Genomic DNA, 52,821 nt, shown 5'->3' with positions numbered 1-52,821 from the left:
AGACGATCCCATGCAAGCAGGAGACGGCGCTGGCCGACTGCGACGTCGCTGTCATACTCGCCGACAAGCCGCGCACCTTGTGGAATGAGGAGCAGGCGCCCAGTCGGGCTATCGTAAACATTCTGCGTGACCTGCGCGGTAATCTGGCCGGGGAGGTCGGACCGGATTCCCGTGATCAGAGCGGCGGGGATAACCGTGCCAGCCTGAACCACGGCCGCCGAACTCGGCGCGATGATCCGCTCGGAGCTTTCGAACGCGCGCTGCGGCCCGCGGGCGAGAAAGGCTTTGCGCGCCGCCGCGGGCGTACCCTCCTTGGCCGGTTCTGTGGCTGCCGGCTGGGCATCAAGAATTCCGGGCGCGGCGGCCGCGGCGCTGCCGCCGCTCAGAAACAGGCGGCTTCCCTCGGCGGCCTCGCGCTCTTGGAGCGCACGCTGCTTCGCCTGCTCCCGCGCGGTTTGGCGCGGATCGGCCGTTGGCGGCCCCATCGCCGGGAGAGGTAAAGGCTCGCCCGCCTGTTGCGCCGACACGATCGGCCGCCCGAGATCCCCGGGGAGCGGCGGTCCGAGCTTGGGGACGGCGCCATAGTCGGCGGGTGCCCCCGTAACGGCCTCGGACCGATTGGGCGAGGTGACCTCGTAAAGCTCCTGCGCTGCTTTCGGATCGACCGGACGCAGCGCCCATAGAAGCGCGCCCCCGATTGCGATCCCTGCCGCGCCGCAGAGTATTGCAAGCGTCTTGCGCGAAAGGCGCATGACGCGCGGCAGTTCGCCCTCGAGACGAAAGCCGTCGGGGCTGGCGGGCGCGACCACCGCGGCATCCGGCGTCGGTTCGGCGAGCGGCACCTCGCCTTCCGCGTCCGCGGGCCGGCTCACGGGCGCACCCGCACGGCCGGCACGTCGCGAACGATCCGGACTTTCCTCGCTGCCGCTCCGGCACCCAGGCGAAGCTCTCCGCTATCGAACAGCCGATCGACAATCATGAATCGGCCGTCGACGCGGTAGTTCAAAAGCTCGGCCGCCCCCTTCTCGCCGACCGCAAAGAGCGGCGGCATTTCGCCGGTCGCGATCGAAGGGCTGAACTCGACAAAGAGCTGTCGGCCGTCGTCGAACACACGCACCGGGCGCCACGCCACCTTGTCGCCGCTGATCCGGTAGGCGAAGTTGAGCGACGGCAGATCAATCCCGCTGGCGACGGGCGCGGCCCTCACACGCTCGGCTTCGGCCGCGCGAAGCGCGATCAGCTCGTCCTGCGGATAGCGCCACGAGACCGCGGCCATATAGGTCGAAGGCGTCGCGCGGAGCTCGATGTGATACGTCCTACGGCTCGTGTTGATGACCAGATTGGTCATGATGTCGGGCCGCGTCGGCTTCACGAGAATGTGGACGCGCCTCGCGCTACCTTCACCGCTCAGCGTGTCGCCGATAATCCAGCGCACCGTGTCGCCGGCGGCGACCGGGCCCGGCCCGACCAGTTCTTCACCTTCCTGCAGCGCGATATCGGTGACCTGACCCGGCGAAGTATAGACCTGGAACAGGGCGCCCTCAGCCCAGGCATATTGCTGGATCGCATTGAGAAAGGTCGTGCGTTCGGGCTGGACGCGAGCCGCATCATTAGCGCGGCCGACCTGCGTCCGGGGATCGCCGGGCGCGGCGTGGAGCGGCAGCGAGATGGCTGCCGCACCGACGAGAAGGGAAAGGCGGATCGTCATTGATTGAGCTCCTTCGAGAGGTTGATCGCGGTCACGAACACGCCGAGCGGGTTCTTGCGGAGGGCGTCGGGGGTGCGCGGCGGCACGATCGTGACCGTCACGATCGCCGACCAGCGCGAGGTCTCGATAAGGCCGCCGTCCTGATAACGGCGCTCGGTCCAGGCGATGCGGAAGCTGTCCTTCGACGCGCGGATCACGCTCGATACGTCGACCGCGACCTGCCGCTTGCCGACTTCGGCGAACGGGTCGTTGTTACGCGCATAGTCGTTGAGCGCCTGCGCGCCCGAGGTGGCCGCGAAATCATAGGCGCTGAGCCAATTCGATCGGAGCACGACGGGATCCGCCGGGATCGAGCGGATATGCTCGATGAAGCGCGCGAGATGGAAAGCGATCTGCGGATCGGTCGGCGAATAATCTGCGTCCGCCGGCGCGACCGCTCTCGCCTCGCCGAGCTTATCGACCTCGACCACCCAGGGCGTGATCGTGCCGCGGAGCGATTGCCAGACGAGCGCCGAGGCAAGGCCGCCCGAGAGCGCCAGGCAGCCGAAGAAGGCGAGCCGCCAGTTCTTCGCCTGGATCCGCGCCGAGCCGATGCGGTCGTCCCAAATCTGCGCGGCACGCTGATAAGGCGTCACCGGCTCGGGCGACTTGCCATAATGTTGGTGGGGTCGTCGGAACATGGTCTCAATCCTTCTGGCTGATGTCGGGGGAAGAGCCTGCACCATGGCTGTCGCCTTGTTTCAGGGTCTGCGCGCCGATCGTGGCGCCCGAGGTGATCGCCTGGCGCCGCTTCATCGCGGCCGCCCAGGCCGGCTGACCGGCCGCCTCCGCTCCGGCAGCGGCAGGCGCCGCCTTTCCGGCGTGCCCTTCGGCGAAATTCTGGCGAAGCTTCGCCGCGGCCTGCCGGAGCGGCGAACCCGCGCCGCTCGCCGCGTCGCGCGCGACATTCGCGATGCCCGACCCAAAGGCGCGCATCCCCGACTTGCCGGCAGCGCCACGAGCGTAAGAGGCCGAGGCCGATCCGGCAGCCCGCGAGGCACCCGCCGCTCCCTTCCCGGCCATCGACGCGGCGGCACCGGTCGCAAGGGTTGCCCCCGCGGCACCGGCAGCGATCGTCGCGCCGGCTGCCAGCGTGGTTCCAGCTGCAGCTCCAGCGCCGAGCTGCGGTCCCCCGGCAACGATGCCGTTGGCGACGCTCGGACCGAAGATGCCGAGGCCCAGGAGCGTTAGCGCTCCGAGCGCGATCGCCATCACCTCGCGAATATCGGGCTCGGTGCCGAGGCCGGCTTCCATGAAGCGTTCGAACAGAGTGACTCCGATGCCGGTGATCACCGCGAGCACGAGCAGCTTGATCCCCGAGGAGATCACATGCCCGAGCACGCGCTCGGCCATGAAGGCGGTCCGATTGAAGAAGGCGAAGGGCAGCAGGACAAAGCCCGCGAGGGTGACGAGCTTAAACTCCAAAATTGTAACGAAGACCTGCACCGCTAGGATGAAGAATGCGAGCACTACGATCACCCACGCGATCAGCAGGATCAGGATCTGCACGAAGTTGGTGAACAGCCCGACCGGGCCGACGAGATCTGCGGTCGCATCGAGCAAGGGTTCAGCGGCATCGAGACCCGTCGCGGCGATCATTCCGGGGCGCATAAAATCGCCGATCGCCATCGCCCCGCCGCTCGCCTTCAGCCCGAGGCCTGCGAAACTCTCGAGCAGGATGACCGAAAGCGCCTGGAAGTTGCCGATGATGAACGCGAAGACACCGATATAGAGCGTCTTCTTGATAAGCCGCTGCAGCACATCCTCGTCGGTGCCCCACGCCCAGAAGAGCGCCGCGATCGTCACGTCGATCACGATCAGGGTCGAGGAGAGGAACCCGACCTCGCCGCCGAGCAGGCCGAAGCCGCTGTCGATATAGGTCGAGAAGACCGACAGGAAATTGTCGATGACGCCGGTGTCGTTCATTGCTCAGGCTTTCCAGAACGGAAGAAGTGATGCCGCTTCGCCTCCCAAGCCGCCTCGCATCCGGGATCGGCCTCGGTGACGGTTCGGCAGCGACGCAGCGTGTCGCCATAGTCGGGGGGTGCGTCCGCTCCGGAGATCTGGGGAGCGGACGCACGGGGCGCGGGCGGATCGAGCGCGGCGATGAGGGCAAGGGTCAGCGCAAGACCCAGGACGATTGCCGCCATCACCAGCCCGCCCGCCCGGCCCATCTCAATTGCCCTTGCGGAAGCGGCGGAAGCGTTCGCGGCCTTCGGCCTCGGCAGCGGCCGCGCGGGCGGCGTCGAGCATCTCGGCGCGCCCCTGCGCCGTCATGACCGCGGCAAGGTCGGCGATCTGCTGCGACTGGATCGCGAGCAGCTGATTGCCCGCCTGCGCGGCCTGCAGCGCGCCGGTAGCCGACTGACTGGCGCCGACGACAGTCGAGATCGACGTCCGCGTCCCGCCCATATTCGAGACGATGCCGGCCTGCACCTTCATCGCATCCTCGAAAGCGCCGACGCTGTCCTTCCAGCGCGCCTCGGCATTGGCGACCAGCGCCGACACCGGACCCGCGAAGGCGGTGCCCTTGTAGCGCTGCTCGAAACCCTTGCGGACGTCGGCGACGTCATAGGCAATGCCTTCGGCCTCGCTCAGCAGCTGCTTGGTCTGATCGATCTGCGCCTGCAGCTCGCCGAGCGTCGACGTCGGCAGGCTCTGCAGGTTGCGCGCCTCGTTGAGCAGCGAGGTCGCCTGGTTCTGGAGCTGCTTGATCTGGTTGTTGATCTGCTCGAGCGTGCGCGCGGCAGTCAGGATATTCTGCGAATAGTTGCGAGGATCGTGGACGATACCGCCGACCTGCGCGCTTGCCGGGGCCGCGATCATGGGACCGGCGGCGACCGAGGCAAACAGCGCCGCAGCCAGAACGCGGACAATATTCTTCTTCATTGGGTGGACTCCTGATTGGGGGCGACGGTGGGGGGAAGCAGCTCGGCCGCCCATTCGAGCTTTCGGTGGGAGAGCCAGGCCGCCGCGAACCCCGCGCGGCCGTGCGCGGCGAAAAGCTCGCCGATGCGCGTCTGGTCGGTCTTCGAAGAGGCGGCCGTGAAGGCGAGTGCGATGTCGCCGAGCCCGAGGTCGAAGAGGCGGTTGCCGCGGCGCGACTGGCAATAATAGTCGCGCTTCGGCGTCGCCCGGCTCAATATCTCTACCTGCCGGTCGTTGAGCCCGAAGTGCTCGTAGATGTGAGCGATCTGCGGTTCGAGCGCACGCTCGTTCGGCAGGAAGATGCGGGTGGGGCAGCTCTCGATGATCGCCGGCGCGATGCTCGACGTCTCGATATCGGCGAGGCTTTGCGTCGCAAACACCACGCTGGCGTTCTTCTTGCGCAGCGTCTTGAGCCATTCGCGCAGCTGCGCAGCGAAGGCCGGGCTATCGAGAACGAGCCAGCCCTCGTCGATGATGATCAGCGTCGGCGAACCGTCGAGCCGCCCGGCGATGCGGTGGAAGAGATAGGACAGTACCGCGCCAGCCGACGCCGCGCCGACGAGACCCTCGGTCTCGAAGACCTGCACCAGCGCCTCGCCGAGTTTCTCCTCGTCGGCATCGAGTAGCCGTCCCCAGGGTCCGCCGACCAGATAGGGAGCCAGCGCTTGCTTGAGCTCGATCGACTGGAGCAGGACCGCGAGGCCCGTCAGCGTCCGTTCGGACACCGGTGCGGTCGCGAGCGAGGTCAGCGCCGACCAGAGATGCTCCTTCGCGGCCGGGTCGATCTCGACACCTTCCCCCGCGAGCATCGCGGCGAGCCATTCGGCCGCCCAGCTCCGTTCGGCCGCCTCGTCGATCCGCGCGAGCGGCTGCAGCGCCACTCCGCCTTCGCCGTCGTGCAAGGCGCCGCCGAGATCCTGCCAGTCGCCGCCCATCGCGAGCGCGGCGGCGCGGATCGAGCCGCCGAAGTCGAAGGCGAAGATTTGCGCGCCAGCATAGCGGCGGAACTGCATCGCCATGGTGGCGAGCAGCACCGACTTGCCGGCGCCGGTCGGGCCGACGACGAGGCAGTGGCCGACATCGCCGACATGAAGGGAAAGGCGGAACGGGGTCGAACCTTCGGTCTTGCCATACAGCAAGGGGGCATCACCGAAATGCTCGTCCCGTTCCGCTCCCGCCCACACGGCGGAGAGGGGGATCATGTGGGCGAGATTGAGCGTGGAAATGGGCGGCTGGCGGACATTGGCATAGACATGGCCGGGCAGCCCCCCGAGCCAGGCCTCGATCGCGTTCATGCCCTCGATCGTGCAGGTGAAGTCGCGCCCTTGGATGACTTTCTCGACGAGCCGGAGCTTCTCGGCCGCGAGCGCGGGATCGGCATCCCAGACGGTCACCGTCGCGGTCACATAAGCGACGCCGGCATGATCGGCGCCAAGTTCCTGCAGCGCCACATCGGCGTCGGCGGCCTTGTTCGAGGCGTCGCTGTCCATCAGCACCGACTGCTCGTTGGTCATGACCTCCTTGAGGATCGCCGCGATCGACTTGCGCTTCGCGAACCATTGCCGCCGGATCTTCGTCAGCAGTTTTGTGGCGTCGGTCTTGTCGAGCATGATCGCGCGCGTCGACCAGCGATAGGCGAAGGCGAGCCGGTTGAGCTCATCGAGCAGCCCCGGCCAGGTCGACGATGGGAAGCCGGTGACCGTCAGCGTCCGCAGATGCGCCGAGCCGAGACGTGGCTCGAGCCCGCCGACGAGCGGCTGATCGGTCAGCAGCGCGTCGAGATAGACCGGCGTCTCGGGCACGCGAACGCGTTGGCGCTTGGTCGAGACGGTCGAGTGGAGATAGGTCAGCGTCTCGCCGTCACCCAGCCAGTCGGCCTCGGGCATGAAGCCTTCGACGAGATGAAGCACCCGGTTCGTGCGATCGACGAAGCTCACGACATGCTCGCGCGGGTCGACGCCCGAACGCGCCATGCCCTCATAAAGCCAGCTTTCCGCGCGCGAGGCGTCCTCGGCGGGCGGCATCCACAGGAGGGTCAGGAAATAGCGGCTCTCGAAATGCGCCCCTTCCTCCCGGAATTGCTCACGGCGCTCCATATCGACCAGCGCCGAGGCCGGATCGGGAAACTCCGATTGCGGATAGTCGCTCGCGGGCAGGCGCTGCGCCTCGACGAACACCGCCCAGCCTGAGCCCAGGCGCCGCAGCGCATTGTTGAGCCGCGAGGTCACGGCGACGAGTTCGGCGGGCGTGGCGCTGTCGAGATCGGGACCGCGGAAGCGCGCCGTGCGCTGCAGCGATCCATCCTTGTTCAGCACCACGCCCTCGCCCACTAGCGCGACCCACGGGAGAAAATCGGCAAGGCAGGCGGATTTCGAGCGATATTCGGCGAGGTTCATCATGGCCGCATCCAGACAGGATATTTGAGGTGACGCCGGGCGACGTCGACGAAGAGCGGATCGCGGTGCGCCGCCCAAACCGAGAGCGCGTGGCCGATCGCCCAGATGGCGAGGCCCGCGATCCAGAGCCGCAGGCCGAGGCCGATCGCGCCGGCGAGTGTGCCGTTTACGATCGCGAGCGACCGCGGCGCGCCGCCGAGCAGGATCGGCTCGGCGAGCGCCCGGTGAACAGGTGCGAAGAAGCCAGGCACTTCCCCTTCCCGGTCCATCAGACCAGCGCTCCGCCGCCGAAGGAGAAGAAGGAGAGGAAGAAGCTCGACGCTGCGAAGGCGATCGACAGGCCGAACACGATCTGGACCAGCCGACGGAAGCCGCCCGAGGTGTCGCCGAAAGCGAGGCTGAGCCCGGTCACGATGATGATGATAACCGCGACGATCTTGGCGACCGGTCCCTCGATGCTCTCGAGGATCGACTGAAGCGGCGCTTCCCAAGGCATCGACGAACCTCCCGCATGGGCCGGTGCAGCGACGAAGAGCGCGACGAACAGTGCGGTCGAACAGAGCATGGCGCGGCATGCGCCATGCCGGCAGGCATGGATCATCATAATTCTCCTTCGGGCTTGATGAGCGGAGTGATGCAGAACTCGCCGGTCGCAGGGTCCAGACCATCGACACGGGTGAGCTCGGAAAGGCGGCGCCCGGTGCCGTCGCGTACCAGCACGGCGACAAGGTCGATCGTCTCGGCGAGCAGCGGGCGCGGGACCGTCACCACGGCCTCTTGAATAAGCTGCTCCATCCGGCGCAGCGCGCCGAGTGCGGTCCCCGCATGGATCGTGCCGATGCCGCCGGGGTGACCGGTGCCCCAGGCCTTCAGAAGCTCAAGCGCCTCTGCTCCGCGGACTTCGCCGATCGGGATGCGATCAGGCCGCAGGCGGAGCGAAGAGCGGACGAGGTCCGCGAGCGTCGCCACGCCGTCCTTCGTTCGCATCGCGACGAGATTGGGCGCGGCGCATTGAAGCTCGCGCGTATCTTCGATCAGCACGATACGATCTGAGGTCTTCGCAACTTCGGCTAGCAACGCGTTGGTGAGCGTGGTTTTTCCGGTGCCGGTACCGCCCGCCACCAGAATATTTTTACGCTCGGACACTGCACAGCGGAGAATCTCGGCCGAGAGGTCCGACATGATACCGGCGACCGCATAATCGTGAAGGCTGAACACCGCGACGGCGGGCTTCCGGATGGCGAAGGTCGGCGCTGCCACCACCGGCGGCAACAGTCCTTCGAAGCGCTCGCCGGTCTCCGGGAGTTCGGCAGAAACGCGCGGCGAGCCCGCGTGGACTGCAGCGCCGACATGATGCGCGACGAGGCGAATAATGCGTTCGCCATCGGCGGCGGCGAGAAGAATGCCGCTGTCGGCGATGCCGATGCCCAGCCGGTCCACCCAAAGCCGGCCATCGGGATTGAGCATGATCTCGATGACCGAAGGGTCGGCGAGCCATTCGGCGATGGCGCCGCCAAGCGCGGTCCGGAGCATGCGCGCGCCGCGTGACTGCGGCTCGTTGCCGGTCGGTGCTGCGCCCATCGGAGTCCCCGTTCATTGGTCCGGGCAACGGCGCCCGGCTCGACGGGGACGAGTAAGAGACGCAGAAAAGTGCCGACTTCAACAATGATTTACGTGCGTCAAACGATCGGAAAGAATGACTAGTGTTTGCCTATGCAGGCGGCGCTGCCTGAAGCCGTCTTACCGCGACTCGCCCCGATGAGGCTTGCGCGCGGCGGTATTTTGACAATTGTGTAAACATGAATGATTCGGGGTCGCACCCACCTGACGAAGAAGCTCGATGGAACCGCCTGACCGAGAAGCAGCGCGCGTGCCTCGACCTGCTCATCGAGCACAAGACCTCGAAAGAGATCGCCCGGCTTCTGGATATTTCGAAGCACACCGTCGATCAGCGGCTGAATCTGGCGCGCGACACACTCGGCGCGCAGGATCGGAACGAGTCCGCCTTCGTCTACCGGCAGATGAAGGAGAAATACGACCGAGTGACATACGACGCGGTGGAGGTTCCGGCGACGCGGGCATTGGTGCGATCCGAGTTTCCGGACGGCGGCTCGCCCAACCTCATGGAACTGCACGACAGTTCGGCGTTGCGGGGCGGGTCATCGGGAATTCGCCCGCCGTTCAGAGGTCTTTTCAAGCGCGATCATAATTCGGCAAACCGGCTTTGGATCTATCTCGCCGGACTTGCCGCTGCGGTCTGGATTGTCCTGGGTGGTCTCGGCGTTGCCCAAGCGCTGAACCAGCTGATCCAGAACTGACCTCTCTTCAAATCGGTCCAATTGGCTGAGGCTTTGCGGCTTCGGCGAAGGAGAACCTATGTCTCAGAATATTGCCGCAATGGCGGCCCGGCTGCATCGCGACGTTCCAAACGCCGAAGGAAGTATCGACGACGCCCTGATCGCCGTGGCTTCGCTCACGACCAGCGTCGTTATGGCACGGCGAGCGATCGGCGCGCCGGCGAAGACCGGCCAAGGAACGATCATGCGGTTGGTCGAGGCGCAGATGTCGCTCGTCAAGGTCAGCGGCAGCATTCTTCGCGCGCACAATGAGCTGGCCGAGATCGGCAAGGAAACGGCCGGCTACGATTTGCGCGAATGCCCGTCCATTGCCCGCACGGAGGTCGTTCCGCTTTCGTCGGCTGCATGAAGCGAATTGACCGAGAGCGATCCGCATGAAAAGTCACGAGAATGCGCATAGCCATTTTCGCCACGATATTGCTGATCGCTCTCGTCTATGCGGCGTGGAAGGGTGGCGGCCCGGAGCGAGCGATGGTCGGGATAGCTGTTACCATCGTGGTCTGGGATCGCTTGTTGGTCGCTTCTGGGCTGGTCTCATATCATGCGCTCGATATTGGTTATCTCGCGCAAGACGCATTCGGCGCTCTCTCGACGCTTGCCCTGGCGATGGTCGCGTACCGCTTCTGGACGCTGCCCGCGGCGATCCTTCATACTTTGCCCCTGCTCGCCCACCTGAGCCGAGCCGTGGACCTCTCCATCAGTCCTGTCGTGTATCTGACGATGCAGGTCGCATCGTCCTGGCTGGTGCCACCCCTGCTAATCCTTGCAACTTGGCATCACCAGCGTCGCCTGAAGCAGTTCGGCAGCGATCCGTCCTGGCACATCTCGTGGAAATCGCAGCCCCGGGACGCGGCGCAGCAGTCGCCAACGCTCTCCTAGACGAATTCCAGTCGCTCGGTCGCCTGTGGGCGCAAGAGCCCGAGGCCATAGCAAGGATCGTCGGCAGCAATTCGCCAGTGGCGTCCCTCATTCTGCACGCCCGCGACGCCGCAATCGCGGCGGCGAGTTCCGACATCCGAGGAATTCGCATCGATCCGTTCGCAGCTGAGGTCAGACAGTATCTGATCTTGTCGATGGGCAGCCTTGCCGACGAGCGCTTCCGCATCCTCTTTCTGGATTCTTCACACCGCCTGATCGCCGACGAAGAGATGCAACGCGGGTCGATTTCCCAGATCAGCCTCTATCCGCGAACCATCTTTCGCCGTGCGCTCGAGGTGAACGCCGCCGCCATCATCCTCGTCCACAATCACCCGAGCGGCGATCCGAGCCCAAGCGCGGAAGATATCGAAGTGACCAGGCGCCTCGACCAGATTGGAAGATCGCTCGGCATCGAGGTGCTCGACCATATCATCGTCACCGCCGCCTACGCCCATCACCTCATCAGTCGCGATCCGACGGCCCCTCGGGAGGGGGCGGCACCTTTCACCCTGCGAAGCCCTGACAACCAGCAGACATCGGACGGCGAGGACCTGGCGCTCGCCAACGCACGGGCGACGATGCGGCGACGGCTGCTCCGCCAACAATTGCTCGGCGCGCCCGAGCTCTTCGGCGATCCAGCGTGGGAGATGCTGATCGATCTCTTCATCCACGAATGCGAGCGAAAGCCGATCTCGGTGACCTCGCTATGCGTTACACCCAGCATTCCCATGAGCAGCGCCATTCGGCTCTGTCAGAAGCTCTGCGACGCCAACCTCATCCGGCGTAAACCGGATCTCTATGATGGTCGCCGCGTCTTCATCGAGCTCAACCCCGACGTGTCCCACCGCCTCCGCGCCTATTTCCTCGCCGGGTCCGATTGAGCTCCGTCGCGGCTCAACTCTGCCGCCAGCTTGGCGCCGCCGTCCATCCGCTTGGCGAGCGCATCGACAAAGCCCTCCCACCGCCGCTTGCCGGTCGCCTGCGCTGCAACGAGCGCGTCGTCCGGGAGCGGAGCCGTGCTGGTCAGCCAATGCCGCACAAAGAGCGCCAGCGTCTCGTTGGTGAGGTCGGTATGCCATTCGAGGCGTTCGAGGAGGCGGACCAAGCGGTCGAGGCGGCGGATCAGCAGCGCTTCGGCCCGGTCCTGATCCTGGGGTAGCAACAAGGCGGTAAGCGCGGCCTCCACGACCTCGGTCTTGGTGGTGCCGCGCTGCCGGGCCCGAACTTCCACGCTTCGCACCAGACCAGCGTCGAGGCGGAACGTCTGCTTGATATGAGCGCGGCTCACAGGTCGATCCCGTCACCGGGATCAAGCGAGGCATTGCGCGCCGCGCGCGATAGGCGGCGATCAGCAGCCGCCCGGGCGCGGGCTGCGTCGGCCTGCGCGTCGTCGTCCGCATAGTCGAACTCGCCCTGCACCGGGCGGCTTGGCGGTAAGACATCCTCATGCGGGGGAAGCTCGGGCTCCTGGCGGATCCCGCCGTTCGCCGCGTCGCTCCCGCTATCGGGCTCTTCCTTCGCCGCGGGCGCTGGTAAGGCAGGCCGCGCAGGCGCCGTCGCCCCTGCATTCGGGTCGTCCCAATCATTCGGCTTCATTGGACTGTCCTTTCGGTCCGGCGGCGCGATGATCCGCGCATGAAACCGCGCATCGAGAAAATAGCGCGCCTTCCTCGCCCGGATCGGCGCAAGACCCGCGACCATCACGATCTCGTCGTCGGGCGGGAGCTGCATCACCTCGCCGGGCGTGAGCAAGGCGCGGGCCGTCTCGGTACGCGATACCATCAGGTGACCCAGCCAAGGTGAAAGCCGGTGGCCGGCATAATTCTTCATCGCGCGCTGTTCTGTGGCGGTCCCGAGTGCGTCGGATATGCGCTTGGCGGTTCGCTCGTCGTTCGTCGCGAAACTGACGCGGACATGGCAATTGTCGAGGATCGCGTTGTTCTGGCCATAGGCCTTCTCGATCTGGTTGAGCGATTGGGCAATCAGGAAAGCCTTGATGCCGTACCCAGCCATGAAGGCGAGCGCGCTTTCGAAGAAATCGAGCCGCCCGAGCGCCGGGAATTCGTCGAGCATCAGCAACAGCCGGCGCGGCCGCGCCGCGGGGTTGAGTTCCTCGGTCAGGCGCCGCCCGATCTGGTTGAGAATGAGGCGGATCAGCGGCTTGGTTCGGCTGATGTCGCCCGGCGGCACGACGAGATAAAGCGAGACCGGAACATCATCCTCCATGAGGTCGGCGATCCGCCATTCGGACGATCCGGTGACAGCCGCGATGACCGGATCGCGGTAGAGGCCGAGAAAGGACATGGCGGTCGAGAGCACGCCCGACCGCTCATTCTCGCTCTTGTTCAGCAGTTCCTGCGCCGCTGCCGCGACCACCGGGTGGACCGATGTGCCGAGGTGCTTCGTCGTCTTCATGCGCCGCAGCGTCGTCTCGATCGGGCGGCGCGGGTCCGACAGGAAGGCGGCGACGCCCGCGAGCGTCTTGTCCTCCTCGGCATAAAGGACATGGAGGATTGCGCCTACAAGCAGCGCATGGCTCGTTTTCTCCCAGTGGTTTCTTTTCTCGAGGCTGCCCTCGGGATCGACGAGAACGTCGGCGACATTCTGCACGTCGCGCACCTCCCACTCGCCGCGGCGGACCTCGAAGAGCGGATTATAGGCGGCCGAGGCCTTGTTGGTGGGATCGAAGAGCAGCACGCGGCCGTGCTTCGCGCGGAAGCCCGCGGTAAGCTCCCAATTCTCGCCCTTGATGTCATGGACGATGCAACTGCCGGGCCATGTCAGCAACGTCGGGATGACGAGGCCGACGCCCTTCCCCGACCGCGTCGGCGCGAAACAGAGCAGATGCTCGGCGCCATCGTGGCGCAGATAGCGTTTGCCGAGCCGCCCGATGATCACCCCGTCCTCGCCGAGCATGCCGGCGGCGCGAACCTCGCGTTCGCTCGCCCAGCGGGCCGACCCATAGGTCTCGGCGCGGCGCCTTTCGCGGGCGCGCCAGATCGACATGAAGATCGCGACGATGATTGACAGGAAGCCGCCCGAGGCGGCGATCGCCGCCCCGCGATAGAAGACCGGCGGCGCATAGGCATCGAAGGCGAACCACCACCAGAAGAAGGCCGGCGGGGGATAGACGGGATAGCCCGATAGGCGGAACCAGGGATCGCCGAGCGCCGCCTGATAGCCAAGCTCCCATGCCGTCCACTGCGTCGCGGTCCATACCGCGCCGAGGACGATCAGGAAGATGACAGTGATTTGTCCCCAGAGGATGCGGTCGTTCATCGCTATTCTCCTGTTCGGTCAGATGCCGATCCCGCGGCCGCGGCCGAGCGACCAGTCGATGCCGCCGGTCGCTGTCGCGGTTCCGCTGATATGCTTGCCGAGGTGCGGCTCGAGCGCCGGTCGCCAGGGCACGAGCTGGAAGCCGAGCCCGTCGTCGATCATCGCGAAGCGTCCCGAGGCGAGCTGCACGCGCTCGCGGTAGATGCCGCTGACATGCTCGCCCGCCGCCGATGGTCGATGTTCGAGCCCGGTTCGCGCCGCGATCGCGTCCACCGCCGCGTCGATCTCGCTGCGGCGGAGCATCTCGATCCGCTCACGGGACGACTGGCGCTCCATGCCGCGCGGCGATAATTCCTCGCGCTCGAGAAAGGCGGTGCGCGCCTTCATCGCATCCCGGACCTCGCGGCCGAACCCTTGCGAGCGCATCGACCGGTCGGGCGCGGCAAGCTGCCGATCGAGCCAGGTCGCGCCGCGGGCCTCCACCTGCTCGCCGAGCGGGAGGTCCGAGCGAACCGCGAGCGAGATGTGGCGGGCGCCGTCGCGGCCGTCCCAGTGCCTCAGCTCGACGATTGCGCCAGGCTCTGCGTCGCCAGTCCACTCGAGGTCTGGAAAGCGGATATGGTGGGTTCGGCCATCCACCCCGTCGACGATCGCATAGGCGGAGCCCGCGAGTTCGTCGTCGAGCCCGCGTGCGACGAGGCGGCCGATGACTGCCCGTTCGCCCTGTTCGCCGATTGCCAGGGCCGAAGGATCGAATGCGATCCCGCGCGCCGACATCTCGCGGTGCATGGTCTTGATGATATCGCCGCGTTCCCCGATGGCGCGAAGCCGCTCCTCGGCCGCCGGATCGATGAGATATTGGGCGGGGCCGATGCGCGAGGCGAGCCCCCGCGCTTCGAGCTTCGCGACGCGCCCCAACAGGTGCCGGTTGGTTCCCGCCTCGCGCCCCGCGACCGGACGGAGGTCGACGATTTCATTCTCGCGCGATCGCCGCGCGAGCTCGGCATCGAGGCTGGTCCAGCGCTCGGCCTCGACTTCGCGGCGCAGGGCGGCATCGACCTGAAGCTCGCTCCGTGGCCCCAGTTCGAGAGTCGCAAGTTCCGACGCACGGCCGCGCACACCCTCTGCCATATAGCCCCGGTCGACGACGAGATCATTGCCATCGGCAGCGACCCCGCGCACCAGCACATGGATGTGCGGATTGTCGGTATTCCAATGATCGACCGCGACCCAGTCGAGGCGCGTCTCGAGATCGACCTCGAGCTGGCGCATAAGGTCGCGCGTGTAGCCGCGCAGGTCGCCAAGCTCGGCCGCATCCTCGGGACTGACGATAAAGCGGAAGTGGTGACGATCGCCGCCGCAGCGCTCAGCGAAGGCTCCGCGATCGGCCTCATCGCCGGCGGCATCGAACATGGAGGCGTCGCGTCCGTCGCGGGTTACGCCGTCGCGTTCGAGATAGGCTATGTGACGTCCGAGTGGGGCGGCACGAAACCCCGCCCCGCGCTGACGGACGATCCGCGCCATCACGGTGACACGGCGCATCGCCGCGCCGCGCCGTATGACCGCAAGCGCCCGGCGGCCGCGCCCATGGCGGCCGGTCCCGCCGCGCGAAGGCCCGGCGCGCCGGAGCCGCGTGGCGCCGGAACGCGCGGCCGCACGCCGCACCTCCGCCGCGAGCCGCTTGCCGCGGCCAGCAGAACCCGCCCCCGCGTCTCTCCCCCGTCCCGGCCTGACCCGGAAATCATTGTCGTCACCGCTCATCGACTGCGTGCCAGACGGCAAGCCGTTGAAAGGAAGACGTATCCCGCATCAAATATGGCGCGGCGGACGATGTGCCATACGCAAAAGCCGAGACAAACCAACCACATACCGCCAGCGAGCTGGCCGGTCTTTTATCTTGCCATGCCCCCTTCCCCTTCCACACGAGCCAAAACCCCCGAGCCAACAGGTCCCGGCAAGCCATCGAAGGCGAGGCGCGATGCGTCATTGGTCGCGGCCGGAAAGCGGAACGAAGAGCGCCGCAGGCGCGCGAGGTGATGTACCTTCTGCTGCATTTGCGCTGCGCCCGGATTGCAGCGGAGGCGCACCGGGCAGCGCGGTCGCATCGTCGCCGGGGCGTTCGGCGAACAGCGAAGCGCTGCGCCAGGACGGTGCCGTCGGTGTCGGCGCGGGGGCGAGCGAAGCGACGCCCGATGCGCCGATCGCCGGAGCAATCGCGGCAACATAAGCGATGGTCTCGGCGGGAAGTCGGCGCCGTCCCGCCGCATAGGCGTCGGCGCGGCCGGGACCCGCATTATAGGCGGCGAGCATGAGCGAAACGTCGCCATATCGGTCCCACATCATGCGCAGATAGGCTGCACCCGCATGGATATTCGCGCGCGTATCGAACGGGTCCGGTCCCAGCCCATATCGCGCAGTCAACATGGCCCAGGTCGCGGGCATGATTTGCATCAATCCCATCGCCCCCGCGTGCGACATGGCGCGCGATCGGCCGCGGCTTTCGACGTGCATGACGCGCCATATCCATGCCTCGGGAATGGCGAACCGATGCGAAGCCTCGCTCACATGCGGTGCATAAGGATGAGCGGCAGGCGCGGCGGCAGCCTGCTCACGGGCTGCCGCCGGACCGGCAGGCAGCGCCGCGAGCGCCAGCAATGCGGCAGCGGCGATGCGCATGGCGCGGAAGCGCGCCGAGTGAGCCGAAGGCCGCATCACTCAGCCCTTCGCCTGCGGTGCCGGGCGCGACCACAGAAGATGATATTCATCCTCGTTTCGCGTGGAGCGAATGAGATTGGCGCGCAGCGGCGCGGGCAAGGCCGGGTCGTCGATCTGCAGCGCGATATAGGAACCGGCGCGCTCGCCGCTGCGGTCCCAGCCCGCTCCGATCTCGATTCCATCGTCGGCCTCGACGAGCAGCACCCGCCAGCCTGGCGCGTTTTCCGCGTCGGACGGCGCAGCCGGAACGATCGCGATCATCGCGTCGAGCAGGAGGGTCCGGATCGATCCCGCATAGCCATCGCCTGCGGTCTGAAAGCTTCCGATCATCATGATGTCTGTTCCTCGTCCGGCAAGTTGGTGGAATGCCGCGCGCCGTTCCGGCGCCAGCGAAGCGGCGCGCCGGAGGCGTCGCGGGTGAGAATGGAATGCGCGGTGCCGATGACGGCGGATGCCGGGAGCGGCCCGAAATATCGGCCGTCGAGGCTATCGGGAGACAGGCCGAGGACGAAGAGCTCGCCGCGCCCCAGCCGGCGGCAGCCGAGCCACAGCGGCAGCGTCCGTCCCATGCGGTCGGCAGATCGCGCGCGCGCCGCAGGCGCGCCGTCGATCGTGACGAAGACACCGCTCCGGCAGACGAGCGCGCCGCTCGTTGCGGCAACCCGTTTCAGAAGCGGCGCGCCGCGCGGCAGGTAGCCGCGCTTCGAAAGCCAGGCGGAGAGCGGCGCGGGCGGCGCAATGGCGACGAGGTCGCCGCGCGCAGGCTTGGCGCCGACGTCGATGGCGTAGAGCCCGACAGGCACGCTCGCGCTCGCGTTCCAGATGAGCCGCGGCTGCGGCGCGAGGATCGCGGCGGCCCCGAACAGCCCGCAAAAGAGCGCGCCGCAGGCCGCGGTGGTGCGGAGCCACCGCCGGTTCATGGCCGGGCCTCGCCGCGGCGCAGCCACGCGGCATGGCGTTCAGCCGAGTAGGAGCGGAACGGCAGCGCGGCGGCGAGCCGCTGCCCGATATGGCGCCAGTGATCGGGCGACACGTCGCACGCATCGACGCCCGAGGCCTCGATCATGTCGATCTCGCGGCATACCGCCCGGATCAGTTCGAGGTCGTAAAGGCTGAGAAGAACTTCCCCTCCCGGGTGAACACCCGGATGGGTACCAAAGGGCGCACCGGGTGCTACCGTCCTTATGATGGCAAGGCTCCAGAACACACGTCCGAGATCGTTCACGGTGCAGCCGAGCAGCCCGAAGCTCGCCCCCGGACGGAAAGATGCAATGCGCTTGTGCGGACCGCCGGACCGCTCGGCCGCAACCCGCCCGAAGCGAAGCTGCTGTTCGAGACGGCCCTCGATCCAGGTCATCTCGACGTCGGTGAGGCCGCTTGCAGGGAGCCGAACGCCGACAGGCGGAGGGGCGGTCGCCGGCATGGGAGACGGCAAAGCCGATGCCATTCGCGGGCGCATCAGCGGCGACCCGGGCGCAGCGGCGAGATGTCGCCAACGCCGGGATCCGACGTCGATGTCTTGCGTCCGATCGCCGCCCAGGCGTCGAGGTCGGCGATTGCATAGACGACCCGGCCGCCCAGCTTGTGATAGCGCGGCCCGGTCCCGTAGCAGCGATGCTTCTCGAGCGTCGCCGCCGAGAGGCTCAAGTGGACGGCCGCCTCCGGCGTTCTCAGATAGCGGGCGACAACGGGCGTGGGACGATCGGACAATGGGGCCTCCTGCCAAGGACCGGAACCCAGATCAGGGTTCAGGAACGAGGAGGCGTTCTTGGAAAATCAGGCGGAGAATTCGGAACGGACAAAGTGATGGGCGTCGGAATGTCCCGATCAGTCTGCGCCGAGCAGCGCGCTGAATCCGCCGTCGCGCATGGCAACGGCGGCGCGTTGCCAGCGCGCGATGCGGCGGCGTTCGCTCGATGCGTCCCATTCGGCGGCGGAATAGCCGCGCGTCTCGGCGAGCAGCAGCGCCGCCGCCATGTCGCGGGCCGATGCGCCCTCGGCCATGGCGTCGAGAAGGCGAAGCCATTGCACCAGGCGCCAGTGCTCGGTCGCACCCGGAACGCTGTCGGGCGCGGGACGAGCGCCACCCGTATCGAGGAGTTCACGGTGCAGCGCCATGATCAGCGAGGCACGGAGGCCGGCCTGCGCATCGGCGGGCGTGAGGTACGCCAGCCGCTCGTTCGCGCAGCAGCGCCGGATCAGCAGACGATAGTGCCGTCCCCCGGCGAGCAGGACGACATGCCAGTCGCGGTACGAGAGCAACTCGGCGGCAATCTCGGGCCCGTCGACGATCTCGGCGAGGCGCAGCGCGGCAAAGCCCTTGGGCGCCGGCCGCGCGATCGTGACGAAGGCGCAGGTCTGCGGCCGCCACAGGGCGGGTGCGGCCGCGGCCGGAAGATCAGGATCGAAGGCGAAAGACCAACCCCCAGCGGCTGGCGAGCCGCCGAAAGAGCCGCGTGCGGTCGGCGCCCGGCGCCGCCGCGGCGGCGGCATAGGCGCCGCGATAAGCGGGGCTTCGCCGCAGGAATTCCTGCGCGAAGTCCGCGCGATCATATCGCTCGAATATTTTCGGAAAATATGGCGACTGCCATCCGACTGCCTGATCCATTTGCACCTCCGACCCGTTTGAGGAGAATAAACCGCCGCTTTCGGCCGGCTTTGGCCTGCCAACGGCGGCGTGGTTACCGGCGCATACATCATGGACTTAGCGCAAAAATATCCGAGCTACGCACGCTAAAGCCCTCAAATTGGATATAACATCGCCCGGCCGAGACCGGGCGATGGGTGCCGCATCAATTGTCGTTGCGGCGATTCTGGCGGCTCCAGACCAGGTCATATTCGCCCTCTTCGCCGGCGAAGAGCTGCGCGAAGATCGGGGCGATGAAGCTCGGGTCGTCGAGCTTGACCGAAAGATAGGAACGCTTGTCCTGGCTCGTCTTCGACCAAGCTGCGCCGACCTCGGCGTCGCCGACGAAGACGCGGTGGCTTGGGGCGTTGCCGCTGTGGTTCTGCTCGGGGGTGATGCGGACCGATCTGGCCTGCACCGAAAGCGTGACGATCTCGCCCTGATATTCACCCGAGACGAGTTTGAAGATGCCGATCTTGCTCATGACGATGTCCTTTGCTGCATGTCGGGCCGCACCAGCGCCGCCTCGATGCGCTTCGACCGCCGGCAAGGGAGCGCGCCGCAGCCGCCAGGCCCGAAGCGAAGCGGAGGACGGCGGGCAAAGAGTTTCTTGGCTCGCGAGGAACGGCGGAACGCCGGGGGAAGAAAGTCGCAGGCCCGCCGTTGCGGCCAGCGATCCAGCGTCAGCGGCTTGCCGGCAGATGGCGCAGATCGGAGGCCGGGCTGGTGCGGGATGCTGCGAGGCTTCGACGCGAATTCGGTAGTTGAGCGGACCCGGTTGATTCAAAGAGATCAGGCTCAAGCTCTGCCGGTCGCTCCGCCGCGCTTGCGCTTCCTATCGGCTGTGCCGAGCCCCCGCCAGGCTGCAACGGCTGCCGCGAGAGCGCCTGCCAATCCGAGCATCTCAAGCGTATATCCTCCGCCAATCGCGAGCCCGGCCAGCCCCTTCGCGGCCTGATAACCGGCAAAACCGGCGGGGCCGGCAAATACTGCCGCGACGATCGCGCGATAGAAGGGCGGCAGGACAGCGCAAAATGCCCGTCCGGCAACGAGAATGAAAGCCCCCACCAGCAATCCGGCCGCGATCGAGGCCGGATAGCCGAAGTCGCGGCCGATGAGGTAAATCGAAATGCCGATGCCGGCGTAAAGCGGAAGCGCCACCGCAGCCAGGCGAAACATCAGCACGGCGATATAGATGGCAGCCGCAGCGCCGAGGATGATGATAAAGGTCACGGGCGTCCTCCTGTCGGACGCGCTCTCCACCACCACCGCAGCGCAATCTGCCCGGCGGGCATAGCGAAATCGCCCCGAAGGTGAAACCGGAACCGGGTCCACCCTGGAGCGAAATCCCGCGCGATATCAGCGGTTGAACGGGTCATATTCGCAGACGATGCAAGTGGGATCGCCGTCGAACTCGTCGAGCGGCATGACTGAGTATCCAGCCGATGTTTCGATGAGGACGATGATGGTCATCATCGTGCGGGCAAGGTTCCAGCCAAGCGATTGGGCGGTAGAAAGCGACATATCGGGGCTCCTGCATCAGGAGCGGGACCATTCCCGCTCGACAGTCGCCCCGCCGGACGGGGACAGGCCGCAGTCACCGCGGCAAAGCCGCGGCCCAAGCTTGCGCAGGGACCCTGCAAGGGTTGACTGTAGGAGGCCGGGCCTCGGCCAAGGGAATAGCGGCAATCGAGAGCGGGACTGGTGCCGCGGCGGCGGAAGCCATGTCGGGCCCCTCCTCCCGGTTGCCGTTGAAATATGGCGATGGCTGCCCGATGACGAGGCGGACCGATGCTGCCGCCAAGCTTGCTTCGCGCTACTCGACTGGAAAGGCCGACCAGATGGATGACGATTTACGCCAAGCGCTCACGTCGCTCATCCGTATCCGCGACGAGGGCAATCTGGTCGACCGCGCCAGCGACGAAGGTGGCTATATGTCGCAGGAGCTCGAGGATATTCTCGACGCGATAGAGGCCGCGCTCGACAAAGCGTGATACGAACATGCAAATGCGGCCCCGCCCGGAGGCGGGGCCGCGATGCTGTCCGGTCAGTTGCCGGGGGCGTTCCAGATCAGCACCTTCTTCGAAGGGTCGTCGCCCGGCGCGTTCGCGACGTTGCAGAAGATCTCGCCGAGTTCGGGGGCGGAGAGCGACACCGAGATATATTCGGCGCCGGTCGAGCGTGCGGTCTTCACCCAGCCGCCGCCGAGTTCGAATCCGTTCCGCCGGCTGACGACACGAAAATCGGGCTCGCTTTCCTTCATCTTGCGGCCGTTCGGGACGATTGCGATCGGCACGGTGACCATCAGGGTCGCGAGCGTGCCTTCATAGCTGCCGTCGTCCTTGAGGGTCAGATTTCCGATGGTGGTACCCATGTTCAGTCTCCTTTGATGCTCGGGGACCATCCCCGATGGCGCCAGAAGGAGGGGCCGTGAGCCGCCGTCACCGAGCGCATGCGAGGGCGAACCCCCGCAGGGGGTTGACGGCATTAGGCGAGCCGAGCCCCGCAATCAGGCAGCCAATGAGGGAAAGGTCCCATGCAACGGGAGACAATGGGCCTCAGCGGAAATCATGACTCCGGACGCGAAAGCTGGGCCCGCGGCCGTCGCGCCTGCCCCGCTCCGCGCTCCGTTGCCGCATCCCGGCGCAAGGGTCCGAACCTTCAGTATGCGCCGCCGCCGGCTCGTACCTCCCTCCGGCCGGCGGCACCCCCGGCACCCTCGCTTTCCGGTCTTTCATCCACAGCGATGACACCGCTTCGCCGCAGCGCGCCTTGACGAACAGCGGGCAACAAGAACAAAGAAGGAACATAAGACCAGCTTACCGAGTTATCCGCACCTATGCTCCAGTCCGTCGTTCTTGAAGATATTCGCGCCAAAATTGCGCAAATCGAAGGCGTTGGCGCGCGTCATGACGTCATCCCGTTCGGTATCGAGGATTTCGACTCGCGAATTCCTGCGCGCGGAATCGCCACCGGCGCGCTTCACGAGCTCGCCGGCAGTCCCGAACTGGCGGACGATGCGAGCGCCACGATCTTCCTTGCCGGTATCCTCGCCAGGAGCGACGGCCCGGTTTTCTGGTGCCTGCGCTGGCGTGATCTCTTCGCCCCCGCGCTCCATCTTGCCGGGCTCCATCCCGACCGGCTGATTCATGTCGAAGCGGGCAGCGACACCAACGTCCTCCTCGCGATGGAGGAATGCCTCCGCCATCCGGGGCTCGCCGGGGTCGTCGGCGAGGTGAAGAAATATAGCACAACCGCTTCGAAGCGGCTGCAGCTCGCCGCCGAAGCCTCGGGAGTCCCCGCCTTCATCTTCCGCCGCGCCTGCAAGGCCGGCGAGCCTGCCGAAGGCAGCGCCGCTCTGACCCGCTGGCGCATCACCGCGAGCCCGACCGAGGATCTCGGCATCCCCGCGATCGGACGCGCGCGCTGGCGCGTCGCGCTCGAGCGCGCGCGGGGCGGAAATCCGCACAACTGGATCGTGGAGGGCTGCGATGCGACGGGTCGTATCGCTCTTCCTGCCGCACTGGTCGACCGACCGGCTGCGCAGGAAGATGCGCAAGCCGCAGCCTGACGGCAGCGCCCCGCCCCGCCCGCTCGTTACCGCGATTCCCGACCATGGCCGGCGTATCGTCGCGGCGACGTGCCGCGAGGCGCGGATACTTGGCATCCAGACAGGCATGACGATCACGAAAGCGCGGGCTTTCGCGCCCGAGCTCGATGTCGTCGACGCGGAACCCGAGGCCGATCTCGACGGGTTGCGGCGCCTCGCCCTTTGGGCAGGCGCACGCTATTCGCCGATTGTCGCGCCCGATCCACCCGACGGGCTCTGGCTCGACATCACGGGCTGCGCGGCCATCTTCAGCAGCGAGCGAGCCTTGCTCAAGGATCTTCATCGCCGCGTCGCGGCCTTCGGTCTCAGCCTGCAAATTGCGGTCGCGGATACGGCCGGCTGCGCGCATGCGGCTGCCCGCCATGTTCCCGCCGGACGGCCCGTCACGGTTGAACCCGGAGCGCACCGAAAGGCGATCGCGCTCCTGCCCGTCGCAGCGCTCCGCCTGCCGTCCGCCGATGTCGACGGCCTGCGCAAATTGGGTTTCGAGCGAATCGAACAGCTGATCGGGAGCCCCCGCGGTCCGCTCGCGAAACGGTTCGGGCGCGAATTGCATCGCCGCCTCGACCAGGCACTCGGCACGCTCCCGGAGCCCATCGAACCGCTTTTCCCCGAAGAGCTGCCGCAGGCGAGGCGCGGCTTCATGGAGCCGCTCGCGACGGCGGATGCTTTGGCGCAGGTGATCGGCGACCTTGCGCACGATATCGCAGGCCAACTCACCCGCGCCGGAACGGGTGCGCGGCGCCTCGACTGCTATTTCCACCGCGTCGATGGTCAGACGCAGGCCATCCGTATCGGAACCGCATCGCCGTCGCGCGATCCCCGGCATCTCGCGAAACTGCTCGCCGCGCGGATCGAGAGCGTCGATCCCGGTCTCGGGATCGAGGCGATGACTCTCGTCACCGCGCTCGCCGAGCGGCAGCAAGGGAGCCAGGCCGACGCGCTTGAAAATATCGGACGGCGCGGCCCCGATCTTCCCGCGCTCGTGGACACGCTCGCCAACCGGTTCGGGCAGCGCGCGCTCCGTCGCGCGGCGCCGCGACCGAGCGCGATGCCTGAGCGCTCGGTTGCTCCCCTGCCCGCGCTCGCGCCCGAGACGGGCGAGAGCTGGAGCGAATGGCCGCGGCCATCGCGCATGCTCGGGCGGCCCGAGCCGGTCGATGTCGTCGCCTTGCTTCCCGATGATGCCCCGCGCCTCTTCATCTGGCGCCGCAAGCGCTACCGCGTCACGCAGGGCGACGGACCCGAGCGACTGCAGGGCGAATGGTGGCGCGAGGGCGGGATTGAAGGCGAAACCCACCTCACCGTCCGCGACTATTATCAGGTCGAGACCGAGACGGGCGGCCGTTACTGGCTCTTCCGCCTCGGCGACGGGGTCAATCCGGCCACCGGCTCCATGCGCTGGTTTATTCACGGAGCATTCGCTTGAGAGTGCGGCCGGCATCAAATCGCATTCGCTTGAGAGTGCGGCCGCTCAATAGCGGCGCCTTAGCATGACCGATGAAGGACCGGCCTATGTCGAGCTGCAGGTCACGACGCATTTCAGCTTCCTGCGCGGCGCCTCCTCACCCGAGGAGCTCTTCACCGCCGCTGCAATGCTCGGCCTACCCGCGCTCGGCGTCGCCGACCGGCACAGCGTCGCCGGGATCGTGCGCGCGTGGGACGCCGAGAAGGTTACCGGGGTCCGCGCGCTCACCGGCACGCGCCTCGATCTTGCCGACGGCACCGCCCTTCTCGTCTATCCAACCGACAAGCTGGCCTATGGCCGGATGTGCCGGCTGCTCAGCATCGGCAAGGCGCGCGCCGGCAAGGGCTCCTGCCATCTCGACTGGCCCGATCTCGAGGACTGGACCGAAGGCCTGCTTGCAATCCTGCTTCCCGACCGCGCCGATGGCGCAGCCGAGGCGGCGATCGCTCGCGCAAGGCGCATCTTCGACGATCGCCTCTATCTCGCACTCACGATCCGGCGCCGCCCCGGCGATGCGATCAGGCTGCGTGATCTCGCAGCATTGGCCGCCAAAGCGAAAGTGCCGACGCTCGCAACCGGCGACGTCCTGTATCATATGCCCGACCGGCGCCTGCTGCAGGATGTCGTCACCTGCATCCGCGAGAAATGCACGATCGACGAGCTTGGCGATCGCCGTGAACGCTTCGCCGACCGCCACATCAAGACGGCGGCCGAGATGGAACGCCTGTTTCTCCGCTACCTCCAGGATAGTTCGCCGGTCGCGCGCACGGTCGATTTCGCGAAGCGTTGCACCTTCAGTCTCGAAGAGCTGCGCTATCAATATCCCGACGAGATCCAGGTTCCCGGACGCCCGCCGCAGGAGGAGCTAGAGCGACTGACATGGGAAAAGGCCCCACTCCGCTACCCCGAAGGCGTCAGCCCGGCGGTCCGTACCCAGCTCGAGCATGAACTCAGATTGATCGGCGAACTCGATTACGCGCCCTATTTCCTGACGGTGCACTCGATCGTCGCAGAAGCACGTCGCCGGGAGATCCTCTGTCAGGGCCGCGGCAGCGCGGCGAACAGCGCGGTCTGTTACGTCCTCGGTATCACCTCGATCGATCCGGTGCGGTCCGAACTCCTGTTCGAGCGTTTTGTCAGCGCCGAGCGCCGGGAGCCGCCCGATATCGATGTCGACTTCGAGCATGAGCGGCGCGAGGAAATTATCCAGTGGATTTACGAGACTTATGGCCGGACCCACAGCGCACTGACCGCGGTCATCACGCGTTACCGCTCGCGCGGCGCCGTCCGCGAAGTCGGCAAGGCGCTCGGGCTTAGCGAAGACATCACCGCGGGGCTCGCCAGCGCGGTCTGGGGCTATAGCCGCGAGGGCGTCGAGGAAAAGCATGCCGAAGCGCTGAACCTCGATCTCGGGGACAAGCGCCTCGCGCTGACGCTCGAGCTGGCGCGCACGCTCATCAACACGCCCCGCCACCTTTCGCAGCACCCGGGCGGGTTCGTGCTGACGCGCGACCGGCTCGACGAACTCGTGCCGATCGAACCCGCCGCGATGGAAGACCGGCAGGTCATCGAATGGGACAAGGACGACATCGACGCCCTGGGTTTCATGAAGGTCGACATCCTTGCATTGGGCATGCTGAGTTGCATGCGCCGTGCCTTCGAATTCCTGCAGGATCACAAGGGACTGAAGCACGATCTTTCCACCATTCCTGCGGAAGATCCTGCGACCTACGCGATGATCCGCAAGGCCGACACCCTCGGCGTCTTCCAGATCGAGAGCCGCGCGCAGATGGCCTCGATCCCGCTCATGGCGCCGCGCACCTTCTACGATCTCGTGATCCAGGTCGCGATCGTCCGCCCGGGTCCGATCCAAGGCGACATGGTCCACCCCTATCGCCGCCGCCGAAACGGACAGGAGGAGGTCACTTATCCGACGCCCGAGCTCAGGCGCGTGCTCGAGAAGACGCTAGGGGTCCCGCTCTTCCAGGAGCAGGCGATGCGCGTCGCGATCGAATGCGCCGGCTTCACGGCGAGCGAGGCCGATCTCCTCCGCCGCGCGATGGCGACCTTCAAACTCACCGGCGGCGTCAGCCATTTCCGCGACAAGCTGATCGATGGCATGGTCGGCCGCGGCTACGACCGCGAGTTTGCCGAAAAGACCTTCAAGCAGATCGAGGGCTTCGGCTCCTACGGATTTCCCGAGAGCCATGCCGCGAGTTTCGCGCTCATCGCCTATGCCTCGTCGTGGATGAAATGCCATCATCCCGACGCATTCTGCGCCGCGCTGCTCAACGCCCAGCCGATGGGCTTTTACGCGCCCGCGCAGATCGTCCGCGATGCCCGCAATCATGGCGTCGAGATCAGGCCTATCGATGTCAATCACAGCCGCTGGGACTGCACGCTCGAAGAGACTGCCAACGGCAAATATCATGCGGTGCGTCTGGGCCTGCGCATGGTCCGCGGCCTCGCCAACGAAGATGGCGCCGCGGTCGCCGCGGCCCGTGCCGACGAGCCCTATAGCAGCGCCGAGGAAATCCAGCGCCGCGCCGGGGTCGGGCGCGGCGCGCTTGACCGGATCGGCGATGCGGACGGCTTCACCTCGCTCGGAAGCTCGCGCCGGGAAGGGCTATGGGAAGTGAAGGGTTTGGGACCTGCCGCCCTTCCCCTCTTCCAGGCTGCCGACGAACGCGCCGGACGTCTCCAGCGCGAAGCGCTGGAACCAGCGACGCTGCTCGCGCCGATGGGCGAAGGCGCCGAGGTCGTCGAGGACTATAGAGCGTCCGGTCTGTCACTCAGGGCCCATCCCCTCGCCTTCCTGCGGGACGAGCTTCGCTCGCGAAAGATCATCACCTGCCGGGAGCTTCACGACATCAAGGACGGCCGCTGGGTCAACCTCGCCGGGGTCGTTCTCGTCCGTCAGAAGCCGGGCTCGGCAAAGGGCGTCATGTTCATCACCCTCGAAGACGAGACCGAGGTCGCGAACCTCGTCGTGTGGACCAATGTCTTCGAGAAATATCGCCGCGTCGTCCTCGGCGCGGCGATGATGGGTGTGCGCGGTCAGGTTCAGCGCGAGGGCGAGGTCATCCATATCGTCGCTCAAAGGCTCGACGACCTCTCCCCGCTGCTCGCGAGCGTCGGGCAACGCAAGGATATCGCCGATATCTACAGGGTCGGCCGCGCCGACGTCGTCAAGAGCCCCGTCGGCCCCGATCCGCGCGATCCGGAGACGAAGCCGCTCGGCCGCAATCCGCGCGACATCTATATTCCCGACCTCCGCCTCGGGTCCGGTATCATTCCCGGCCAACCCACCGAAGGCATTAAGATCAAACCTCGGGATTTCCGTTAGCTTTCAAATGGCAGGCGGCGGAACTCGACATGGCTTCAGGGGTCTAGATCATGAGGGGCCAGCGCATGCCCCGCCAAGGTCGGCCCGGCACGCAACAAAATGGAGTGATGCCGATGAACCGCCTGATGATCCTTCCTCTCGCCACCGCAACCGCCATGGTCGGGGCCTGCGCCTCGACCGGTAGCAGCTACGCCTATGACGATGGCGGCTATGGCTATTATGATCGCGCCTATTACGACCAATATGGCCGCTATGACTATGACCGCCCCGACCCGCGCTACAGCGGCTATTATGCGGAGAATTACTATCGCAACGACCGGAGGTATCGCGAACGCCGCCTCAACGACAACGACCGCATCTATCGCGGCCGCGACAATAAATATTACTGCCGCCGCAACGACGGGTCGACAGGACTGATCGTCGGCGGGATCGCCGGCGGCGTGCTCGGCAACGTCATCGCTGACGGCAGGTCGGAAACGCTGGGCACCGTGATCGGTGCCATCGGCGGCGCAGCCGTCGGGCGCGAAATCGATCGCAGCAATGTGCGCTGCCGATAATCGAAAAATAATCGACGGCCGTTGGAACGATCCTGCGGTCCGCGCGTATCTACTTTGCAAGCTCGGGTCTCAGGACCCGACTTCAGGAAAGCCCCGCAGCCTTGTGCAGCGGGGCTTTACCTTTTTGGGCTTCGAATGCGTCCCGCTTCCAACTTTGTTAACGCTCGGGGTTTAGGCTGAAGCGTGCGGGATTTCAGGAGGTTCGGCCGTCCGCGGGCGGAACCGGTCCTCCCGGTGGGCGGTAATTCTCGGCAAGGAGCTGAGCGATGTCGACCCCGGTCAAATATTCACCCGATACGATCGAGATCGAACTTATCCGAAGTCTCTACGATGGCCTGCTGCCCTCGCTCGTGATGTCGCTCGGCTTTCTCATATGCGGGGCGCTGATCATCGCACAGTCGGGCGAAATGCTAATCGCGGGACCCTATGCGATCGGCGTCCTCGCCTCGATCGCCCGGCTCCTCGTCGCCTCGCGCGACGCAGCCGCCGCGGATAATTCCGCGATCACACTCGGTGAGGCCCGCCGGCTCGAGCGCCGCTATGCGGCGAGCTATATCGTCTTTGCAGCCATGCTCGGCTTCTTCGCGGCGCGGGCGCTTGCCTTACCCGATCCAGCCATCGACAAGCTCGCGATCTGCCTCGTCATCGGCTATGCTGCCGGCGTCGCGGCCGGGACGAGCCTTCGCCCGCGCATCGCAATCGCTTCGCTCCTTCTCGCCGTCATGCCGCCGGTCGTCACGATGCTCGTTGCCGGAAAGCCACTCCACATCGCGACCGCGCTGATGACCGCCGCCTTCCTCGCGGGCGGTATCTTCAGCTTGCGCAAAAGACACGCCCGCGCCCTCGACGACATCGGCCGCCGGCTTACATTCGCCTCGCTCGCGCGAAGCGACGGGCTCACGGACCTGCCCAACCGGTTGGCGCTGCGCGAATGGTTCGACCTTAATGTGCGCGCCGCAAAGCTCCGCCCGATCGCCCTTCATTGCATCGACCTCAACGGCTTCAAACCTGTGAACGACAGCTTCGGCCATCCCGTCGGCGACGCGTTGCTCACCGCGGTCGCGAGACGAATTTCAGGGACCTTGCGCGAAGGCGACATTGCCGCGCGCCTTGGCGGCGACGAGTTCGTGATCGTGCAGCTTCAGATCGGCAATCCCGACGAGGCCTATATGCTCGCGGAACGCGTTGCAGCTTCGATCGCGCGTCCCTTTGCCGTCGGACGCCATGATATCCGCGTTTCGACGTCGATCGGTTATATCGTGTGCGACGACCTGTCGCGCGACCTCGAACAACTGATCAGCCTCGCCGACGAGGCGCTTTATACCGCAAAGCGAAGCGGCCGCAGCATCTGCCGATATCGGGACGCTGCAGCCGTGCAGGCTGCGGCTTAAAACCCGCGCGGTTGCGGCAACGTCCGTTCACGCCGCGCGTTGGTGATGAGAGGGGGGATCAAGGACGACTGATGCCCCGTATTCTTCTGCTGATGACCTCCGTTCTCGCGCTCGGCGCCGCGACACTCTCGCTCCAGTCCTGCGGCAGCGAACCGGTCGAGGCCGCGCCGCCGGATGCAGCGACGAGTGCGCTCGTCACGCTGCCCGACGGCTCGACCATGGCGGCGGCATCGGGATCGCTGACGCGCGAGATGGCCGATTGGCTTGCATCGCGCGAGGGCCAGAGCAGGACCTTCACCTTTCAAGGCTTCGAAGAAGACAGGCCCAAATTGACGAGCAGAGGTCTCGGCCGAGCCGCGGACCTCGCCACCGTCCTTCGCGCGGCTCCGGCCGCGACGATCGAAATAGCCGGCGAAGAAGCCCAGATCAGAATCCTCGCCACTTTGCTCGAGGATCGCGGCATTGCCTCCGAGCGCATGATGATCGTTCCTGCAGCGGGGATTGGTACGGCGATGCTGACGCTGCATCGCGGCTCTACGGCTCCTCTGCTGACGGCAAAATCATGACGTCTGACCGAGCGAAAACACGCCAAGCCTAGACGGTCAAGCCCTTGAACCACTGCGCATACGGCGTGTTGATGGCCATCCGCCGATTATAATCGGGGGCGCCATCGTCCCACCAGACCGGTCCGCGTTCGCCAAGCGCGCGCTTCGTACGATCGACCGCCGATCGGGCGTGTCGCAACGCGACAGCGTCCCTGTTTCGCAGCGCGTCCTTCACGCCCCGGCGTGCAGCCATAAGTTCGGAGACCAGCCGAATGCGTGTATCTTGCGTGAGCGACGGATCAGACATGCGCCACAGACGCCCGCGCACCACAAAGTAGCGACCGTCCGTGGTCACAGGGCCGTCCGGCTGTAGTTTAGACAAAGCTGCTTGCGGTCGCGGTGTTGGGCGCGCGCGCTGATCGTTCGATAAAGGCAAGCGCCGCTCCGGCGACTTCCTCCCATCCGTGCTCGTTGCAGATGTAGTGACTGCGACCGGCGAACGGCAGGAATTCGGTCACGCTGCCCGCATCGGTATAGGCATCGAAATTCTTCTCGGTGAGATGGGCGGGAATGATCTCGTCCTTCTCGCCGCCGACCAGCAGCAGCGGTGCGTGCGGCGCATCGACATCGATCCGTCCATCGGCGCCCATGCAATCGCGAAGGACATTGCGGCTGTCATGCGTCGCAGTACGATCGAACTCGCCCGCCGCCTCCTCTTCGGACAGCGTATTCGCGAAGGCACCGTGAAAGGTCTTCGCGTCCATGAGGACCGGCTCATTACCCTTGAGGGGATTGGCGATAATTGCACTATTCTTGATGAAGCCCCAGTCGAAGTCGATCATTGCATTCGGCGCGACCGAATTGATTGCAACGCCGGCGGAAATCAGGCCGCGACTGGCAAATATCTGGGTGATGAGCCCGCCGACCGAGTGTCCGATCATGACGGGGTGCTCCTTCCCGGCAACTTGCGCCTCGATAGAGGCGATGACCTCCGCGAGATGGAGATCGCCAAGACCCGCTGGTGGATTTTCGCGAAGGGAGCGCGGCTCGCCTTCATGAAGCGGCCAGGCGGGGGCCGCGCAATTATATCCGCGTGCCGAGAAATAACCGATCCAGTTCTCCCAGCTTTTCGGGTTTTGGAACATGCCGTGGACGAAGATAAGGTCGGTCATGAAACGTCCTTTCGGGGAAGTAGTCGTGTGCCGGCGACCGAGGGGTTTGTGATCGCCGGCACCCGTGAGGATGGCAAAATTGGAAACTTCGGCCATCCCGGAAACTCAGGGCAATGTGCGGCGTCCGCGCCCGAAGACGAAGGCGACGATGAAGAGGACGACGCCGATCACGAGCAAGATCTTGGCGAAGTCGGCCGAAAGGCCGGCAATGCCGCCGAAGCCGAGAAGCGCCGCGACGAGCGCGACGACGGCAAAGATGATAGCCCATCTGAACATGATAATTCTCCCGTCTGGACGCAGTCCGCCACTCGCCCGACCGCACTTGCGGGGGACGTTGAAAGCTGCGCCAATTCATCCGTGGTGGATGTCCGGGTAACGCTGGCTCGCTTCGAAAGTTCCGCGCCGCCCCGGCCTCGGCACCCCCGGAATAACCTGTGTTAATCCGAAAATTTTCTCGGGAACGCTTGCCGTCGTCGGCGCGTCATTCGGGGTTGAGAGCGCCACTCCGCTCAACCGGCGGAAGAGGTATCGAAGCCATGGTGCCGACAGAATCGCGGCACAGACAGGCGCAGATTGACTGCGCCTTCTGGGCCGGGCCGCAGCTCCCGCGCGGCCCGGCTTCGCGAGCGCAGATACAGGAGACCATGATGGCGGATGACAAGAGACTGACGGGCGCCTCCGATCGCGATCGGATCAGCCTTTCCGAAGATTATGAAGTCCGCGATTGGACCGAGAGCCTCGGCGTGGGCGAGGATGAACTTCGCGAGGCCGTCGATGCTGTCGGAAACAGCGCGGACGCCGTGCGCATCTATCTGAACCACGGCCGATGACCTGGGACGCTGCAGCAACGTCTCCGGTGGAGCGGATAGCCAGGGTCCTTGCCGGACATGAGCTCAGCCGGAACGGCGAAGGCGAACTGCAGTCGGCGGCCGATGCCGTCGATATGCTCTGGCCGGAGTATACCGCCGCGGCGCTCGCTATCCTCAAGACGATGCGGGAGCCGAGCGGGCGCATGCTGGCTGTCGGGGATGCCGGGGTGTGGGAAAGAATGATCACCGCGGCGATCGAGGACGAGACGATCTCCGAGAGCTGATCGTTCAGCCACGCGACACGAGGCCGGTGGTAAAGCGGCCGATATGCCTCTCACCACCGATCTCCCTTGGGAGCAACTCGCGATCTATGCGGCTGGCGCCGCGCTCGTCTTGATCCTGCTGTTCAAAATCCCCTATGTCGGCCGCGTGCTGCGCGGCCTGTTCTCCTTCGCGCTTCTCGCCTTCGCGATCTTCCTCATTCTTCAGCACGCCCCCTTCGATCCGAACCTCGGCCGCCTCACCGCGGCGATCGGTCTCGATCGACAGCAGGTCGTCGGCAGCGAGGTGCGCATTCCGATGTCGCGCGACGGACATTTCTGGGTCGATGCCGAAATCAATGGCGTCAAACGAAAGATGCTCGTCGACAGCGGCGCCACCGTGACGGCGCTATCGCAGGAGACCGCCCGCGCAGCCGGGGTCGAGGCCGATGCAACGCTGCTGCCGCTCCTGATGCAGACCGCGAACGGGACGGTGCGGGCCGAGCCCGGAACGGTCGATGCGCTCGCGGTCGGCGCCATCGGGGCACGGCGGCTAAAGGTCGTGATCTCACCCGCGCTCGGCAATACGGACGTGCTCGGTATGAATTTCCTGTCCCAGCTCGCCGCCTGGCGCGTCGAGGGCCGCACGCTCTTCCTTGTTCCTCAACCCGCCGCAGTTGACCCCTGATCGACACAACGCAGATTCGCATTTGTTCCATTTTTGTTCTATAGTGCATGACCGAATCGCAGCGAAAGACCGGCCATGGGCAACGTAATCCAGTTCGACAGATCCGAAGGTGACGACCGCATCCGCGGCCATGCTGCCGCCAATGATTTTTTCGCACCCGGCGGTTTTCTCGCCGCGATCAATGGTGTGCATATCACCGGCGCGCATCTCGCGCGCGCGATCGAGACGATCCGGCATCTTGTGGTGAAGAGTCCGAACGACATTGCGGAGCATGGCCGTCTGCTTGAGCGTTTCGCGCGCGAGCATCGGCTCGGTGACCATGGCGGCGCCGCGCTCCACGCGCGCGCAATCGCCCTCGATCGCTGGGCGCAGGAGTTCGACCCGTTCGGCGAGTGCGACATCAGAGGCTTCTACGCCGCCGGCGGCAGCGCCCCGCTCGTCGAAACCGAGATCGGTCTCGGTTTCGAGCCGGCGAGCTTTGCGAAACAAGTCCAAAAATGGACGAAGATTTTCGCCTGAAGCTCGAGAGATGAGCCGCCTCTACACTCTTGCCGCCACGGCTTCGGACGTCGCCGATCATTTTGGCGCCGGCGGCTTTACCGATATTGCCGTTCCCTCGGAGACGATCGAGGCCCTCCCCGGTCTCGTCGTCCACGAAACGAACGGCCGACGGCACCTTCGCCAGATGCTCTGGGGCTTCCCGCGCCTCACCCGCGAGATGCGGCTGCGCGGCGATCCGCCGGGCCGCATCGGCCTCGTCGCCGATCTCACCAACCCGATGTGGGAAGGTCTCGTCGTCGAGCCCAGATATCGCTGCCTCATTCCGCTGACGCACTTCGCGAACCCCAACGGCTCGCCCGGCGAGAAAACCCGCAGCTGGTTCTCGGCCGAAGGCCAGCCGATCATGGCCTGGGCCGGCTTCGCCAAGAACACCCCCGAAATGGGTCCCGTTTACGCCGGCATGACGATGGACGCGAACGAGCTCGTCCATCCAACGAACGACCGCATGCCTGTCCTCCTCATGCCCCATGAATATGAGCGCTGGCTCCACGGCTCGATCAAGGATGTCATCGGCTTCCAATTTCGCCCACCCCCGCCCGCGGAAAACTTCGTCGTCGAACATACCGACGATCTCTGGCGCAGCGGGAAATTGCCCCCTAGCGCGCGGCCCCAGCAAGCGCTGCTTTAATAGAGCGCAATTGCCGCCAGCGTCCTTCCTTCCCGGCCCGATCCTGATAGACTGACGTCCATGTGCAATCTCTACACCGAGCGCAAAAGCGCGGCCGAGGTCGCGGCGCATTTCGGCGTCGACCTGCCCGTCCAGCCGTTCAACAGCGCCGAGGATGTCTATCCCGGCTATTCGGGAATGGTCGTCCGCGAAGAGGAGGGAAAGCGCGTCCTTCAGTCAATGACTTGGGGTTTCCCGCGCCACTCGAAAAGCAAGAAGACGGGCCTGCCCAACAAGCCAAGTCCGACGAACAACGCACGCGACGATCAGCTCTTCAATCCTTATGGCATGTGGAGCGAATGGTTCGCCCGGCCGGCGCATCGCTGCCTGATCCCCTTCACCGCCTTTGCCGAGGCCGTCGGTGAAAAAGGCGCGATGACGAAGACCTGGATCAGCGTCAGCGATCAGCCGCTCGCAGCCTGGGCGGGACTCTGGCGCCCCACCGACGAATGGGGCGACGCCTATACCGGCGTCATGGTGGACGCGACCGAGGAACTGCTCGATATCCACGACCGCATGCCGGTCATCCTCCGTCCCGAGGATCATGAGACGTGGCTGCACGCGCCCGCCGACGAAGCGTTCGAACTCGTGCGCAAATATCCCGGCGACCGCCTCGTGGCCCAGCATAGCAGCGACCCATGGAGCAACCGCAGCAAGACCTTGCCTCAACCGCCCGTGATGCCGACCCTGCTCTGATGTTCACCGAGGAGCGCCATCTCTGGGCCTGCGCGCTCGCGGTCGAGAAGCAGCATGGAGCGGGCGCGCCGCGCTTTGTCGCAGCGCGCATCGGCGCGCTCGCACTCGTGGGCGATAATGCGGGCGTCGGGCGCTGGAAAGCGATCGCGGCGAAACTGGACGCACTTGCAAGGGCATGAAACACGGCCCTGTCAGCAAAAGCGCCGCGGCGCAGGCCGATCTGTTCGGCCGCGCACGGCTTCCCGGTCTGGAAGAAGCCGAAGCCTTCATCACGGAAGCCGAGGAAGCGGCGCTCATAGCCCATATCGAACATGCAGGGCTCGAGGCATTCAAATTCCAGCGATGGGAGGGCAAACGCCACACCCGCTCGTTCGGATGGAGCTATGATTTTCAAACGGGCGTTTTCGCGCGCGCGGCACCGATCCCCGACTGGCTCGCGCCCATGGCTGCTCGCGCTGAGCGTTTTGCAGGACTTCCGCCCGGCGCCCTCGCGCAGGCGCTGTTGATATCATACGGCCCCGGGGCCGGCATCGGCTGGCACAAGGACCGGCCGGTCTTCGAGCATGTCGTCGGCATTTCGCTGGGAGCAGAGGCGACGATGCGTTTCCGGCGCCGCAGTCACGACAAGTTCGACCGCTTCGCACTGCCGCTCGCACCGCGCTCGATCTATCACCTCGCCGGCGAAGCGCGGCACGTTTGGGAGCATAGGATCGCGCCGATCGAGGAGGCGCGCTGGTCGATCACCTTTCGCAGCCTCGCGAGATGATCGCAATAGCGGAGGACGATGTTCGCTCCTATAGAAGCCGCCCGGTCGGCGAGGGGCCGACCGAATAAGGGAGATATTGAATGAACCATGCCGACCTTTCGGACGCAGTGGCGACGATGCTCGGAACCAGCAAGGCCGACGGCAAGAAGGCGGTCGACGCCGTGTTCGCCGCGATCGCCAACGCCGCCGCAAAGGGCGAAGAAGTTTCGGTGAACGGCTTTGGCAAGTTCAAGGTCAAGGAAAGCGCAGCCCGCGAGGGCCGCAACCCTTCAACCGGTGAGACCATCCAGATCGCCGCCTCGAAAAAGCTCGGCTTCGGCGCGGCCAAGGCCGTCAAGGATCGCCTCAACGGCTAAGGCCCGACGTCAGGCGCCGAAGGTCACATGGCCTTCGGCGTCGATCGGCCAAGCCGGATTCCACGCGATTTCCCAAGCATGATCGTCGGGATCCGCGACATAGCCCCGATAGCCGCCATGCGGCGGCGCGTCGCTTGGCCGCAGCACCCGGCCGCCTGCAGCTTCCAACGCCGCGACCACCGCATCGACCTCTTCTGCCGTCCCGACATTATGCGCGAGCGCGAAAGACCCCGGGCCGCCGAACGAGGTCCGCGTCATGTCTTCGGCGAGCTTTGCTTCAAGCCATGTGCCGAGGATGAGGCCATTCATCTGATAGAAGGCGATTTCCTTGTTCGCGAAGACCGGCGTCCAGCCAAAGCCCTCGCTGTAGAAGCGGCGAGACCTGACGAGGTCCGCGATCCCGAGCGTCACGACCGCAATCTGCTGCTGCATGCACCTGTCTCCGCTATAGTCCCCTCGACAACGACAAGGGGGCAGGCTTGTTCCCGCGAGCGTGAGTCTCCCAAAGTCGTTCTCCCCAACAAAAGCTCGTGGGGACCGCGAAAGATATCCAACGGGAGCATGTATGCACGAAGTTCAGAGAGCCGGAAGACAATTAGTAAAGTTGATCGAGATCAACACGATATGACAGATCGTTCGGAACAAATCCTCACGCGCGCGCATTCTTGTTTTGCCTCGTCTCTCACCCTGGTTCCCGGGAGACGAGGCTCCCTCCCGAGCTGTTATTCCTGCCAACGAATTGGTTGAAAGCGTCCGGCGTCGCGGCCAGAAGCGCTCGATGAACCAGCGCCTCCTCTTCATCGCCGCTTCGCTCCTTTCGCTCAGCGCTTGCGCAGGGGCCGAGCAAGCCCCGCAGCATCCTCAGCTCGCAGTCCCGCACGACCGGTCGCTCACGCTGACGAGCTGGAATCTCGAATTTCTTGCCGAGCGGAACGGCGACGGGTGTCAGCCGCGAACCGACGCCGACTATGCCGCCATGCGACAAATTGCCGACGGCCTCGACGCAGACGTGATCGCGTTTCAGGAAGCGGAGAGTGTTGCGGCGGCGGAGCGTGTGTTTGATCCCGCCCGCTATGCCATCGTCATGGAAGAGCGCGCCGGCGCACCGAGCGGGACCTGCGGCGGCGAGCACAAGTCGCAGCGCGTCATTCGCCAGGCAGTCGGCTTCGCGATCCGCAAGACCATCGCGTTCGACCGCCACGCCGATGTGACCAGTCTGGTGCTCGGCAATCCGCAGCTGCGCTCGGGGGTCGACATCACCCTTCGACCGGCGGGCGCGAGACCCCTTCGCCTGCTTTCGATTCACCTCAAGTCGGGCTGCTTTGCCGGAGATACCGCCAAAGCGTGCCCGATCCTCGCAGAGCAGGTACCCGCGCTCGAGGCGTGGATCGATGCGGCTGCCGAAGCGCCCGTGCGCTTCGCCGTGCTCGGCGACTGGAACCGCAGGCTTGGCCTTGAAGGCGACCGCATCTGGTCCGAGATCGACGACGGTACGCCGGCGAACGCAGACCTCCGGCTTGCCGATGCCGGCACGCGGCCGAAGTGCGATCCGCCCTACGACAGCTTCATCGATCATATCGTGCTCGACCGGCGCGCCGGCGCGGACATGCTAAGCTTCGCCGAGACGCTCTACGGGAAAGACGTCAAACATTATTCCGATCATTGTCCTGTATCGGTGTCGCTTGCCCGATGACGGGAAGAACCACCATGGACCAAGAACTCGTCGAAGCGCTTGAATTTCTGCTCGGCCGCGATGACGACGGCGCCTTGTTCGATCGGGAAGCGCCGGACGGCGGATATCGTTCGCAAGGTCTCGAAAACGCGCTGAGGACGACCCGCCGCAAGCTTCGCGCCCGAACGGATTGACCTTGGCCGCAATGCCGCTGGCCCGCAGGGCCGAAAACCGCACTCTTGCCGGAGCCGCAGCCGGGGCGGGGTGCGCGCGGGAGCGGCGGGCCGGACGGGGCGGAGCAGCGGCCGGAGCCGCGCGCAGCGCGGCTTGCCCGCCGTGACAGCGCGCGCCCGCACCGGCAAGAAGCGAGGCAAGTGTGCAGGCGCGGCCGGACATCCGTGCGACCCCTGGCCGAGCCTGCGAGGCCAGAGCGCGCTCGACAGATGCCGCGCTCAACCTCGGCCGAAGCAGTCTCCGATCACAGCTCTGACGATGGACAAGCGGTGCATTGAGCGAGAATGATCTGCCAGCGGTCACCCTGCTGCTTCCAGAGACGAAGATAGGAGAAGGTAACGAAGAAGGTCGTGCCGCCATAGGATCCGGCGACATCGGTCGTCACGACGACGCTCGCCAGGTCACCATAGGGCCGAACGAGACGGTCGCCCCGAAAATCGAGTGAACTCAAGTCGAGCAGTCCCGAACGATGCGCCGCGATATCGTCGTCACGCGATCGCCTCACACCCTGTTGGTCGACGAAGATCATATCGTCCGCAAGCAGCTGCTCCAGCGCTTCGGCATCGCCGGCCAGCATCGCCGTACGAAGCGCTTCCTCGCATGCCGCTATCGCTTCGATCACCTGCATCCATTTCGCTCCCTCGGGCCGAACCGCCGTCCTATCGATCGATGAGCAGGACCGGCAAATATTGAAAGGCGATTCCGAGCCCGCCGAACGCCAGCGCCAGCATCGCGGCACGCCGCCGCCACCGGGCAAAGGGATCGCCGGGAGTTTCACGCGATACCGCTAAGAACATCCACGCCGCAGCGCCGAGAAGGACCAAGGTACAAAGCGATGCTACGAGGCGTACGCCGGTGCCACTGCCCCCGAACTCGGCAAGGAGGTAGAGAAGGAAGAAATGCACGGCCCACAGGATGAGACCGCCCATGATGATGAGCCAGCTCTTCATCCGCCAACGCCGACCAGTCGCGAAACGAGAGCGCCCGTCGCCCCTTGGGCCGCGGTGTAGACGAGAAAGAGCATCGTGAGGTCGATGCTGTTGTTTCTCGGCTGCGCGACAAGCCCCCGCACACCGCGCGCGGCGCAGTAGAGCGCCATCAGCATTGCGATCGCCGCCGCACAGGCCTGGAGAGCCAGCAGCGCGTAGGCGACGGCCCCCTGCCCGCTCGCGGTCGGATCGAGCCCGCTGCCCGACCAGCTTGCGTAATCCAGACCTAGCGCCGCACTTGATGCCGCTGCGGAGAACAGAAGCGCCATCACCGACCAGAATGGCGAGCGTCGAAGGACCGAGCGCGCTGCGAGCGCGAACCCGATCGCGGCAGCGTAGAGCATGAGCATCGATATCGCCTCGCCGAGCGGCGGCGGCGGCCGCCAGAAGCCAGGCTGGTTCGATGACAGGAAAGCAAGGCTGAACAGCGCCATGAGAAAGATCATGCCCATCACGACCAGCAGGATGATCATGGCCCACCAGCCATGGCTCGACGGGCCGGTGACATAGGTCGGGACGCGAATGTCGGCGCCGATGTCGACGCCCTCGATTTCGATCGGCCGGTCGGTTTCCCAAAGCCATCGCAGCACCGAGATCACCGCCAGCACGCCGCTGACCCATGCAAACAGATAGGCCTGCACCGTCAGCGCGAGAAAAAAGCCCGCGGTAAAGATCGCGGCGGCGAACGGCCATGGCGACGGCCCCGGCATGATTTGAAGATATTGGGGCTCGGCGAGCAGCGGGCTGGTAACGATCGTCTCGCGAAGGCCCGTCGCCGAGCGCGGCAGGAAATAGCGCCCCTTCTCGACCTCGTCGGCGAGCGCCGGGTCATCCCACAAGGGCTCGCGGCTCGTCACGACCGGGATCGAGCGCGTCGAGTATAGCTCGCTTGGGAGCCATTCGAGCGTGCCGCCGCCATAGACATTCCCGGCATTGCCCTCACCCGGCGCGAGCCGAAAATTGCGAGCCAGGTCGACAACGAAGAGGAGTACACCGAGCCCGAGCATGAACGCGCCGACCGTCGAGACCAGATTAGGCAGCTCAAGGCCCTGCCCCGGCAGATAGGTGTAGACGCGCCGCGGCATGCCCTGCAGCCCCGCCAGATGCATGGGCAGGAAGGCGACATTCATGCCGGTGAACATGAGGCCGAACACCCATTTGGCGAGCCGCTCCGACAGCGCGCGCCGGCTCACCATCGGGATCCAGTAATAGAAGGCGGCAAACAGCGGAAAGACCATGCCGCCGATCAGGACATAATGGAGGTGCGCGACGATGAAGTAGCTGTCGTGCGCCTGCCAGTCGAAAGGCACCATCGCCACCATCACCCCGGTCAATCCCCCGGTCACGAAAATGACGATGCTTCCCATCACGAAGAGGCCCGGAGCATTGAACTTCGGCTTCCCGATCGCGAGCGTTGCGATCCACGAAAAGACCTGGATGCCCGCCGGCACGCTGACGGCCATCGAAGCGGCGGAGAAAAAGCCCGTCGTCATCGGCGGCATGCCGGTCGTGAACATGTGATGCGCCCACACGCCGAAGCTGATGAAACCCGTCGCGATCATCGCGAGCACGATCAGCCGGTAGCCGACGAGCCTCTCGCCCGCGACGGTCGCGACGATCATGCTCATCATCCCGGCCGCGGGAAGGAAGATGATATAGACTTCGGGATGCCCGAAAAACCAGAAGAGATGCTGCCAGAGCAGAGGATCTCCTCCGCGCGTCGCGTCGAAGAAGGGCCAGTTGAACGCGCGCTCGATCTCGAGGAGCAAGGTGCCGAGAATGATGCTCGGAAAGGCGATCACGATCATCACTGCGAAGACGAGCATCGCCCAGGCGAAGATCGGCATCTTGTCGAGGCGCATGCCCGGCGCGCGCGTCCGCAGCACGCCGACGATGATCTCGATCGCGCCCGCGATCGCGCTGATCTCGATAAAGCCGATGCCGAGCAGCCAGAAATCGGTGTTGATCCCCGGCGAATAGGCTTTGGACGTCAGTGGCGGATACATGAACCAGCCGCCGTCGGGCGCGAGCCCGACGAAGATCGAGGCGAAGAAGCAGAGCCCGCCGACGGCATAGGCCCAGAAGGCATAGGCGGAAAGCCGCGGGAATGGCAGATCGCGCGCCGCGAGCATCTGCGGGAGCAGCAGCACGCCCGCCGCCTCGACCGCGGGCACCGCGAAGAGGAACATCATCACCGTGCCGTGCATGGTGAAGACCTGGTTGTAGGTGCCCTGCGGCAATATTTCGAGCATCGGCGCGGCGAGCTGCGCGCGCATCAGCAGCCCGAGCACGCCCGCCATCAGGAAGAAGAGGAAAGCGGTTCCGAGATAATAGATGCCGATATAATTATTGTTGACCGCGAACAGATATTCCCAGCCCTTGGGCTTGCACCAGATGCGGCGGAGGTCTTCCTCCTCTTCCTTCGGCCGCTCGTCCCTGGTCGGAAAGCGCTCGTAAAGCGTAGGATCGAAACCCGTTTCCGATCTCATTTGAGTGCGACCAGATAGGCGGTGAGCGCCTGCAGTTCCTCGCCGCTGAACTGGTGATAGGGGGGCATGCGGTTCGCGGGCTTGATCGCCTGGCTGTCGGCGACCCAGCCCGCCATCGTCCCGGGATTATTGGGCAATATGCCCGCACCAAGCGTCTTGCGCGAGCCGACATGGGTCAGATCGGGACCGGCGAGTCCCTGTGCCGGCGTGCCGCGGATCGTGTGACAGGCGGCGCAGCCGCTCGATAGAAAAAGTGCGAGCCCCTCGCCGCCCGCGCCGTCAGCGGGGCGGCGCGAAGCCTGCCACCGCGCAAACTCCGCCGGGGCGTGCGCCACGACCACAAACCCCATCAGCGCGTGCGGGCCGCCGCAATATTCGGCGCATTGCCCCTTGTAGACACCCGGCGCATCGGCCTCGATCAGCAGGCGATTGGTGCGCCCCGGGATCATGTCCATCTTGCCCCCGAGCCGCGGCACCCAGAAACTGTGGATGACGTCAGCGGCTTCGAGTTCGAGCAGCACGGGCTGCCCTACCGGAATGTGGAGCTCATTCGCATCGCGCAGCGTCTCGCGGCCCTGCTCATCCTGATAATGGACGCGCCACCACCACATCTCACCGATGATCTTGACGCGCATGGCGCCCTCGGGAACGCGGGCCGCCGAAAGCGAACTGGTGAGCAACAGGCCCCATACGAGCAGACCCGTGAGCACGACCGAGGGGAAGGCAAATCCCAGGATCCAGATCGCCTTCTCGCCGCCGAGCCGGTTCTTGAGCCGCGGCGATCCGCGCAGCGCGACCCAGAGCGCGGCAAGCACGATCGCCAAGATGACGGTGCCCCCGACAAGCAGTACCCAGGCAAGGAGGGTCACAGGCTCCGAATAAGGTCCGGCGGGATCGAGCACGGCGGGCGGCCAGCCTTCGGAAGGCAGCGTTCGCTCAGTCATCGAGGCTCAGCAGCCAGGCGGCGATGTCGTCGGCTTCGGCTCTTTTCATCGGTATCGCGGGCATCGCGGTCCTCGGCGCCATTGCCGGCGCGTCGGTGACGAAGGCGGCAAGTTGGGGCGCGCGATTAGGGAGGCGGCCAGCGATCAGCGGGCGGGCGCCGAAGCCCGCGAGCGGTGGTCCCACCCGCCCTTTCGGCCACGCGATCCCCGGCAAATCATGGCAGGCGCCGCAACCGAGCCGTGCCGCTGCGTCGCGGCCGCGCGCGACGGCGTCCGTATCGGCGGGTGCCGTTTCGACCGGCGCGGGCGCGCAGGCGCCAAGCAGCATCAAGACCGAAATCGCAGCGCCCCCTTTCATAGCCGTTCACCGTCCTTGTTTCACTTTGGGAACCACCTCGCGCAGCCATTGGTTCCCGATGCGTGCGCAAAGCCCCGCTTCTCCTCCTCTTGCTTCTGCCAGCATGCCATGCGCCGGCACTGCCCGATCGGTTTCGCGCGACCGGAGAGACGATCGCCATGAGCGGCGGCGACGCGGGCGCCGAAGCGGCCTGCTTCACCTGTCACGGACTGAAAGGCGAAGGCGACGGGCGCGACACGCCGCGCCTCGCGGGGCTCGATGCGGGCTATCTCCACCGGCAGCTCGACGATTATGCGAACGGTCGCCGCGAGCATCCGGCGATGCGCGCGATCGCCCGCAAGCTCAGCGACAACGACCGCTCGAAAGTGTCGGCTTACTACGCGGCGCTCCAGCCGGTAGCCTGGCCTGTCGATGCCGGAAATCCGGCGGGCGCCCGCCTCTACGACGAGGGCGATCCCGCGCGCGGGCTCCCGTCCTGCGCCTCGTGTCACGGTACCGCCGGCGGGGGCGATGCCGCCAACCCGCCGCTTGCCGGTCAGCCCGCCGCCTATATCGCGGGTCAGCTTCGCGCCTGGCGCGAGGCGAGACGCTACAATGATCCGCTTGGCGAAATGCGCCGTGTCAGCCGCCTGCTCTCGCCCGCCGAGCTGGCGGCGGTGTCCCGTCATGCGGCGTCGTTTCCGCTCCGTCCTCCGGAAGCTCGGGCAACATCCCCCGCAATACATCGTGCCGATCCCAGAAATGATGTTTCAGAGCCGCGCCCACGTGCAACGGGATCATCGCGACAAGAAGAATGATCAGCAGCGCGTGGATGCCTTCCGCCCAGTCGAGAATCCACCATTGGAATCCTTTATCCAGACTGTCGAAGGGCATGTGCGGCCAGGGAACGATCCCCACGACTTCGAGCGGCTCGCCGCCGACCACCGACCACATCGCCCAGCCGGAAAGCGGTAGACCGAAAAAGCAGACGTAGAAGAGGATGTGCGTGACATAGGCCGCCACCGTCTGCCAGCCGAGGCGGTCGGCATCGTTGACCGGTCCCGGCACGATCATCCGCCAGATCGCGCGGAGCGCGGCAAGCACGAGCATCAGCAGGCCGAGTTCGGCGTGAACCCGAAACGCCTCCAGCTTGTCGCCGCCCGCATCGATGCGGCTCATTCGCCAGCCCCAGCCGAGCTGGAACAGGATGAGCGCAGCCATCGTCCAATGGAATATCTGACCCACAGGCGAATAGCGCCCGTCAGCGGCATAACGCGCCGCCCACGCCTTGATCGCCTCGATCACCCTGCCACCCGCGGCGGCTCGCCGAGGAGGTGCCAGCCCGTCCAGAGCGCCGCGCCGAGGTAGAGAAGTGCGGCGGGCGCCCACATGATGAGGCCCGCGAGTTGCTGATCTTCGAGCGGTCCCAGGCCCCATGCCATCGTCGTCGCAAGATGGGGCGCGTAAAGCGGTGTCCCCGCGAAGGTGATGAGCGCCCCGAGCAGACCCATCTGCACCATCATCGCTAGCAGGAGGCCGATCGCGAGCGGCGGCGACGATGATCGGAGCGACGCCCAGAATGCGGTCGCGGTCGCGAGCAACGAAAGCTGCATCAACCAGAAAGCACCGTCACTCGCCAAAGCGAGCGCATAGGGCGTCGGCGCATGCCAGACCCAGAAGGCGAGGATGTGCGCGGCCGCCCATAGCGATGCACCGCCGCGCGGCCGAAGCCGCGGCAGGCCGAACGCAAACAGCGGAGCCGCGACTGCGGTCAGGATGATATGATGCGCGACGCGCACCGAGAAGAGCGCGGACGAAAGAGCGCACAGCGGCGACACGAACAGCAGGACGATCAGGGCTAACCCGGCCCAAAAAGGGCCGCGGGCCTGCTGCCGCATCGCGATCAGCGCCGCAGCGACCAGCGCCGCCAGCAGCCAGGGATCGAGATTCCAGCGCGTCACCCAGTCTCCCGGGATCGGCGCGGGACCGCAATAGGGTATCGAGGCAGGATCCATCGAATTGCCAACGTCGCGCCCTGCGCGCGGGTTCCGGGAAACTATTGGGCGGTCGGCGCATTATCCAGACGGGGGCCCGCATGGAGATCAATATGGCAACGGCCCCATCGCCTCGTATCGACCCCGCCTATCGCCGACACGCCCCCCATCCGCTGCACACCATTCTCCTCGCCTTTCCCGTCGCCCTGTTCAGCAGCGCGCTCCTTTCTGACATCACCTATCTCAACAGCGGCGAGATGCAGTGGAGCAACTTCTCGGCCTGGTTGATCACGGGCGGGCTGATATTCGGGGCTCCCATACTCCTGTGGTCCGCCATAGCCCTTTTCCGTGGCCGGAAGCGGCCCACGTGGACGCCCGCTCTTGCCTATTTCCTGCTGATCCTCGTCATGTGGATCGCGGGCCTCATCAACGCCTTCAAGCATAGCCAGGATGCCTGGAGTTCGGTCGGCACGACCGGCGTGACACTCTCGGTCCTATCCACGCTTGCAGCGATCGCCGCCGCCTGGCTTCTCCACGCCGTAAAGGAGCACCGCGCATGAACCGCCAGACCTCCCTCGGCCTCGTCGCTGCGGCGGCGCTGGCGGCCGCGCTCTCCGGCTGCGGCAAAGGGGATGAAAAGCTCGACCAGACGGGTGCCAGCCCGAACCTGCCGAAGATCGACGAGACGCTCGTCCCGCCGATGAAGATCGCCAAGCCTGCAGGCTGGAACGGCGAGCTTCCCACCGTTCCCGCCGGCTTCACGATCACGCCGGTCGCCACCGACCTCAAGATTCCGCGGCAGATCCTCATCCTCCCCAATGGCGACATTCTCGTCGCCGAAGGGTCGGGCGGCCATGCACCGAAGCTCCGCCCGAAGGACGTGATCGCGGGCTATATCAAGAGCCTCGGCAAATCGCCGGTGAAAGGCGGCGACCGCATCACCTTGCTTCGCGATACGAATGGCGACGGCAAACCCGAACTTCGCACCAGCTTCATCGAGGATCTCGACGCGCCCTACGGCCTCGCGCTCGTCGGGAACAACCTCTACGTCGCCAATCAGGGCGCGCTGCTGCGCTTCGCTTATACGCCGGGCGCGACGCGTATCGCCGGCAAGGGCGAGGAAGTGACCAAGCTTCCGGCGGCGATCAATCATCACTGGACGAAATCGCTCGCCGCGAGCGCGGACGGAACGAAGCTTTATGTCGGCATCGGCTCGAACAGCAACATCGGCGAGCGGGGGATGAACGTCGAGGAAGATCGCGCTGTCGTCTGGGAAGTCGATGCCGCCACCGGCGCGAGCCGCATCTTCGTCTCGGGCATCCGCAACCCGACCGCCCTCGCCTTCGAGCCATCGTCGAACATCCTCTGGGCAGTAGTGAACGAACGCGACGAGCTTGGCGCCGAGCTGGTGCCCGATTATCTGACCTCGGTGCGCGAGGGTGCATTCTATGGCTGGCCCTACAGCTATTGGGGACGCCATCCCGACCCGCGCGTCCATCCGCAAAAGCCCGAGCTCGTCAAAACGGCAGTCACTCCCGATTACGCGCTCGGGTCGCATGTGGCGCCGCTCGGGCTGAGCTTCGCGACCGAGGGCGGTCTCCCCGGATATGAAACGGGCGCATTCGTCGGAGAACATGGCAGCTGGAACCGCCAGACTCTCGCCGGCTACAAGGTCAGCTTCGTCCCCTTCGCGAATGGACGTCCTGCCGGCAAGCCGAAGGATTTCGTGACCGGCTTCATCAAGGACGGCAAGGCGCGCGGCCGCCCGGTCGGCGTCACCTGGGACCCGACGCGCGGTGCCCTCTGGATCGCCGACGACCTTTCGAACACGGTGTGGCGCGTCACCGGCCCCCGCGCACTCGCGATGCGATCGCCGGTTTCCCCGGCGGCCGGTCAGAAATAATCAGCTGGCGCCGCCCGGCTTGAAGCGGATCACGCGCCAGACATAGTAAGCGAAGAGCGCTGCCATGATTGCGGTACTCACCGGGCCGACCCACGTCTCGACGCCCTCGAAACGCTCGGCGAGCAGATAGCCCGCGATGGCGAGTGCCCCGGTCCAGACGCCTGCGCCGAGCCCCGACAGCAGGAGGAAGCGCGTCGGCGGCATCGCGAAGATGCCCGCCGGAATCGAAATGAGCGTACGAAGTCCGGGAATGAGATGGGCGACCGGCACCGCCCATGCGCCGTGGCGGCAGAACCAGCGCTCGATACGCGCGATATCGTCGCCACTGAGCGTGATCCAGCGCCCGTGACGATCGGCCCAGCGGCGAAGCCGCTCGTCGCCGATCCTGCGCGCGATCATGTACCAGAAGAGCGCTCCCAGAAGGGTCCCGGCCAGTCCTGCGGCGATCACCAAGGGCAGGCTGTAGCGTCCATCGGCGGCGCCGAAGCCCGCGAGCGGCATGATGACTTCCGACGGGATCGGCGGGAAGACATTTTCGAGAAACATGAGAAGGACAATGCCGGCATAGCCCATCGTCTCGACGAGGTCCGTGATCCAGTCGGTCATGCGGCGGCTCCCTCATCGCGATTCCCTCGGACGATCCGCACCGGCACCGATTTGGCGGCGGGCACATGGCTCTCCTCGGCATGATGATCGAGCGGCATCAGCAGATTGCATTCGGGATAATAGGCGCCGAGGCAGCCGCGCGGGATCGCATAGGGGGTCGCGATCAGACCATCGCGTCGGCGTCGCCTCCCGTCGCCGGCGTCGCTCTCGAGCGCGACGATCTCGCCTTCGGCGATCCCGGCCTCCGCCATGTCCTCGGCGTTGATGAACAATATGTCGCGCGTTCCTTTCACGCCGCGAAAGCGGTCGTGATAGCCATAGATCGTGGTATTAAACTGGTCGTTCGAGCGCAGCGTCGTAAGCCGGAACCGGCCCGGGACATCGGCAAAGCCTGCAGCGGACAGCCCGGAAGGCGCATGAAATTCGGCCTTGCCGCTCTTCGTTTCCCAGACGCGTTCGGCGGCCTTGTTGCCCTTCCAAAAGCCGCCGGGCGTGAAGAGCCGCCGCTCATAATCGCGGAAGATGTCGGGATAGGTCTCCGAGATCGCCGCGCGGATGCGGCTATAGTCCGCCACCCATGCGTCCCAGTCGAGCCTGGGATTGGGTGGCAGGATCTGCTTCGCGATTGCCGCGACGATCGCGGGTTCGGACAGGAGATGCGGGCTCGCGGGCGGCGCCTTGCCGCGCGACCCATGAATGCAGCTCGTCGAGTCCTCGACCGAGACGGCCTGCGGTCCGCTCGCCTGGACGTCGCGCTCGATCCGGCCGAGGCACGGCAGCAGGAAAGCCTGCTTGCCCGGGAAGAGATGGTTGCGGTTGAGCTTCGTCGCAATCTGGACCGAGAGGTCGAGGCTGGGCCAGGCGGCTTCCATCGCTTCGGTTTCGGGTACGGCCCGCAGGAAATTGCCACCCAGCCCGACAAAGCCCCGCACCGAGCCATCGATGATGCCGCGGCAGGTGCCGACCGTATCGAGCCCTTTCTTGCGCGGCGCGGTGAAGCCATATTGCGCCTCGAGCCGCTCGACAGGCACGAGCTCGGTCTTTTCGGTGATGCCGACGGTGCGCTGCCCCTGCACGTTCGAATGTCCGCGCACCGGCGTCGGGCCGGCGCCGGGCTTGCCGATGTTGCCGCGCAGCAACAGGAGATTGACGACCATGCGGACATTCTCGACGCCCTTCACATGCTGCGTCAGTCCCATGCCGTAGATCGCCATGACCGCGCCCGCGCCCGCATAGACACGCGCCGCCGCCTCGAGGTCGGCGCGCGGCAGACCGGTTTCGGCCTCGATGTCGCCCCACTCGGCTGCCCGCACCGCATCGGCGAATTCGTCGAAGCCGACCGTATGGCCGGCAAGAAATGCATGATCGAGCACTTCGGGCTTGCCGGCGGCGCGCGCCTTTTCGTCCCACAACAATAGATATTTGGCGATCCCGGTCATCGCCGCGATATCGCTGCCCGCGCGCAGCTGGTGATATTGGGTCGAGATGGACGTTTCCGTGAGGGTCAGCATCTCGGCCGGGTTCTGCGGATCGGTGAAGCGTTCTAGGCCGCGCTCGCGCAAGGGGTTGAAGGTCACGATCTCGACCCCGCGCTTTCGGCAGGCGCGCAAATTATGGAGCATGCGCGGCGCATTCGAGCCGACATTCTGACCGAAGAAGAAGATCGCGTCGGTCTTATCGAAATCCTCGATCCGCGTCGTGCCGACCGGCACGCCAAGCGCCGCCTTCAACCCGACCGACGTCGATTCATGGCACATGTTCGAGCTGTCGGGGAGGTTCTGGTTCCCGTACATCCGCGCCATGAGGCCATACATATAGGAGGCTTCGAGACTGGTCCGGCCCGAGGAATAAAAGGCGACCGCGGCGGGATCGAGCGGGCGCAGCGCGGCGCCGATCGCGTCGAAGGCCTCTTCCCAGCTGCAGGCTACATATTTGTCGGTTGCCGCATCATGGCGAAGCGGATGCGTGAGCCGCCCCTGCTGCTCGAGATCGTAATCCGTCCAGCCGCGCAGCTCCGACAGGCTGTGCTTCTCGAAAAACTCCGGCGTCGTGCGGCGTCGCGTCAGTTCCCAGGCGGTGGCCTTCGCGCCTTCTTCGCAGAATTCGGCGGGATGATGATCGGCGGGCTTGGGCCAGGCGCAGCTCACGCACATGAAGCCTTGCGGCTTGTTCTGGCGTAGCAGCTCCCGGTACCCGCGCGCGTCGATGCGCTCGCGGGTCAGGATATCGGCGAGCGAGCGGACCGATCCCCAGCCACCCGCGGGCCCGCCGAAGCTGTAGATATGAGGCCGGTCGCCGCGCTGCCCCATCGTCAGACCGTGACCCGCGATGGCTCATGATAGGGGCAGGCGTTGAACGCGGCGCGGAAGTCGGCGCTGTGCCGGTAGGTGTCGCGCCGCGCGCGGTTGATGTTGCCGAGCGGACGGTGCGCCTCGAGCCCGGTCCAGACCGAGAAGCGCATCGCCTCGTCGACATGCGAACGGCGGCTCGCCTCCCAGCTGTCCTGCACACGGGCGCGAAGAAGCGCGACGCGGCGGAACGGAAAGGCCTCCTCGTCCCATTCGACCGACGCATCCTCGACCGGCTGCTTGGCCAGGTCATGGCAGAGCTGGACCCGAAATTCCCAGAGCGCGTCGAACGCCGAAAGCTCGCGGCGCAACTCTTCGCGGATCGCATCCTCGCGCCCCGCGACGTCGATCGTCCGGCCGGTCAGCGCCGTCATTTCAGGCGCGAGCGGGGCGAGGCTGAACTTTGCGATATAATCGCCGAAGCGGAAGGCGGTCGCCGAATAATAGGTCTCGCCGAGCGGCTCGCTATTCGGCGCACCCCCGAGCGTATCGACCGCGGCGGGTGCATCGAGACCGACAGCCGCATAGGCGTGATGCACGCCGCGGAGCGCCGCCGATACGACCTTCTTCGTGCCCTCGAGGCGGTCGGTGGTCTTCGCGAGCAGCTTGAGGTTCGCGAGGAATTTGTCGGCGGTCTTCGCTTGGAAGATCGGGCCGTTGACGAGAATGAAGTCCTGCGCGCCGCCCTCGGCGCCGGCGAGCCGCGCGCCCTCCGCATCCTCGACCTTGATGGCGATACCGCGCGGCAGGCTGATCGCGTCGGGCAGGATATCGCCGGCATTGGTCGAGATACGGATCCAGGCGCGGTGCGCGCCCGGCACTGCGAACAGCCCTTGCGCCAGCTCATCGGGAAGGCCCTCGTCAACGACGAACTCGGCTTCGAGGATCGCGTGGGCCTTGGCATGAACCGCGCGCACGGCGTGACCATAATCTTCCGACGTCTTCTCGAGGATCGTATCGAAGGCCGCGTTGATGTCGGCGATCGTCTCTGCCTCGTCGGGCAGAGGGGTCTCGATAGCGGGGGTATAACGCACAGGGCTGGACATTGTCGTTCTCCATATCCCCGCTCCGGCCGGCTGGCCGCCTGCACTCAACGAGCGATAAGCCGGATGGATGCGGGCGGTTCGAAAAAGCCGTGGAGGCAAAATGGCGCGTCACGTCGCGCCAACGAAATCCGCCGGATAAGAAACCCGTTGCTTGCTAGGCGCGTGAGGCAACCGCCGGGCTTGCCGACCGTTTGCAGCCCATGGCCAAGTCCCTTGCCGTTCCGGCAGCCCGAAAAGGCATGCCCAGCCCCAAGCTGCGCAAGGCCGAGTTTCTCGCCCGCTATCTCGAGCAGTTTCGTGACGAAGGCTTCGACGCGGTCCGCGGCGAGCTAGATGGCATCGCAGCGATCGCCTGGGAGGCTTATCGCGACGAGCGCAAGAGTCCGCAAACGCGAAAGGCCGGCAAGGGCTTCGCCGACCCCGACTATGACCTCTCGATCGACTGGCTCGCCGCCCACGCGGCCGTCGAAGAGGCACGCAAGGTGCACGCGCGGGGAGATGGCCCTTGCCGCATCCTCATCGTCAACGGATCGGCGCGCTCGGAGCACACATGTCCCGGCGAAATGTCGAAGAGCTGGCGTATCGCGCAGATCGCCAAGCGCGTGTTCGATCAGAAGGATTTCGAGGTCGAGATGCTCGACCTTAGCCGCCTCAATTCCGAATATGGCCGCAATATCCACCCCTGCAAGGCCTGTTACTCCACCGCCGCGGCGCTCTGCCATTTCCCGTGCAGCTGCTATCCCAATCATTCGCTCGGCCAGACGCAGGACTGGATGAACGATATTTATCCGATGTGGATGCGCGCGCACGGCGTCTTCCTGATCTCGCCGGTCAACTGGTTCATGGCGAGCTCGCCGATCAAGCTGATGATGGACCGGATGGTGTGCATGGACGGCGCCAACCCCGACCCATCGTCGACCCATGGCAAGGAGGCGGGGGAAGCGAAGGCACTCGAACTCGCCGGCTGGGACTATCACCGCGAACTGGAAGGGCGGCTGTTCGCCGTTGTCGTGCACGGCGATGTCGAGGGCGCCGAGAATGTCCGCCGCTCGCTCTCCGACTGGATGACGTCGATCCATATGGTGCCCGCGGGTCCGCGCGCCGAGCTCGATCGCTACATCGGCTATTTCGAACCCTATGCGACGAGCCACGAGGCCTTCGACAGGGACAAGGCGATGCAGGGCGAGGTCCGAAATGCCGCCTTCACCCTTCTGGAGGCGGTGCGCGCCAAGCGCGCCGGCACGCAGGTCGCGGCAGGATCAAAACTGAAGCAGCCGCGCGACAAGTGAAGCGGCGCCCCGGCGCCCTGCGCCGGATCTGCCCCTCTCGGCACGCCCGCTTTCCGGCCCTTCCCGCACCGTGCTGCAACCAGCCGCCAACGCAGGTGTTTGTTTTGCATTAGAAACAAGGAGCATGTTCCCATGTCGCACAAGAAAATCTCCCTTCTCGCTGCAAGCGCGATGCTCGCGCTATCGCTTCCCGCCGCTGCGCAAACGGGCAGCGAGCAATCGCAGGATGCGCAGGAAAATCGCGTTGGCGCGATCATCGGCGCGCTGTTCGGCGATCGCCTCGGCGCCTCGACTTCGATCGAGCGGCAATGGGCCGCAGGGCGCAAGCCGCTTGCGACCCAGCAGAGCCAGTTCAACAGCCGCATCGACGCCGACGTCCGTTCGGGCGCGCTAACCACGAGCAATGGCTCGCGGATGAAGAGCGAATATGGCGAGCTCGTCGCGCTCGAGGCGCGTTTCGGGGCCGATGGCCGTTTCACGACGCAGGAACGCACCGAGCTCGGCGATCGCTACGGCGCCCTCACCCAGGCGCTGTCCGAAGGCGGCTATGGGGAGGATGCGCAAGATAGCCGCAGCGTCGCCGACGGGCGCGCCGAATTCGAACGCCGCGTCGATGCGGCCGTTTCGGCGCGGCGCCTCAGCCGAACGCAGGCGAGCGCGCTCAAGCGCGACTATGCCGCGCTGATCCAGACCGAAGCTAGCTACGCGCGCGACGGCCTCAGCAGCCGCGAACGCGACGATCTCGATGCGCGCCTCGATGCGCTCGACGCGCGCGTCGGAGATACAGCCTATGGCGGCAATCCGGTCCTCGACAACCGCACGCGGCTCGCGAACGTCGAGCGCGCGCTCTCGGGCAGTGGTATCGGGTCGACCGCGCAAGCGCAGATCCGCGTCGAACTCGGCGATCTGACGCGGCTGGAGGCGGCTTATGCGAGGACATCGCCGAGCAGTGACGACCGGGCCTATATCGAGCGGCGTATCTCCGACCTCGAAACGCGCGCACGCGTACGGCGCTAGTCGCGCCGCGCCGAGGCGGCCATGGGCGATGCGAACATGTCCCCGGGAACGTGAGACCCCGCCGGGCGTAGCTGTTCCATGACGCTTCGCATCGC

At 65.7% G+C, this 52,821-nt stretch carries 64 protein-coding genes and 1 pseudogene (1 of these 65 only partly in view); 27 read left to right on the top strand and 38 right to left on the bottom strand.

What is annotated here, in order from left to right; all coding sequences use genetic code 11:
* The 10 genes in view from VGN68_RS19070 to trbB are tightly spaced (at most 35 nt apart) and all read right to left on the bottom strand, a layout consistent with a single transcriptional unit that may run on beyond the window.
* On the bottom strand, positions 1-872 hold the 5' portion of the coding sequence (locus tag VGN68_RS19070) for a TrbI/VirB10 family protein (RefSeq protein WP_327478974.1). Its footprint begins 352 nt before the window's first position; 872 of the gene's 1,224 nt are visible here — the first part of the coding sequence; its start codon is at positions 870-872; its stop codon lies beyond the left edge, outside the window.
* A complete protein-coding gene (gene trbG, locus VGN68_RS19065; RefSeq protein ID WP_287408452.1) occupies positions 869-1,708 on the bottom strand; it encodes a P-type conjugative transfer protein TrbG in 840 nt (279 codons plus the stop codon). The genes VGN68_RS19070 and trbG overlap by 4 nt, the downstream gene beginning before the upstream one ends.
* Entirely contained in the window at positions 1,705-2,388 is a 684-nt protein-coding gene (trbF, locus tag VGN68_RS19060) for a conjugal transfer protein TrbF (RefSeq protein ID WP_287408453.1), read from the bottom strand. The genes trbG and trbF overlap by 4 nt, the downstream gene beginning before the upstream one ends.
* A 4-nt stretch (positions 2,389-2,392) precedes the next feature.
* A complete protein-coding gene (gene trbL, locus VGN68_RS19055) occupies positions 2,393-3,673 on the bottom strand; it encodes a P-type conjugative transfer protein TrbL (protein WP_327478971.1) in 1,281 nt (426 codons plus the stop codon).
* On the bottom strand, positions 3,670-3,921 hold the full coding sequence (trbK-alt, locus tag VGN68_RS19050) for a putative entry exclusion protein TrbK-alt (RefSeq protein WP_327478969.1): 252 nt from the start codon (positions 3,919-3,921) through the stop codon (positions 3,670-3,672). The genes trbL and trbK-alt overlap by 4 nt, the downstream gene beginning before the upstream one ends.
* A gap of 1 nt (position 3,922) precedes the next feature.
* The gene (gene trbJ, locus VGN68_RS19045) at positions 3,923-4,636 is read right to left on the bottom strand and encodes a P-type conjugative transfer protein TrbJ (protein WP_327478967.1); all 714 of its coding nucleotides are present in this window, start codon (positions 4,634-4,636) and stop codon (positions 3,923-3,925) included.
* Positions 4,633-7,074, bottom strand: coding sequence for a conjugal transfer protein TrbE (trbE, locus tag VGN68_RS19040; RefSeq protein ID WP_327478964.1), 2,442 nt, complete (start codon positions 7,072-7,074; stop codon positions 4,633-4,635). Before trbE ends, trbJ begins: the two co-directional genes overlap by 4 nt.
* Complete coding sequence (locus VGN68_RS19035) at positions 7,071-7,340, bottom strand: VirB3 family type IV secretion system protein (RefSeq protein WP_287408463.1); 270 nt, start codon at positions 7,338-7,340, stop codon at positions 7,071-7,073. Before VGN68_RS19035 ends, trbE begins: the two co-directional genes overlap by 4 nt.
* A complete protein-coding gene (locus tag VGN68_RS19030; RefSeq protein WP_287408617.1) occupies positions 7,340-7,636 on the bottom strand; it encodes a TrbC/VirB2 family protein in 297 nt (98 codons plus the stop codon). Before VGN68_RS19030 ends, VGN68_RS19035 begins: the two co-directional genes overlap by 1 nt.
* Positions 7,637-7,671: 35 nt before the next feature.
* The gene (gene trbB, locus VGN68_RS19025) at positions 7,672-8,652 is read right to left on the bottom strand and encodes a P-type conjugative transfer ATPase TrbB (RefSeq protein ID WP_287408464.1); all 981 of its coding nucleotides are present in this window, start codon (positions 8,650-8,652) and stop codon (positions 7,672-7,674) included.
* A gap of 218 nt (positions 8,653-8,870) precedes the next feature.
* Between trbB and VGN68_RS19020 the strand changes: the two genes are divergently transcribed.
* The 4 genes from VGN68_RS19020 to VGN68_RS19005 all read left to right on the top strand — a co-directional run bounded on the left by VGN68_RS19020 (position 8,871) and on the right by VGN68_RS19005 (position 11,227).
* Complete coding sequence (locus tag VGN68_RS19020) at positions 8,871-9,389, top strand: helix-turn-helix transcriptional regulator (RefSeq protein ID WP_287408465.1); 519 nt, start codon at positions 8,871-8,873, stop codon at positions 9,387-9,389.
* A gap of 79 nt (positions 9,390-9,468) precedes the next feature.
* Positions 9,469-9,777, top strand: coding sequence for a hypothetical protein (locus tag VGN68_RS19015; RefSeq protein ID WP_287408466.1), 309 nt, complete (start codon positions 9,469-9,471; stop codon positions 9,775-9,777).
* Positions 9,778-9,818: 41 nt separating this feature from the next.
* Positions 9,819-10,307 carry a hypothetical protein gene (locus VGN68_RS19010; RefSeq protein ID WP_287408468.1) on the top strand — a complete coding sequence of 163 codons (489 nt, stop codon included), beginning with the start codon at positions 9,819-9,821 and terminating at the stop codon, positions 10,305-10,307.
* Positions 10,256-11,227, top strand: coding sequence for a JAB domain-containing protein (locus VGN68_RS19005; protein ID WP_287408470.1), 972 nt, complete (start codon positions 10,256-10,258; stop codon positions 11,225-11,227). The genes VGN68_RS19010 and VGN68_RS19005 overlap by 52 nt, the downstream gene beginning before the upstream one ends.
* On the opposite strand, the gene VGN68_RS19000 is transcribed toward VGN68_RS19005, so the two are convergent.
* From VGN68_RS19000 to VGN68_RS18940, 13 genes are all read right to left on the bottom strand, one after another.
* On the bottom strand, positions 11,203-11,634 hold the full coding sequence (locus VGN68_RS19000; RefSeq protein ID WP_287408472.1) for a CopG family transcriptional regulator: 432 nt from the start codon (positions 11,632-11,634) through the stop codon (positions 11,203-11,205). The genes VGN68_RS19005 and VGN68_RS19000 overlap by 25 nt on opposite strands.
* On the bottom strand, positions 11,631-13,625 hold the full coding sequence (locus VGN68_RS18995) for a conjugal transfer protein TraG (protein ID WP_327478958.1): 1,995 nt from the start codon (positions 13,623-13,625) through the stop codon (positions 11,631-11,633). Before VGN68_RS18995 ends, VGN68_RS19000 begins: the two co-directional genes overlap by 4 nt.
* A gap of 18 nt (positions 13,626-13,643) precedes the next feature.
* Positions 13,644-15,386, bottom strand: a complete 1,743-nt coding sequence (locus VGN68_RS18990; protein WP_327478956.1) for a relaxase/mobilization nuclease domain-containing protein — start codon at positions 15,384-15,386, stop codon at positions 13,644-13,646.
* A gap of 222 nt (positions 15,387-15,608) precedes the next feature.
* The gene (locus tag VGN68_RS18985; RefSeq protein ID WP_287408476.1) at positions 15,609-16,337 is read right to left on the bottom strand and encodes a lytic transglycosylase domain-containing protein; all 729 of its coding nucleotides are present in this window, start codon (positions 16,335-16,337) and stop codon (positions 15,609-15,611) included.
* A gap of 3 nt (positions 16,338-16,340) precedes the next feature.
* Entirely contained in the window at positions 16,341-16,673 is a 333-nt protein-coding gene (locus VGN68_RS18980) for a DUF736 domain-containing protein (RefSeq protein WP_287408478.1), read from the bottom strand.
* On the bottom strand, positions 16,670-17,260 hold the full coding sequence (locus VGN68_RS18975) for a S26 family signal peptidase (RefSeq protein WP_287408480.1): 591 nt from the start codon (positions 17,258-17,260) through the stop codon (positions 16,670-16,672). The genes VGN68_RS18980 and VGN68_RS18975 overlap by 4 nt, the downstream gene beginning before the upstream one ends.
* The gene (locus VGN68_RS18970) at positions 17,257-17,763 is read right to left on the bottom strand and encodes a DUF2840 domain-containing protein (protein ID WP_287408483.1); all 507 of its coding nucleotides are present in this window, start codon (positions 17,761-17,763) and stop codon (positions 17,257-17,259) included. The genes VGN68_RS18975 and VGN68_RS18970 overlap by 4 nt, the downstream gene beginning before the upstream one ends.
* Positions 17,764-17,798: 35 nt before the next feature.
* Positions 17,799-18,050, bottom strand: a complete 252-nt coding sequence (locus VGN68_RS18965) for a helix-turn-helix transcriptional regulator (RefSeq protein ID WP_054727809.1) — start codon at positions 18,048-18,050, stop codon at positions 17,799-17,801.
* 117 nt (positions 18,051-18,167) lie between these two features.
* On the bottom strand, positions 18,168-18,833 hold the full coding sequence (locus VGN68_RS18960) for a DUF2285 domain-containing protein (RefSeq protein WP_287408489.1): 666 nt from the start codon (positions 18,831-18,833) through the stop codon (positions 18,168-18,170).
* Positions 18,739-18,948 carry a transcriptional regulator domain-containing protein gene (locus VGN68_RS18955; protein ID WP_077029190.1) on the bottom strand — a complete coding sequence of 70 codons (210 nt, stop codon included), beginning with the start codon at positions 18,946-18,948 and terminating at the stop codon, positions 18,739-18,741. Before VGN68_RS18955 ends, VGN68_RS18960 begins: the two co-directional genes overlap by 95 nt.
* 184 nt (positions 18,949-19,132) lie before the next feature.
* A complete protein-coding gene (locus tag VGN68_RS18950; RefSeq protein WP_287408618.1) occupies positions 19,133-19,450 on the bottom strand; it encodes a DUF736 domain-containing protein in 318 nt (105 codons plus the stop codon).
* A 314-nt stretch (positions 19,451-19,764) separates the two neighbouring features.
* The gene (locus tag VGN68_RS18945) at positions 19,765-20,301 is read right to left on the bottom strand and encodes a hypothetical protein (RefSeq protein ID WP_287408492.1); all 537 of its coding nucleotides are present in this window, start codon (positions 20,299-20,301) and stop codon (positions 19,765-19,767) included.
* 24 nt (positions 20,302-20,325) lie between these two features.
* A complete protein-coding gene (locus tag VGN68_RS18940) occupies positions 20,326-20,490 on the bottom strand; it encodes a hypothetical protein (protein WP_287408494.1) in 165 nt (54 codons plus the stop codon).
* Between the two features lie 251 nt (positions 20,491-20,741).
* On the opposite strand from VGN68_RS18940, the gene VGN68_RS18935 reads away from it, so the two are divergent.
* Positions 20,742-20,960, top strand: coding sequence for a hypothetical protein (locus VGN68_RS18935; RefSeq protein ID WP_287408496.1), 219 nt, complete (start codon positions 20,742-20,744; stop codon positions 20,958-20,960).
* Between the two features lie 53 nt (positions 20,961-21,013).
* Here the strand turns inward: VGN68_RS18935 and VGN68_RS18930 are convergent, their stop codons facing one another.
* Positions 21,014-21,340, bottom strand: a complete 327-nt coding sequence (locus tag VGN68_RS18930) for a DUF736 domain-containing protein (RefSeq protein ID WP_056350326.1) — start codon at positions 21,338-21,340, stop codon at positions 21,014-21,016.
* Positions 21,341-21,805: 465 nt separating this feature from the next.
* Here VGN68_RS18930 and VGN68_RS18925 point away from each other — a divergent pair, with 465 nt between their 5' ends.
* From VGN68_RS18925 to VGN68_RS18900, 6 genes are all read left to right on the top strand, one after another.
* Positions 21,806-22,537, top strand: a complete 732-nt coding sequence (locus VGN68_RS18925) for an ImuA family protein (RefSeq protein ID WP_287408499.1) — start codon at positions 21,806-21,808, stop codon at positions 22,535-22,537.
* Positions 22,458-24,005, top strand: coding sequence for a DUF6504 family protein (locus tag VGN68_RS18920; RefSeq protein ID WP_287408501.1), 1,548 nt, complete (start codon positions 22,458-22,460; stop codon positions 24,003-24,005). Before VGN68_RS18925 ends, VGN68_RS18920 begins: the two co-directional genes overlap by 80 nt.
* A gap of 64 nt (positions 24,006-24,069) precedes the next feature.
* Positions 24,070-27,390: an error-prone DNA polymerase gene (locus tag VGN68_RS18915; protein ID WP_287408502.1), complete on the top strand. Its 3,321-nt coding sequence runs from the start codon at positions 24,070-24,072 to the stop codon at positions 27,388-27,390.
* A 113-nt stretch (positions 27,391-27,503) separates the two neighbouring features.
* The gene (locus tag VGN68_RS18910) at positions 27,504-27,947 is read left to right on the top strand and encodes a glycine zipper 2TM domain-containing protein (RefSeq protein WP_287408503.1); all 444 of its coding nucleotides are present in this window, start codon (positions 27,504-27,506) and stop codon (positions 27,945-27,947) included.
* Between the two features lie 266 nt (positions 27,948-28,213).
* Positions 28,214-29,338, top strand: coding sequence for a GGDEF domain-containing protein (locus VGN68_RS18905; RefSeq protein WP_287408505.1), 1,125 nt, complete (start codon positions 28,214-28,216; stop codon positions 29,336-29,338).
* Positions 29,339-29,409: 71 nt separating this feature from the next.
* Complete coding sequence (locus VGN68_RS18900) at positions 29,410-29,904, top strand: hypothetical protein (protein ID WP_327478944.1); 495 nt, start codon at positions 29,410-29,412, stop codon at positions 29,902-29,904.
* A 28-nt stretch (positions 29,905-29,932) separates the two neighbouring features.
* On the opposite strand, the gene VGN68_RS18895 is transcribed toward VGN68_RS18900, so the two are convergent.
* The 3 genes from VGN68_RS18895 to VGN68_RS18885 form a co-directional block, all read right to left on the bottom strand.
* The gene (locus tag VGN68_RS18895) at positions 29,933-30,082 is read right to left on the bottom strand and encodes a hypothetical protein (protein ID WP_327478942.1); all 150 of its coding nucleotides are present in this window, start codon (positions 30,080-30,082) and stop codon (positions 29,933-29,935) included.
* Between the two features lie 175 nt (positions 30,083-30,257).
* Positions 30,258-31,055 (bottom strand): alpha/beta hydrolase, encoded by a 798-nt coding sequence (locus tag VGN68_RS18890; RefSeq protein WP_287408509.1) that lies wholly within the window; start codon positions 31,053-31,055, stop codon positions 30,258-30,260.
* Positions 31,056-31,160: 105 nt separating this feature from the next.
* The gene (locus VGN68_RS18885) at positions 31,161-31,331 is read right to left on the bottom strand and encodes a DUF1328 domain-containing protein (protein WP_077029184.1); all 171 of its coding nucleotides are present in this window, start codon (positions 31,329-31,331) and stop codon (positions 31,161-31,163) included.
* A 260-nt stretch (positions 31,332-31,591) separates the two neighbouring features.
* On the opposite strand from VGN68_RS18885, the gene VGN68_RS18880 reads away from it, so the two are divergent.
* The 9 genes from VGN68_RS18880 to VGN68_RS18840 all read left to right on the top strand — a co-directional run bounded on the left by VGN68_RS18880 (position 31,592) and on the right by VGN68_RS18840 (position 35,858).
* Positions 31,592-31,885 (top strand): DUF3606 domain-containing protein, encoded by a 294-nt coding sequence (locus VGN68_RS18880; RefSeq protein WP_287408512.1) that lies wholly within the window; start codon positions 31,592-31,594, stop codon positions 31,883-31,885.
* A complete protein-coding gene (locus tag VGN68_RS18875) occupies positions 31,882-32,148 on the top strand; it encodes a hypothetical protein (RefSeq protein WP_287408514.1) in 267 nt (88 codons plus the stop codon). The genes VGN68_RS18880 and VGN68_RS18875 overlap by 4 nt, the downstream gene beginning before the upstream one ends.
* A 43-nt stretch (positions 32,149-32,191) precedes the next feature.
* Complete coding sequence (locus VGN68_RS18870; protein ID WP_287408515.1) at positions 32,192-32,812, top strand: retropepsin-like aspartic protease family protein; 621 nt, start codon at positions 32,192-32,194, stop codon at positions 32,810-32,812.
* Positions 32,813-32,887: 75 nt separating this feature from the next.
* Positions 32,888-33,331 carry a hypothetical protein gene (locus VGN68_RS18865; RefSeq protein WP_287408516.1) on the top strand — a complete coding sequence of 148 codons (444 nt, stop codon included), beginning with the start codon at positions 32,888-32,890 and terminating at the stop codon, positions 33,329-33,331.
* A gap of 10 nt (positions 33,332-33,341) precedes the next feature.
* The gene (locus VGN68_RS18860) at positions 33,342-34,001 is read left to right on the top strand and encodes an SOS response-associated peptidase family protein (RefSeq protein WP_287408518.1); all 660 of its coding nucleotides are present in this window, start codon (positions 33,342-33,344) and stop codon (positions 33,999-34,001) included.
* Between the two features lie 60 nt (positions 34,002-34,061).
* Entirely contained in the window at positions 34,062-34,736 is a 675-nt protein-coding gene (locus VGN68_RS18855; protein WP_287408520.1) for an SOS response-associated peptidase, read from the top strand.
* The gene (locus VGN68_RS18850; RefSeq protein WP_287408522.1) at positions 34,736-34,915 is read left to right on the top strand and encodes a DUF6961 family protein; all 180 of its coding nucleotides are present in this window, start codon (positions 34,736-34,738) and stop codon (positions 34,913-34,915) included. The genes VGN68_RS18855 and VGN68_RS18850 overlap by 1 nt, the downstream gene beginning before the upstream one ends.
* The gene (locus VGN68_RS18845; protein WP_287408524.1) at positions 34,912-35,502 is read left to right on the top strand and encodes an alpha-ketoglutarate-dependent dioxygenase AlkB; all 591 of its coding nucleotides are present in this window, start codon (positions 34,912-34,914) and stop codon (positions 35,500-35,502) included. The genes VGN68_RS18850 and VGN68_RS18845 overlap by 4 nt, the downstream gene beginning before the upstream one ends.
* Positions 35,503-35,582: 80 nt before the next feature.
* Entirely contained in the window at positions 35,583-35,858 is a 276-nt protein-coding gene (locus tag VGN68_RS18840) for an HU family DNA-binding protein (RefSeq protein WP_287408526.1), read from the top strand.
* 9 nt (positions 35,859-35,867) lie between these two features.
* On the opposite strand, the gene VGN68_RS18835 is transcribed toward VGN68_RS18840, so the two are convergent.
* A complete protein-coding gene (locus VGN68_RS18835) occupies positions 35,868-36,290 on the bottom strand; it encodes a VOC family protein (protein WP_287408528.1) in 423 nt (140 codons plus the stop codon).
* Positions 36,291-36,636: 346 nt separating this feature from the next.
* Here VGN68_RS18835 and VGN68_RS18830 point away from each other — a divergent pair, with 346 nt between their 5' ends.
* Both VGN68_RS18830 and VGN68_RS18825 read left to right on the top strand, forming a co-directional pair.
* Positions 36,637-37,551 (top strand): endonuclease, encoded by a 915-nt coding sequence (locus VGN68_RS18830; RefSeq protein ID WP_327478935.1) that lies wholly within the window; start codon positions 36,637-36,639, stop codon positions 37,549-37,551.
* A gap of 14 nt (positions 37,552-37,565) precedes the next feature.
* The gene (locus VGN68_RS18825) at positions 37,566-37,724 is read left to right on the top strand and encodes a hypothetical protein (protein WP_327478933.1); all 159 of its coding nucleotides are present in this window, start codon (positions 37,566-37,568) and stop codon (positions 37,722-37,724) included.
* A gap of 284 nt (positions 37,725-38,008) precedes the next feature.
* On the opposite strand, the gene VGN68_RS18820 is transcribed toward VGN68_RS18825, so the two are convergent.
* The 5 genes from VGN68_RS18820 to VGN68_RS18800 are packed head-to-tail and all read right to left on the bottom strand — an operon-like array spanning position 38,009 to position 42,544.
* A complete protein-coding gene (locus VGN68_RS18820) occupies positions 38,009-38,392 on the bottom strand; it encodes a nuclear transport factor 2 family protein (protein WP_287408534.1) in 384 nt (127 codons plus the stop codon).
* Between the two features lie 31 nt (positions 38,393-38,423).
* The gene (locus tag VGN68_RS18815) at positions 38,424-38,714 is read right to left on the bottom strand and encodes a hypothetical protein (RefSeq protein ID WP_287408535.1); all 291 of its coding nucleotides are present in this window, start codon (positions 38,712-38,714) and stop codon (positions 38,424-38,426) included.
* Positions 38,711-41,242 carry a cbb3-type cytochrome c oxidase subunit I gene (locus VGN68_RS18810; protein ID WP_287408537.1) on the bottom strand — a complete coding sequence of 844 codons (2,532 nt, stop codon included), beginning with the start codon at positions 41,240-41,242 and terminating at the stop codon, positions 38,711-38,713. Before VGN68_RS18810 ends, VGN68_RS18815 begins: the two co-directional genes overlap by 4 nt.
* A complete protein-coding gene (coxB, locus tag VGN68_RS18805) occupies positions 41,239-42,186 on the bottom strand; it encodes a cytochrome c oxidase subunit II (protein ID WP_287408539.1) in 948 nt (315 codons plus the stop codon). Before coxB ends, VGN68_RS18810 begins: the two co-directional genes overlap by 4 nt.
* Positions 42,179-42,544 (bottom strand): c-type cytochrome, encoded by a 366-nt coding sequence (locus VGN68_RS18800; protein WP_287408541.1) that lies wholly within the window; start codon positions 42,542-42,544, stop codon positions 42,179-42,181. The genes coxB and VGN68_RS18800 overlap by 8 nt, the downstream gene beginning before the upstream one ends.
* A 158-nt stretch (positions 42,545-42,702) precedes the next feature.
* Here VGN68_RS18800 and VGN68_RS20560 point away from each other — a divergent pair.
* Positions 42,703-43,080 (top strand): annotated as a pseudogene (locus VGN68_RS20560) (c-type cytochrome); the annotation flags it as partial.
* 85 nt (positions 43,081-43,165) lie between these two features.
* On the opposite strand, the gene VGN68_RS18790 reads toward VGN68_RS20560, so the two are convergent.
* Both VGN68_RS18790 and VGN68_RS18785 read right to left on the bottom strand, forming a co-directional pair.
* On the bottom strand, positions 43,166-43,768 hold the full coding sequence (locus VGN68_RS18790; protein ID WP_327478996.1) for a cytochrome b: 603 nt from the start codon (positions 43,766-43,768) through the stop codon (positions 43,166-43,168).
* A 56-nt stretch (positions 43,769-43,824) separates the two neighbouring features.
* Positions 43,825-44,484, bottom strand: a complete 660-nt coding sequence (locus VGN68_RS18785) for a cytochrome c oxidase assembly protein (RefSeq protein ID WP_287408546.1) — start codon at positions 44,482-44,484, stop codon at positions 43,825-43,827.
* Between the two features lie 134 nt (positions 44,485-44,618).
* On the opposite strand from VGN68_RS18785, the gene VGN68_RS18780 reads away from it, so the two are divergent.
* Together VGN68_RS18780 and VGN68_RS18775 are read left to right on the top strand one after the other, a co-directional pair.
* On the top strand, positions 44,619-45,077 hold the full coding sequence (locus VGN68_RS18780; RefSeq protein ID WP_287408547.1) for a DUF2231 domain-containing protein: 459 nt from the start codon (positions 44,619-44,621) through the stop codon (positions 45,075-45,077).
* The gene (locus tag VGN68_RS18775; RefSeq protein WP_287408549.1) at positions 45,074-46,420 is read left to right on the top strand and encodes a PQQ-dependent sugar dehydrogenase; all 1,347 of its coding nucleotides are present in this window, start codon (positions 45,074-45,076) and stop codon (positions 46,418-46,420) included. Before VGN68_RS18780 ends, VGN68_RS18775 begins: the two co-directional genes overlap by 4 nt.
* Here VGN68_RS18775 and VGN68_RS18770 read toward each other — a convergent pair whose 3' ends face one another.
* Genes VGN68_RS18770 through VGN68_RS18760 form a run of 3 tightly spaced genes read right to left on the bottom strand, consistent with a single transcriptional unit; the run spans position 46,421 to position 50,420 of the window.
* Positions 46,421-47,026, bottom strand: a complete 606-nt coding sequence (locus tag VGN68_RS18770) for a DedA family protein (protein ID WP_287408551.1) — start codon at positions 47,024-47,026, stop codon at positions 46,421-46,423. It abuts the gene before it with no gap.
* Entirely contained in the window at positions 47,023-49,335 is a 2,313-nt protein-coding gene (locus VGN68_RS18765) for an FdhF/YdeP family oxidoreductase (protein WP_327478922.1), read from the bottom strand. The genes VGN68_RS18770 and VGN68_RS18765 overlap by 4 nt, the downstream gene beginning before the upstream one ends.
* Positions 49,336-49,337: 2 nt before the next feature.
* Positions 49,338-50,420 carry a catalase family protein gene (locus tag VGN68_RS18760; RefSeq protein WP_327478920.1) on the bottom strand — a complete coding sequence of 361 codons (1,083 nt, stop codon included), beginning with the start codon at positions 50,418-50,420 and terminating at the stop codon, positions 49,338-49,340.
* 239 nt (positions 50,421-50,659) lie between these two features.
* Here VGN68_RS18760 and VGN68_RS18755 point away from each other — a divergent pair, with 239 nt between their 5' ends.
* Positions 50,660-51,709 carry a flavodoxin family protein gene (locus VGN68_RS18755; RefSeq protein WP_205626795.1) on the top strand — a complete coding sequence of 350 codons (1,050 nt, stop codon included), beginning with the start codon at positions 50,660-50,662 and terminating at the stop codon, positions 51,707-51,709.
* 132 nt (positions 51,710-51,841) lie between these two features.
* The gene (locus VGN68_RS18750; RefSeq protein ID WP_327478916.1) at positions 51,842-52,726 is read left to right on the top strand and encodes a hypothetical protein; all 885 of its coding nucleotides are present in this window, start codon (positions 51,842-51,844) and stop codon (positions 52,724-52,726) included.
* Positions 52,727-52,821: the final 95 nt, after the last annotated feature.

The organism is Sphingopyxis sp., from assembly GCF_035998965.1.
GTDB lineage: Bacteria > Pseudomonadota > Alphaproteobacteria > Sphingomonadales > Sphingomonadaceae > Sphingopyxis.
This window is presented reverse-complemented; position numbering and strand designations above follow the sequence as displayed.

Excerpts from the sequence above, each read along its gene's own strand:
- trbG (WP_287408452.1), bottom strand. The coding sequence starts at position 1,708 with ATGACGATCCGCCTTTCCCTTCTCGTCGGTGCGGCAGCCATCTCGCTG.
- trbF (WP_287408453.1), bottom strand. The coding sequence starts at position 2,388 with ATGTTCCGACGACCCCACCAACATTATGGCAAGTCGCCCGAGCCGGTG.
- trbL (WP_327478971.1), bottom strand. The coding sequence starts at position 3,673 with ATGAACGACACCGGCGTCATCGACAATTTCCTGTCGGTCTTCTCGACC.
- trbK-alt (WP_327478969.1), bottom strand. The coding sequence starts at position 3,921 with ATGGGCCGGGCGGGCGGGCTGGTGATGGCGGCAATCGTCCTGGGTCTT.
- trbJ (WP_327478967.1), bottom strand. The coding sequence starts at position 4,636 with ATGAAGAAGAATATTGTCCGCGTTCTGGCTGCGGCGCTGTTTGCCTCG.
- trbE (WP_327478964.1), bottom strand. The coding sequence starts at position 7,074 with ATGATGAACCTCGCCGAATATCGCTCGAAATCCGCCTGCCTTGCCGAT.
- VGN68_RS19035 (WP_287408463.1), bottom strand. The coding sequence starts at position 7,340 with ATGGACCGGGAAGGGGAAGTGCCTGGCTTCTTCGCACCTGTTCACCGG.
- VGN68_RS19030 (WP_287408617.1), bottom strand. The coding sequence starts at position 7,636 with ATGCTCTGTTCGACCGCACTGTTCGTCGCGCTCTTCGTCGCTGCACCG.
- trbB (WP_287408464.1), bottom strand. The coding sequence starts at position 8,652 with ATGGGCGCAGCACCGACCGGCAACGAGCCGCAGTCACGCGGCGCGCGC.
- VGN68_RS19020 (WP_287408465.1), top strand. The coding sequence starts at position 8,871 with ATGAATGATTCGGGGTCGCACCCACCTGACGAAGAAGCTCGATGGAAC.
- VGN68_RS19015 (WP_287408466.1), top strand. The coding sequence starts at position 9,469 with ATGGCGGCCCGGCTGCATCGCGACGTTCCAAACGCCGAAGGAAGTATC.
- VGN68_RS19010 (WP_287408468.1), top strand. The coding sequence starts at position 9,819 with ATGCGCATAGCCATTTTCGCCACGATATTGCTGATCGCTCTCGTCTAT.
- VGN68_RS18995 (WP_327478958.1), bottom strand. The coding sequence starts at position 13,625 with ATGAACGACCGCATCCTCTGGGGACAAATCACTGTCATCTTCCTGATC.
- VGN68_RS18990 (WP_327478956.1), bottom strand. The coding sequence starts at position 15,386 with ATGAGCGGTGACGACAATGATTTCCGGGTCAGGCCGGGACGGGGGAGA.
- VGN68_RS18985 (WP_287408476.1), bottom strand. The coding sequence starts at position 16,337 with ATGCGGCCTTCGGCTCACTCGGCGCGCTTCCGCGCCATGCGCATCGCC.
- VGN68_RS18980 (WP_287408478.1), bottom strand. The coding sequence starts at position 16,673 with ATGATGATCGGAAGCTTTCAGACCGCAGGCGATGGCTATGCGGGATCG.
- VGN68_RS18975 (WP_287408480.1), bottom strand. The coding sequence starts at position 17,260 with ATGAACCGGCGGTGGCTCCGCACCACCGCGGCCTGCGGCGCGCTCTTT.
- VGN68_RS18970 (WP_287408483.1), bottom strand. The coding sequence starts at position 17,763 with ATGCCGGCGACCGCCCCTCCGCCTGTCGGCGTTCGGCTCCCTGCAAGC.
- VGN68_RS18960 (WP_287408489.1), bottom strand. The coding sequence starts at position 18,833 with ATGCCGCCGCCGCGGCGGCGCCGGGCGCCGACCGCACGCGGCTCTTTC.
- VGN68_RS18955 (WP_077029190.1), bottom strand. The coding sequence starts at position 18,948 with ATGGATCAGGCAGTCGGATGGCAGTCGCCATATTTTCCGAAAATATTC.
- VGN68_RS18950 (WP_287408618.1), bottom strand. The coding sequence starts at position 19,450 with ATGAGCAAGATCGGCATCTTCAAACTCGTCTCGGGTGAATATCAGGGC.
- VGN68_RS18940 (WP_287408494.1), bottom strand. The coding sequence starts at position 20,490 with ATGTCGCTTTCTACCGCCCAATCGCTTGGCTGGAACCTTGCCCGCACG.
- VGN68_RS18935 (WP_287408496.1), top strand. The coding sequence starts at position 20,742 with ATGACGAGGCGGACCGATGCTGCCGCCAAGCTTGCTTCGCGCTACTCG.
- VGN68_RS18930 (WP_056350326.1), bottom strand. The coding sequence starts at position 21,340 with ATGGGTACCACCATCGGAAATCTGACCCTCAAGGACGACGGCAGCTAT.
- VGN68_RS18925 (WP_287408499.1), top strand. The coding sequence starts at position 21,806 with ATGCTCCAGTCCGTCGTTCTTGAAGATATTCGCGCCAAAATTGCGCAA.
- VGN68_RS18920 (WP_287408501.1), top strand. The coding sequence starts at position 22,458 with ATGCGACGGGTCGTATCGCTCTTCCTGCCGCACTGGTCGACCGACCGG.
- VGN68_RS18915 (WP_287408502.1), top strand. The coding sequence starts at position 24,070 with ATGACCGATGAAGGACCGGCCTATGTCGAGCTGCAGGTCACGACGCAT.
- VGN68_RS18910 (WP_287408503.1), top strand. The coding sequence starts at position 27,504 with ATGAACCGCCTGATGATCCTTCCTCTCGCCACCGCAACCGCCATGGTC.
- VGN68_RS18905 (WP_287408505.1), top strand. The coding sequence starts at position 28,214 with ATGTCGACCCCGGTCAAATATTCACCCGATACGATCGAGATCGAACTT.
- VGN68_RS18900 (WP_327478944.1), top strand. The coding sequence starts at position 29,410 with ATGCCCCGTATTCTTCTGCTGATGACCTCCGTTCTCGCGCTCGGCGCC.
- VGN68_RS18890 (WP_287408509.1), bottom strand. The coding sequence starts at position 31,055 with ATGACCGACCTTATCTTCGTCCACGGCATGTTCCAAAACCCGAAAAGC.
- VGN68_RS18885 (WP_077029184.1), bottom strand. The coding sequence starts at position 31,331 with ATGTTCAGATGGGCTATCATCTTTGCCGTCGTCGCGCTCGTCGCGGCG.
- VGN68_RS18880 (WP_287408512.1), top strand. The coding sequence starts at position 31,592 with ATGGTGCCGACAGAATCGCGGCACAGACAGGCGCAGATTGACTGCGCC.
- VGN68_RS18875 (WP_287408514.1), top strand. The coding sequence starts at position 31,882 with ATGACCTGGGACGCTGCAGCAACGTCTCCGGTGGAGCGGATAGCCAGG.
- VGN68_RS18870 (WP_287408515.1), top strand. The coding sequence starts at position 32,192 with ATGCCTCTCACCACCGATCTCCCTTGGGAGCAACTCGCGATCTATGCG.
- VGN68_RS18865 (WP_287408516.1), top strand. The coding sequence starts at position 32,888 with ATGGGCAACGTAATCCAGTTCGACAGATCCGAAGGTGACGACCGCATC.
- VGN68_RS18860 (WP_287408518.1), top strand. The coding sequence starts at position 33,342 with ATGAGCCGCCTCTACACTCTTGCCGCCACGGCTTCGGACGTCGCCGAT.
- VGN68_RS18855 (WP_287408520.1), top strand. The coding sequence starts at position 34,062 with ATGTGCAATCTCTACACCGAGCGCAAAAGCGCGGCCGAGGTCGCGGCG.
- VGN68_RS18850 (WP_287408522.1), top strand. The coding sequence starts at position 34,736 with ATGTTCACCGAGGAGCGCCATCTCTGGGCCTGCGCGCTCGCGGTCGAG.
- VGN68_RS18845 (WP_287408524.1), top strand. The coding sequence starts at position 34,912 with ATGAAACACGGCCCTGTCAGCAAAAGCGCCGCGGCGCAGGCCGATCTG.
- VGN68_RS18840 (WP_287408526.1), top strand. The coding sequence starts at position 35,583 with ATGAACCATGCCGACCTTTCGGACGCAGTGGCGACGATGCTCGGAACC.
- VGN68_RS18835 (WP_287408528.1), bottom strand. The coding sequence starts at position 36,290 with ATGCAGCAGCAGATTGCGGTCGTGACGCTCGGGATCGCGGACCTCGTC.
- VGN68_RS18830 (WP_327478935.1), top strand. The coding sequence starts at position 36,637 with ATGAACCAGCGCCTCCTCTTCATCGCCGCTTCGCTCCTTTCGCTCAGC.
- VGN68_RS18825 (WP_327478933.1), top strand. The coding sequence starts at position 37,566 with ATGGACCAAGAACTCGTCGAAGCGCTTGAATTTCTGCTCGGCCGCGAT.
- VGN68_RS18820 (WP_287408534.1), bottom strand. The coding sequence starts at position 38,392 with ATGCAGGTGATCGAAGCGATAGCGGCATGCGAGGAAGCGCTTCGTACG.
- VGN68_RS18815 (WP_287408535.1), bottom strand. The coding sequence starts at position 38,714 with ATGAAGAGCTGGCTCATCATCATGGGCGGTCTCATCCTGTGGGCCGTG.
- VGN68_RS18810 (WP_287408537.1), bottom strand. The coding sequence starts at position 41,242 with ATGAGATCGGAAACGGGTTTCGATCCTACGCTTTACGAGCGCTTTCCG.
- coxB (WP_287408539.1), bottom strand. The coding sequence starts at position 42,186 with ATGACTGAGCGAACGCTGCCTTCCGAAGGCTGGCCGCCCGCCGTGCTC.
- VGN68_RS18800 (WP_287408541.1), bottom strand. The coding sequence starts at position 42,544 with ATGAAAGGGGGCGCTGCGATTTCGGTCTTGATGCTGCTTGGCGCCTGC.
- VGN68_RS18780 (WP_287408547.1), top strand. The coding sequence starts at position 44,619 with ATGGAGATCAATATGGCAACGGCCCCATCGCCTCGTATCGACCCCGCC.
- VGN68_RS18775 (WP_287408549.1), top strand. The coding sequence starts at position 45,074 with ATGAACCGCCAGACCTCCCTCGGCCTCGTCGCTGCGGCGGCGCTGGCG.
- VGN68_RS18770 (WP_287408551.1), bottom strand. The coding sequence starts at position 47,026 with ATGACCGACTGGATCACGGACCTCGTCGAGACGATGGGCTATGCCGGC.
- VGN68_RS18765 (WP_327478922.1), bottom strand. The coding sequence starts at position 49,335 with ATGGGGCAGCGCGGCGACCGGCCTCATATCTACAGCTTCGGCGGGCCC.
- VGN68_RS18760 (WP_327478920.1), bottom strand. The coding sequence starts at position 50,420 with ATGTCCAGCCCTGTGCGTTATACCCCCGCTATCGAGACCCCTCTGCCC.
- VGN68_RS18755 (WP_205626795.1), top strand. The coding sequence starts at position 50,660 with ATGCCCAGCCCCAAGCTGCGCAAGGCCGAGTTTCTCGCCCGCTATCTC.
- VGN68_RS18750 (WP_327478916.1), top strand. The coding sequence starts at position 51,842 with ATGTCGCACAAGAAAATCTCCCTTCTCGCTGCAAGCGCGATGCTCGCG.